This window comes from Mycobacterium sp. MUNTM1 (genome assembly GCF_054660795.1).
The window spans coordinates 1-57,671 of sequence record NZ_BAAGDE010000033.1 but is presented as its reverse complement, the minus strand read 5'-3'; the positions used below and the strand labels follow the sequence as shown (position 1 = coordinate 57,671).

The window sequence follows — 57,671 nt, the reverse complement described above, 5'->3', positions numbered from 1 at the left end:
CAGGCTCAGCCGGATCCGCCGCACCCGCGCCAGGAACTCCGGGTCGATGACGTCACTCAGCGGCTGCTCCAGCCGGGTGATCAGTTCCCGGCGTTGCTCGGGCGTCAGCGCCGCGATCTGCGCGTCGGTCAGAATGCCGTCGGTCATGAAATTATCCTCCGGCCCGGCCCGGTCGAATCAGTGGGCGGCACCCACCGGGGGCCGCCGGTCCGCCGCGGTCCTGGGCACCGCCTGGGCGTCGCCGCTTTCGAATTCCTTTACCCAGCAAGCGAATTCAAGGGTGATGCCGTCCGGATCCTGGAAGTAGAACGAGCGCACGTAGACGCCGGGATGCACGGTCGCGGACACCTGCATGGGGCTTTCGTCGTGGTTGAGCACCGGCCCGACCCGCACCCCCTTGTCCTTGAGCAGCTGTCGGTAGGCGTCGAACTTCTCGGCCGGCACGTGGAAGGCGAGATGGTTCATGGTGCTGACGGCACTGGTGATGTCGCCGATGCCCGGGATGGCGCCCGGCGACGAGATCCCCGGCACCCGGTCGGGGGCGTCGGCGAACCAGAAGAAGGCGACGCAATCGCCGTTGCCGGCGTCGAAGAAGAAGTGCTGGCCGGCGCCGCCGGGTAGGTCCAGCGATTTGATCAGCGGCATGCCGAGGATGTTGCTGTAGAAGTCCACTGTTTTCGCCATGTCCGAACACACCAGGGCGACATGGTTGATCCCGCCGAGTTCGAATTCCGTGTTGATGTTGTGCGGCTTGATCATCTGGTGGCTCCCCTCGGTCCCCGGCTTGACGATCCTGGCCAAGGTCCAAATCTGAATCTAACATCAGTTTCAGTTTTGGCCCAGGGAGGTGCGCAGGTGTCGACCGCGGCGTCCCGTGTCGGCCGGGCCGGCCAGCCCGCCGAACTTCCCACCGTTCGCGGCCGGCGCACGCAGGCCGCCATCGACATGGCCGCCCGGACCGTCATCGCGCGCAAGGGCGTCCTCGCCACGACCATCGCCGACATCGCCGCGGAGGCCGGGCGTTCGGCGGCATCCTTCTACAACTATTACGACTCCAAAGAGGCGATGGTGCGGCAGTGGGCGCTGCGCTTCCGCGACGAGGCCAACGCACGCGCGCAGTCGGTGACCGAACACGGGTTATCCGATCGGGACCGGGCTCATGCCGCGGCCGCCGCGCACTGGCACACCTACCGCCACCGGCTGGCCGAGGTGATCAGCGTGTCGCAGCTGGCGATGGTCAACGACGACTTCGCCCAATACTGGGCCGAGATCTGCGAGATACCAATCTCTTTCATCGCCGAGTCGGTCCGGCGCGCCCAGGCCGAGGGCCATTGCCGCGACGACGATCCCCGGCTGATCGCCGAGGCCATCGTGGCGATGTTCAACCAGTTCTGCTACATCCAGCTCGCGGGTCCGCGCGCGGCGCAACCCGACGATCAAGCCTGCATCCAGACCCTGGCCAACATCTACTACCGGGCCATCTATGCGTAAGGGGGACCGCTGAGTTGACTCGCCGTACCGGTGCCGGAGTGGTCCGTGAATTCATCGGGTTGCCGTCGCCCACCGCGGGGCGCGCCGGCGCGGGCGGGCACCCGTGCCAGGGGCTCTATCACCGTGGGGTGGGGCGCAAACCCAAGGTGGCGATGATCGCCACGCACTATCAGATCGACTTCTCCGAGCACTATCTCGCGGATTACATGGCCACGCGCGGCGTCGGTTTCCTGGGTTGGAACACCCGGTTTCGCGGCTTTGAAAGCAGCTTTTCGCTCGACCACGCCCTGGTCGACATCGGCGTCGGGGTGCGCTGGCTGCGCGAGGTCCAGGGCGTGGATACCGTGGTGCTGCTGGGCAATTCGGGTGGCGGCTCGTTGATGGCCGCCTACCAGTCGCAGGCGGTCGACCCGAACGTGACTCCGCTGGCCGGGATGCGCCCGGCCGCCGGGCTGACCGAATTGCCGCCGGCCGACGGCTACGTGGCCACCGCCGCCCATCCCGGGCGCCCGGAGGTGCTCACCGCCTGGATGGACGCCGCCGTCATCGACGAGAACGACCCGGTGGCCACCGACGCCGACCTCGACCTGTTCAACGGGCGCAACGGCCCGCCCTACTCGGCGGACTTCCTCGCCCGCTACCGGGACGCGCAGACCGCGCGCAACCACGCGATCACCGACTGGGCCGAAACCGAGCTCAAACGCGTTCGCGCGGCGGGGTTTTCAGATCGCCCATTTTCCGTGATGCGGACCTGGGCCGATCCCCGCATGGTCGACCCCGGGATCGAGCCCACCAAGCGGCAACCCAACATGTGCTACGCGGGCGTCCCGGCCAAGGCGAACCGCTCCGCGCACGGGATCGCGGCGGCCTGCACGCTGCGCAACTGGCTGAGCATGTGGAGCCTGCGGGTTGCCCAAACCCGCGCCGAACCGCACCTGGCCCGGATCAGCTGTCCCGCGCTGGTGATCAACGCAGAGGCCGATACCGGGGTGTTTCCCTCTGACGCCCAACGCATTTTCGACGCGCTCGCCGGCGCCGACAAGACGCGGGCCTCGGTGGACACCGACCACTACTTCACCACACCGGGGGCGCGCGGCGAGCAGGCCGACCTGATCACCCAATGGATCGGCAAGCGGTGGCGCTGAGAACTTCCGTCGGACAGCCGCTAGCCCGTCTCGTCAACCAACCGACTGGTTGTTAGCTTGGAAGGTACTGGGCCGAAACGGCCTCCTGCAGCAACGGAAGGCGACCAATGCCGATCGCGATAAATCCCGAGCACCAAGACCTGGCCGATTCCGTGCGATCACTGGTGGCGCGCGTCGCACCGTCCGAAACGCTGCATGCGGCCATGGAGACGCCCGTCGACAATCCCCCGCCGTACTGGCAGGCCGCGGCCGACCAGGGACTACACGGTGTCCACCTCGCCGAATCCGTCGGCGGGCAGGGCTTCGGCATCCTCGAGTTGGCCATCGTGCTGGCCGAATTCGGGTACGGGGCGGTGCCGGGGCCGTTCGTGCCGTCGGCGATCGCCAGTGCCCTGATCTCTGCGCACGACCCGGACGCGAAGGTGCTGTCCGAGCTGGCGTCGGGCGCCGAAATCGCCTCCTACGGCCTGAATTGCTGTGCGCTGACCGCCACCCGGCAGGGCACTTCGCTGGTGATCCGCGGCGAGGTCCGTGCGGTCCCGGCCGCGGCGCAGGCCACCTTGCTCGTGTTGCCGGTCGCCATCGACAGCGGCGAGGCGTGGGTGGTGCTACGCGCCGACCAGCTCGAGATCGAGCCGGTGAAGAGCCTGGACCCGCTGCGGCCCATCGCCGATGTGCGGGCGAACGCCGTCGAGGTCGGCGAGGACGTCGTGCTGACCAACCTGAGCATGGCGACGGCGCACGCGGTGATGACCACGCTGCTGTCCGCCGAGGCCATCGGCGTGGCGCGCTGGGCGACCGACACGGCCTCGCACTACGCCAAGATCCGTGAGCAGTTCGGCCGTCCGATCGGCCAGTTCCAGGCCATCAAGCACAAGTGCGCCGAGATGATCGCCGACACCGAGCGGGCCACCGCCGCCGTGTGGGACGCCGCCCGCGCGATCGACGAGGCGCGCGAAAACGGCTGGGACACAGCCGGTTCGCACGTCGACTTCGCCGCCGCCGTCGCGGCGACGCTGGCGCCCGCGGCCGCCCAGCGCTGCGCCCAGGACTGCATTCAGGTGCACGGCGGGATCGGCTTCACCTGGGAGCACGACACGAACGTTTATTACCGGCGAGCGCTGATGCTGGCAGCCTCCTTCGGCCGCAGCTCGGACTACCCACAGAAGGTCGTCGACACCGCGACCACCACCGGCATGCGCGCGCCTGCCATCGACCTCGACCCCGACACCGAGAAGCTGCGTGCGGAGATCCGGGCCGAGGTCGCCGCGCTCAAGGAGATGGAGCGGGAGCCGCGCAAGGTCGCGCTCGCCGAGGGCGGCTGGGTGTTGCCGTATCTCCCGAAGCCGTGGGGCCGGGCCGCCACCCCGGTGGAGCAGATCATCATCGCCCAGGAGTTCACCTCCGGGCGGGTCAAGCGGCCGCAGGTCGGCATCGCCGCGTGGATCATTCCGTCGATCGTCGCGTTCGGGACCGAGGAGCAAAAGCAGCGGTTCCTGCCGCCGACCTTCCGCGGCGAGATGATCTGGTGCCAGCTGTTTTCCGAACCCGGCGCCGGATCGGACCTGGCGGGCCTCTCCACCAAGGCCACCCGAACCGACGGCGGCTGGCGGATCACCGGCCAGAAGATCTGGACCACCGCAGCGCAGTTCTCCCAGTGGGGAGCGCTGCTGGCCAGGACGGATCCCAGCGCACCGAAACACAACGGCATCACCTACTTCCTGCTGGACATGCGCAGTGAGGGTGTGACGGTCACGCCGCTACGCGAGCTCACCGGCAACGCGATGTTCAACACCGTCTACATCGACGACGTGTTCGTGCCCGACGACTGCGTGCTCGGTGAGGTCAACCGGGGCTGGGAGGTCAGCCGCAACACGCTCACCGCGGAGCGGGTGTCGATCGGCAGCAGCGACGCGAACTTCCTGGCGACCCTGCCCCAGTTCGTCGAGTTCGTTCGCGACGGCCACTTCGATCAGATCGCCCAGCACCGAGCGGGCCAGTTGATCGCCGAGGGTCATGCGGCCAAGGTGCTCAACCTGCGCTCCACGCTGTTGACGCTGGCCGGCGGGGACGCCATGCCGTCGGCGGCGATCTCCAAGCTGCTGTCCATGCGTACCGGCCAGGGCTACGCCGAGTTCGCGGTCTCGTCGTTCGGCACGGATGCCGCGATCGGCGACCCCGACCAGCTACCCGGCAAATGGGGCGAATACCTGTTGGCCAGCCGCGCCACCACCATTTACGGCGGCACCTCCGAGGTGCAGCTGAACATCATCGCCGAACGGCTGCTGGGCCTGCCCCGCGACCCGTAAAGCGGCGCCAAAAGGGCCCCAAACAGGGCCATGCCGACCTGACTGCGTCAGGCCGGCATGGTTCCCCCATACGCGGTGGGCCATCCCGAGGGTTGGCGTGTCGGCGACGGTCCCTACCGCGCGGAGATGGTGATCACCACCACCAGTTCCACCAGTGCTGGGGGCCCCAGTAGCCACCGCCACGGCCCCAGTTGCCGTGCCCCCAATTGCCATTTCCCCGACCATCATGGCCGCCCCATCCGCGACCGCCGGGGCGATCGGGGATGAAGCCCGGTCCGCTGTGCGGCCCAGCACTGGCGAAGCTCGTGGTGGCTGCGGGCGCAGGAGCGGCCTGAGCCATGGGGGCGCCGCTGAACAGCAGCGCGCCGGACACAGCCCCGGCACCTAGGACACCTGCGGCCGCGCCGCGTAATGATCGCCCGAGGATCATCGAAGTTTTCCTTTCCAACCACTTGCCACCGATAGCGAAAACGTTAGTTGGACATTTCTAGGCAAACAAGGGTAATTCGCTATTTGTCCGCTGTGAATTGGATAACATCGACGCCTAAACCGGACAATAATGGCCGCGAATGCTGACGCGTATTTGCGTGATTCATCGATTCGCAGATACTGACGTCTGGCGCCGGTTACGCCTATCTTAGCAGCTCACCAGCTTTTTACTGATCTACTGGCGCATGGATCACGTACCTACTGATGTCAGCGTTTCCGCAATAGCTGATCTTCTGACTTGCGTCTTTTTTGGCAATACCAAGCCGCCCCATTAACGTACACCAAAAATAAACATGGCGCGCAAACAGCTACCTTTGGTCATTTGCGACACGATCTGCGGGTGAACCCGCGCGGCGGACGTGCAGCTGCGTCCCCACGCGTGGGGCGGCCGACCGGGAGGTGGGCGGCCCGGCGACGCGACTTACGCTGGCGTCGGTGACAGAATCAGTATTGACACAACGGCACTGAGCGCTGATTTACTGATTGGCACTCACGGAGGAAGAACCGAAGTGAACTTCAACAGCAGCCACAGCGGCCCCAGCGCCGGAGCCTTTCGCGCCCCCAACTCGGCCGCCGGGCCATCCGGAGACGCCGCCCCCACCGAGCGGCTGACCAGTCTCGGGCAGGGTGGCCCGCGGATCGCCAGCCAGCCGGCGGCAGGCCAGCAGGGACGCACGCAGCGGACACGTCGCACCGTCGACCTGTCCGCGGCCACTCATCGGGCCCTCGACATCTGGCAGCGTGAGGCTGCCGACCGGCTGGGAGTCGCCCGGGTGACCGGGCAAGAGGTCCTCACCGCGCTGATCGACCAACTCCTGGTCGATCCCAAATTGACGGCACAGATCACCCGCGCCATCAAAGACCGCCGCTGACCCCGCCATCGGGCGAGGCCCTCCGGCCTGGACGGGACTAGTCGACGTCCATTTCGCGCAACTCGCGCTTGAGGATCTTGCCCGTGGGGTTGCGCGGCAGCTCGTCGAGGAAGACCACCTCACGTGGCACCTTGTAGCGTGCCAGGTGGTCGCGCACGTAGTGCTTGACGGCGTCCTCGTCGAGGTCGGCGCCGTCCTTCTTCACCACGAAGGCGCGCAGGCGGTGGCCCCATTCCTTGTCTTCGACGCCGATCGCGGTGGCCTCCACGACATCCGGATGCCCGGTGATCAGGTCTTCCACCTCGGCCGGGAAGACGTTCTCGCCGCCGGAGACGATCATCTCGTCGTCGCGCCCGCTGATGTACAGCAGGCCGTTCTCGTCGAAATAGCCCACGTCGCCCGAGGACAACAGCCCGTCGATGATCTGCTTCTTGCCCCCGCCGGTGTAGCCCTCGAACGGGAACGCGTTACCGACGAAGATGCGGCCCACCTCGCCCTGCGGCAGCTCCTTCCCGTTGTCGTCGTAGATCTTGACGCGCACGCCCTTGACCACCGGGCCGACCGTCGAGGAGTTGTACTCCAGGTGCTTGGGCTCGGCGATGGTCGCGAAGGCGATCTCGGTCGAGCCGTACATGTTGTAGATGACCGGGCCGAGGTCCTTGAGCGACCGTTCGGCCAGGTCCGCGCCCAGCGCCGACCCCGACACGAACACGATCTTCAGGCTGGACAGGTCGGGCTTCTTGTCCATCTTCTCGACCGCATCGAGGATCCGCGACAGCATCACCGGGACGACGACCATCGCGGTGACCTTGTGCTTCTCGATGTCTTCCAGCACCAGCGGCGGCTTGAACTTCCGACGCAGCACCAGCGTCGACCCGAGGAACATGGCGATCGTGCCGTGCAGGTAACCCAGGGCGTGGAACATCGGCGCCGGGAGCGAGGTCACCTCGCCTGCCTTGAACGGAACGTGCGACAGGATGCCGCCGACCGGTGCCAGGGTCGGCGGGGTGCTGCGGTTCGCACCCTTGGGGGTGCCGGTCGTCCCGCTGGTCAGGATGATGATCGAGGCGTGCTTGGCCGCCTTGGGCGCGGGATCCTTGCTGCTCCGCTCGATCAGCTCGGCGAGCGTCTCGTCGGTGCTGCCGGACGGCTCGTCGGCATCGGGATTTGTCCCGAGCGCCCGCAGCTTGCCCAGCTCCGGCGAGGCTTTGCTGACGGCCTTGGTGTACTCGTCGTCGTAGATGATCAGCTTGGCGCCCTCGCGCTCGGACACCTCTTTGATCTGCGGGCCGGAGAACTCGCTGTTGAGCAGGATGATCCGGGCGCCCACCCGGGCGGCGCCGTAGTTGGCGATCAGGAACCAGCGGGTGTTGCGGGCCAGGATGGCGACGCCGTCGCCGCCCTTGACGCCCTTCTCGAGCAACCCGTGCGCCAGCGCGTGCGCCGCCTCGTCGAGCTCCCGGTAGGAAAACTCGCCCTCCTCGTCGATGCACGCCGCGCGGTCGGGGTGACGTCTCGCGTTGAGAGACGGCAGCATGCCGAATTCCCCCCACTTGTAGATGTCGGCGGCCATCGCGGCGTAGTTCTGTGGCGGCTCGATCCGGAACGCGCCCGACTCGAAGATCTTGCGCACGTAGTGCAATTCAGCGGAGCCGCGTTCGACGTACTGCTGAACTTTTGCGGCGGCCTGACCGGGCAGACCGAGGAGGTTAGGCATGAAATCCACCTTATGTGACGTCCGTCTCAGTACGGCCAGAATTTCTGGCGAATTAGCATGAACTCCCATGACCCGTCCGGTTTCGCTGGAGGTGGCCGAGCGCCAGGTCACCATCACCCATCCGGACAAGGTGGTGTTCCCCCGTGCGAGTGCCCGCGAAACCTCGACCGGCCCGTACACCAAGCTCGACCTGGTCCGTTATTACCTGTCCGTGGCGGACGGCGCGCTGCGAGGTGTCGCGGGCCGCCCGATGATCCTGAAGCGCTTCGTCAAGGGCATCACCGAAGAGGCGGTGTTCCAGAAGCGCGCGCCGGCCAAGCGGCCGGACTGGGTGGACGTGGCCGAATTGCGATACGCGCGAGGCACTTCGGCCGCCGAGGCGGTGATCCATGACGCCGCGGGCCTGGCCTGGGCGGTCAACCTGGGCTGCGTGGACCTCAACCCGCATCCGGTGCTGGCCGACGACCTCGACCACCCCGACGAGTTGCGGGTCGACCTGGATCCGATGCCCGGGGTCTCCTGGCGGCGCATCGTGGACGTCGCGCTGGTGGCGCGCGAGGTGCTCGAGGACTACGGCCTGACCGCGTGGCCGAAGACGTCGGGATCGCGCGGCTTCCACATCTACGCCCGCATCGCCCCGCGCTGGGAATTCCGTCAGGTCCGGCTCGCCGCCCAGACCGTCGCCCGCGAAGTCGAGCGGCGGGTGCCCGAGGCGGCGACGAGCCGCTGGTGGAAGGAAGAGCGCGAGGGGGTGTTCGTCGACTTCAACCAGAACGCGAAGGACCGCACCGTCGCGTCGGCGTACTCGGTGCGGGCCACCCCGGATGCCCGGGTCTCGACGCCGCTGCGGTGGGACGAGGTCGCCGGCTGCGACCCCGAGGCGTTCACCATCGACACCGTGCCCGTCCGGTTCGCCGAGATCGGTGACCCTTGGGAGGGAATGGACGATGCCGTCGGCGAGCTCGACCGGTTGCTGGTGCTGGCCGAGGAGATGGGTCCGCCCGAACGCGCGCCGAAAGGATCGGGCAAGCGCGGCAGCGGAGCGGCAGGCCGGAGACAATCGAAGATGCCGCTGATCGAGATCGCCCGCACCAAGACCAAGGACGAGGCGATGGCTGCGCTCGACGTCTGGCGCGACCGCTATCCCGCGGTGGCCCGCCGGCTGGAGCCGGTCGACGTCCTCGTCGACGGGATGCGCGGGCCCAGTTCGATCTGGTACCGGATCCGGATCAACCTGCAGCACGTTCCCGAAGACCAGCGGCCACCCCAAGAGGAGCTGATCGCCGACTACAGCCCCTGGGAGGGGTACGGCGGAAAGCAGAAGCCGTCGAGCTGACCCCCGCCCCGCCTAGATCCCCACCCGCGTGATCGCGTTGTGCTTGCGCAGGTAGCAATACCAGGTGACGGCGAGCAGGCCGACGAAGAACACGATGTAGAACTGCAGCGCCGGTTCGATGCTGCCGAACTGCGACTTCGACCACGCGTAGGCCAGCGGAACGACGAACCCACCGAAGGCGCCGACCGCCGAGATGACGCCCAGCGCCCCGGCGGCCTGACGGCGCATGGCCACCATCGTGTCCGGATCGCCGCCGGCCAGTTCGCCCTTGATCTTGAAGATCCGCGAAATCATCCGATAGGTCGAGCCGTTGCCGATGCCGGTCGCGACGAACAGGAACATGAAGCTGGCGAAGAAGGCCGGCAGGTTCACCGCCGTCACCGACCACAGCGCCGCCGCCGCCCCGATCGCCAGCATCACGAAGCTGGCGGCGGTGATGCGGGCACCGCCGATCCGGTCGGCGAGCTTGCCGCCGAGCGGCCGGATGACCGATCCGATGCCGGCGCCCAGGAAGGCCCACGCCAGGGCGATGTCGCCGCGTCCGAAGACCGTCTTGAGCAGGGTCGGGAACGCGGCCGAGTAGCCGATGAACGAGCCGAAGGTGCCGATGTACAGCAGCGACATGACCCAGGTGTCGGCGTGCCGCAGCGACTCCAGCACGGGCTTCACGTCGGCCTTGGCCTCGGTCAGGTTGTTCATGAACAGGAACGCGCAGATTGCGGCCACCACGGCCAGCGGCACGTAGAACAGACCGGCGCGCGCCAGCGCCATCCCGCCGCCGGCGATGACGATGGGCGGAATGATCTTCTGCACCACCGCCACACCGATGTTGCCGCCGGCCGCGTTCAGGCCCAGCGCCCAACCCTTGTCTTTCTCGGGGTAGAAGAACGAGATGTTGGCCATCGACGAGGCGAAGTTGCCGCCGCCGAAGCCGGCGGTCGCCGCGATCGCCACCAGGGCGCCGAACGGGAGGCCCGGATGGCTCACCGCCCACGCCAGCAGCAGGCAGGGGATCAGCAGCAGCGCCGCCGAAATGGTCGTCCAGTTACGGCCGCCGAACAGCGGCACCGCGAAAGTGTAGGGCAACCGCAGGAACGCCCCGACGCCGCTCGGGACGGCGACCAGGCACAGAGCCTGGCTGGCGGTCAGCGCCCACCCGGACGCCGCGGGGTGCCCGTGCGCCCCGGCCGTCATCTGCACCACCACGATGCTCCACAGCATCCACACGCTGAACCCGACGTGCTCGGCGAAGATCGAGAAGATCAGGTTCCGGCGAGCGATCGACTTGCCGGTCGTCTCCCAGAATTCGGGGTCTTCGGGCCGCCAGTCGTCGATCCAGTGCCGTCCCGTATGACGCTCGCGCGGTGGCGCCGGCTGCGATACGGGGCCGATGGTCGTGGTCATCTGGTGGGACTCCTGAGTTGAATGAGGCGCGGGTAGTGACCACTCGACGCTAAAGACGCACTGTTACCGGACGGGGTGTGCACAGTTACGTGGGCGATACGCAGAAATCGCAACGGCCCGGTCACGTTTGTCAGAACTCTGCAACGCAGATACGCGGCGCCCCCACCGCGGGGGGTAGATGCGCGACAATCGGCGCCATGGAGGTGACTGAGGCTCCCCTGGGCCTACGGGAGCGCAAAAAGATCAAGACCCGCCGCGCGATCAGGCGCGAGGCGTTCCGCCTGATCGAGGAGAACGGCTACGCCGCGACCACGATCGAACAGATCGCCGAGGCGGCCGACGTGTCGCCGAGCACCTTCTTCCGCTATTTCCCGTCCAAGGAATCGCTGCTGCTCGCCGACGACCTGGACCCGCTGATCCTGAACGCGGTGAAGGCCCAGCCGCGCAACCTGTCTCCGGCCCAGGCCTTTCGCCGGGCCTACCAGGCCGTCATCGCCGAGCTGCCCGACGACCAGCTGGAGTTCGAGAGCACCCGCCAGCGCCTGATGTTCTCGATACCCGAGCTCAAGGCGGCGATGTACGACGAGTACTACCGCACCGTCACCGTGGCCGCCGAGGCGATCGCGCACCGGATCGGCCGTGCCGCAGACGATTTCGAAGTCCGGGTGTATGCGGGAGCGTTGACGGGCGCCATGATGGCCGCCTTCGACAACGCACCGAAGACGACCGAGACCATCCTTCGCGCCCTGGACTTCATGGACGCCGGCATGCCGCTGGGCTGACCGGCTTCAACAGCGCGGCGATGCGTCTGAGCGGGCGGAACGCGATACTCTCACGCGATGCGACAGGGATGGAATCGACGGGGATTCTTGCAGCTCGCAGGGGCTGCCGGGGTGGCCGCGATCGGCGGCGCGACCGCGTTCTCTTCGGGATGCTCGTCTCGCAAACCGGCTCCGGGAGCCACCCCGGGTTCGGTGACGGTCACCCACCTGTTCGGTGAGACCGTCATCAAGGAACCGCCCAAGCGCGTCGTCAGCGCCGGCTACACCGAGCAGGACGATCTGCTCGCGGTCGGCGTGGTGCCGATCGCGGTGACCAACTGGTTCGGCGACCAGCCGTCCGCCGTCTGGCCGTGGGCCGCACCCAAACTCGGCGGCGCGCAGCCGACGGTGCTGAACCTGGACAACGGAATTCCCGTCGACCAGATCGCCGGCCTCAAGCCGGACCTGATCGTGGCCGTCAACGCCGGCCTGGACGCCGACACCTATCAAAAACTGTCCGCGATCGCCCCGACCGTCGCGCAATCGGACGGCGACGCCTTCTTCGAGCCGTGGAAGGAGCAGGCCACCATCGTCGGCCAGGCAGTCTTCCAGGCCGACCAGATGAAGTCGCTGATCGACGGTGTCGACCAGAAGTTCACCGACATCGGCAAAAAGAATCAGCAGTGGACCGGCAAGAAGGCGCTGCTGATGCACGGCGCGCCGTGGCAGGGCACGGTGGTCGCCACCATGGCGGGCTGGCGGACGGACTTCCTGAATCAGATGGGACTGGTCATCTCCGACGCCATCAAGCCGTTCGGCACCGATCAGCGGGCCGTCCTCCCCCGCGATCACATCAAGTCGGTGCTCGACTCCGCCGACGTGGTGATCTGGACGACGCACAGCCCGGACGACCAGAAGGCGATACTGGCCGACCCCGAGGTGGCCGGGTCGCTGACCACCGCGCAGAACCGGCACATCTTCACCAGCAAGGATCAGGCCGGCGCGATCGCGTTCGCGTCGCCGCTGAGCTACCCCGTCATCGCCGATCAACTGCCGCCGCTGATCACCAAGATCCTGGGCTAGCCGGTTGGGCACGCCGGGGCTGTTTGAGCGTTTGCTAAGGCAGCTCTGGCAGTGCTCGAAAATCCGCCGGCGGCCCTCGCACAAGCCCCGATTCCGGGGTTACCGTCGAGTAATGAGCGTGACGGACCTTAGCGGCGACCTGGCCCACAACCTGCCGACCGAACTGGTCGGCAACACCGTCGTGGACTACGGCGACCGCGCGCTGATGGTGCAATGCGGCAGTACCGCTGAGGTACTGGCGTGGGCGGACGCATTGCGCGCCGCGGCGATCCCGGACGTGGTCGACGTCGTTCCGGCCGCCCGCACGGTGCTGGTGAAGTTGGACGGCCCGCGCCACCAAGGCGTCATCCGCCACCGGCTGCGCAAGATGAACGTCGCCGCCAGCCCAGACACCGCCGCGGAGCGCCGCGCCGACGTGGTCATCGACGTCGTCTACGACGGTCCGGACCTGGCAGAGGTCGCCGACCAGACCGGCCTGACCATCGCAGGGGTGATCGACGCCCACACTTCCACGCTGTGGCGCGTCGGATTCAGTGGCTTCGCACCGGGTTTCGCGTACCTGGTCGACGGCGACCCGCGGCTGCGGGTGCCACGCCGCGCCGAGCCGCGGACCTCGGTACCGGCCGGCTCGGTGGCACTGGCCGGTGACTTCAGCGCGGTGTACCCGCGTCAGTCCCCCGGTGGCTGGCAGCTCATCGGCCGCACCGACGCGGTGCTGTGGGACCTGCAGCGGCCGAACCCCGCGTTGTTGACGCAGGGCATGTGGGTTCAGTTCCGGGCCGTCTAGCCAGTGGCGGGTCGCCAGCATGGCCAAGTCGCCACCCTAGCTAAGGAGACAACCGTGGCAATCCTGGAGATCCTCCGCACCGGACCGCTCGCGGTCGTCCAGGACCTCGGCCGCCCGGGTCTGGCGCATCTGGGGGTGAGTCGGTCCGGAGCCGCCGACCGGCGCGCGCACCGGCTCGCCAACCGGCTGGTGGCCAACCCCGACGACCGCGCCACTTTGGAGGTGACGTTCGGAGGTTTCGCGGCCCGGGTGTCCGGCGGCGACGTCGACATCGCGGTGACGGGCGCCGACGCCGATCCCACGGTCAACGGAATCAAGTTCGGCACCAACAGCATTCATCATGTGCGCGACGGCGAGGTGATCGCGTTGGGCGCCCCCCGCGCCGGCCTGCGCAGCTACCTGGCGATCCGCGGTGGCATCTGCGTGGAGCCGGTGCTGGGCTCGCGCAGCTACGACGTGATGTCTGGCATCGGCCCGTCGCCGCTGCGGGCCGGTGACCGGCTCCCGATCGGCGAGCACACCGACGCCTACCCCGAACTGGACCAGGCGCCGGTGGCGGCCATACCCGCAGGCGTCGTCGAGCTGCTCGTGGTGCCCGGGCCGCGTGACGATTGGTTCGTCGAGCCGGACCGCCTGGTGCACACGTATTGGATGGCGTCCGATCGCAGCGACCGGGTGGGGATGCGGTTGACCGGTCGGCCCCTGCAGCACTGCTACCCGGACCGGCAGCTTCCCAGCGAGGGTGTGACCCGCGGCGCAATTCAGGTGCCGCCCAACGGTTTACCGGTCATCTTGGGGCCCGACCACCCGGTCACGGGTGGCTATCCGGTGATCGGCGTGGTGGTCGACGAGGACGTCGACAAGATCGCCCAGGTGCGGCCCGGCCAGGCGGTGCGGCTGCACTGGGCCCGGCCCAGGGCTTTGGTGGGCGCCCACTCCGGGGCCGCGAGTTGGCCGTTTTCCTAACGCAATTCATTGGCGATTCGTCAACGCCGCAATCACACTGTATTCCAGCTCACACGAGCCCAGTGGTATGTGTGAAATCACTTGATGGCGGCGCTCATTCGGGCCCGATGAACTGCGTATTCGCGAACCGATTGCCGCTCAGGGATTTACCAGAGAACTGGTAAACAACTAACAGGCGATATTGGCCCGTTCCGGTTGACCCGCTCGCGTCGTAAATGTGAGCATCGGACCGTGCGACGGGGCACGCCCCTTCATTCGGGGCGCCCAAGCGTCGAAAGCCAGCCTCCGAACAGCTTCCCCGATACCGGGCGAGCGCGGTGACCCCTGGCGTGGCGGCGGCCGGATGCGGCGGTTCGTGGGGCCTGACGAGAGGGAGCTGTATGCACATCAACCGGTCCAATGCCGTTGGGTCGCAGGCTATTTCCGTGATGAGGGCGCGCGCATGAGCGTCACGCCAAAGACGGGCCCGGTGCGGCGCAACCACCGCATCGCGGACTGGAACCCGGAAGACACGGCAGCCTGGGAGGCCGGCAACAAGAAGATCGCCCGGCGCAACCTGCTGTGCACCATCGCCGGTGACCACGTGGCGTTTTCGATCTGGACGCTGTGGCCCGTCATGGCGCTGTTCATGCCCGGCTCCGTCTACGGCTTCTCGACCAGCGACAAGCTGCTGCTGGGCGCCGTCGCCACCCTGGTCGGCGGGTGCGCCCGGATCCCCTACACCCTGGGCATCGCCGCCTTCGGCGGCCGCAACTGGACGACGTTCTCGGCCTTTGTGTTACTGATACCTACCGCCGGCACGATCGCGTTGCTGGCCAATCCCGGTCTGCCGCTGTGGCCGTTCGTGCTGTGCGCGGCCCTGACCGGGCTCGGCGGCGGCAACTACGCGGCCTCGCTGGCCAACGTCAACGCCTTCTACCCACAGCGGCTCAAGGGCGGCGCGCTCGCCGTCAACGCCGGCGTCGCCAACCTGGGGGTCGCGGTGATCCAGCTGGTCGGCCTGCTGGTACTGGCCACCGCCGGGCACGAGGCGCCGTACTGGGTGTGCGCGGTGTACCTGGTGTTACTGGTCGTCGTGGGCATCGCGGCCGCGTTGTTCATGGACAACGTCAACCACGGCACCCAGCTGAGCACCATGCGCAAGATCCTGTTCGAGCGCGACACCCTTGTGATCTCGCTGCTCTACATCGCCACCTTCGGGTCCTGGATCGGGTTCTCCTTCGCCTTCGGCCAGGTGATGCAGGTCAACTTCGCCGAAAGCGGGGAAAGCCCCAAACACGCGGCGCTGCACGCCGCGCAGCTGGCCTTCATCGGGCCCCTGCTGGGCTCGCTGGCGCGGATCTACGGTGGCCGGCTGGCCGACCGCCTCGGCGGCAGCCGCGTCACGCTGGGCGTGCTGGCCGGCATGACCGTGGGCGCCGGGCTCCTGGTCAGCATCAGCACCCTCGACGATCACCACGCCGCGATGCACAACACCAGCATGATCGGCTATGTCGCCGGCTTCATGGTGCTGTTCCTGCTGTCCGGCATGGGCAACGGCTCGGTCTTCAAGCTGATCCCCTCGGTCTACGAGGCGCGCAGCCGCTCGCTGGACGCGAGCGAGGACGAGCGTCGCCATTGGGCCCGGGCGATGTCGGGGTCGCTGATCGGCATCTGTTCGGCCGTCGGCGCGCTCGGCGGCGTCGGAATCAACCTGGCGCTGCGCCAGTCCTATCTGTCTACCGGCACGGAAACGTCAGCGTACTGGGCGTTTCTGGTCTCCTACGTCGTGTCGGCAATCATGACATGGATGATCTATGTGCGTCGTCCCGCGTCGGCCCCGGGCCTGTCCGGGTCGGCGCCTCAAACCGAGGCCGCCCGTGTGTGAGCGGACTCGCAACACGGGCAATGCCACAGCAATTGACCGGTAACGCAACCGAAACGTCGCAGGCATACACAATTCATATGGCCCCCCCACTGGCCCCACCAGGCTCCGCGCCGCTGACCGGCTACCGGATCGCCGTCACGTCGGCGAACCGTGCCGAGGAGCTGTGCGCGTTGCTGCGCCGCAACGGCGCGGAGGTGTCCAGCGCCGCGGCCATCAACATCATCGCGTTGCCTGAAGACGACGAACTGCAGAGCCACACCGAAGCGGTGATCGCCGAGCCCCCCGACATCTTGGTGGTGCACACCGGCATTGGCTTCCGGGGCTGGGTGGCGGCGGCCGACGGTTGGGGGCTGGCCACCCAACTGCTGGCGTCGCTTGCCAAGTCGCGCATCGTGGCCCGCGGACCGAAGGCGACCGGCGCGCTGCGCGCCGCCGGCCTGCACGAGGAGTGGTCGCCCAAATCCGAATCGTCGCGCGAAGTTCTGCGCTACCTCCTCGAGTCAGATGTCGCCGGTAAGCGGATCGCCGTCCAGCTGCACGGGGCGGCCGACGGGTGGGACCCGTTCCCGGAGTTCATCAACGGATTGCGGGCGGCGGGCGCGCAGGTGGTGCCCATCCACGTATACCGCTGGAAGCCAACGCCTGCCGGTGGCGACTTCGACCAACTCGTCGCCTCGGTCGCGCGACGGCAATTCGACGCGGTGACCTTCACCTCGGCGCCCGCCGGCGCGGCGCTGCTGGAGCGCAGCCGCGAGCTGGGCATCGAAGATCAACTGCTGCAAGCGCTTCGCAGCGACGTGCACGCGATGTGCGTCGGCCCGGTCACCGCGCAGCCGTTGATCCGTGCGGGCATCCCGACGTCATCGCCCGAGCGAATGCGGTTGGGGGCGTTGGCCCGTCATATCGCCCAGGAGCTCCCGCCCCTGCGGTCGTGCGCCATCCGCGCGGCCGGTCACGACATCGAGATTCGCGGAACCTGCGTGCTGGTCGACGGTTCGGTGAAGGCCCTGTCCGGATCCGGCATGGCCACCCTGCGCGCGCTGGCCCAGCGTCCCGGCGATGTCGTCGCGCGCAACGACCTGTTGCGCGTGCTTCCCGGCAACAGTAATGACCCACACGCCGTCGACACCGCGGTGCTGCGGTTGCGAACGGCGCTGGGCGACAAGAACATCATCGCGACGGTGGTCAAGCGCGGCTACCGGCTCGCGATCGACCATTCGGAAGTTTCCCCATGGCATTGATTTTGGTGGCGCACGGCACCCGCAGGTCCGGTGGCGTGACGATGATCGAAGGCCTTGCGGCACAGGTGAGTACGCTGGTGCGCAGCGCGGTCGACGTTGCCTTCGTGGACGTGGTGAGTCCGACCCCCAGCGAGGTCCTGGTGCGGGCGAAAGCCGCCGAGCGCCCCGCCATCGTGGTGCCCGCCTTCCTGTCGCGCGGATATCACGTCCGGGCCGATCTGCCCGCCCACGTCGAGATCAGTGGACACCCGAACGTCATCGTCACCCCTGCGCTGGGCCCGAGCGGGCAGATCGCGCGGATTGTCGGCGATCAGTTGGTGAAATGCGGTTGGCGACCGGGTGATTCGGTGATCCTGGCGGCCGCGGGAACCTCGGACGTCAAGGCGCGCGCCGACCTGCACACCACCGCGACGCTGGTGTCGGCGCTGACCGGGTCGCGGGTGAGCCTGGCGTTCGCGGCCACCGGTGAGCCGCAACTGCCCGAGGCGGTGGACCGGGCGCGGGCCCGGGCGCGCCGCGCCGGCGGCCGCGTCGTCGTCGCCTCGTATCTACTGGCCGACGGCCTGTTCCAGCAACGGCTGCACGCCTGCGGCGCGGACCTGGTCAGTGAGCCGCTGGGCACCCATCCCGGGTTGGCGCGGTTGGTCGCGAACCGATTCCGGCGGGCCCTGCCGCCGGTCCTCGCCGCCACCGCCCGGCAGTCGTCGCGCCGATCGAGCCCGCACCAGCTGGGCCACGGCCGCACCGTGCGATCCGCGCCCTAGCGCAAAACGCCTGCTGGCGAGGCGCGCCGGTGTCCGGCGTTCCTTGATCTTTGATCGCCGACGGGTGATCCTGACACCATGCCCCGCCGCGAAGAGCCATCGCCTGGGATCCTCGACCCGGTCGCCAAGATGCTGCGGTTGCCCTTTGGCACACCGGAATTCATCGACCGAATCGTCACCGGCGGGGTCAACCAGGTGGGCCGGCGGACCCTGCGCACGTTGATCACGACGTGGGACGCCGCCGGTGGCGGCCCGTTCGCGGCCAGCGCCATCGCGTCGACGGGGATGGCGAAGACCGCCGAAATCGTGCAGGGCATGTTCATCGGCCCGGTCTTTGGCCCACTGCTGAAGATTCTGGGCGCCGACAAGGTGGCCCAGCGGGCCTCGCTGTGCGCCTCGCAGTTGGTGGGCCTGGGGATCATGCGCTACGGCATTCGCTCCGAGCCGCTGCACTCCATGCCGGTGGACGCACTCGTCGACGCGATCGGGCCGACGATGCAGCGCTACCTGGTCGGCGACATCACCCGGTGAGCCCGGCGGTCGGGCTCAGGCAGCCCGCGGCTGGTAGTCGCGCGCGACCTGAACGTAGCCGTCGTCGGTGATCCGCACCGGGTACACCGGCACCGAAACGGCCGGATCGTCCAGGCAGGAACCGTCTTCGAGCGAGAACGCCTGCTTGAGGATGGGCGACTGAACCGTCACGCGGCCGTCGCGGTCACCCACGATTCCGCGCGAGAGCACCGCCGCGCCGGAGAACGGGTCGACGTTGCCCACCGCGTACACCGAGCCGTCGTCGAGCCGGAATAGCGCCGCCTGGGAACCGTCGTCCAGCAGCACGCCGACGCCGCGACCCGGAATGAGGTGGTCGTAAGCGCACGCGCTGGTCCACACCTGGATGTCGTTGAGAAGTGTCATGATCCCTTCCTCATTCCTCCGGAGTTGTCGCTGCACGAACCCGCGGCATGCCAATGGACACAGGGATTTTGCGGCCGGCATGCTCGGTGAACGCCACCGTGGAGTCGACGGCGTCCGGGGCGTTGACGAACGACACGAACCGCGACAGCTTGTCCGGGTCGTCCAGCACGCCCTTCCATTCGCACTTGTAGTTCTGGACATGCCGCTCCATTGCGGCCTCGAATTCCTCGGCCAGGCCGAGCGAGTCCTCGCACACCACCTCGCGCACATGGTCGAGCCCGCCGTCGAGCGAGTCGACCCACGGCGCCGTGCGTTGCAACCGGTCGGCCGTCCGGATGTAGTACATGACGAACCGGTCGACGTAGCGGACCAGCGTTTCGGTGTCCAGGTCGCTGGCCAGCAGCTGCGCATGCTTGGGCGTCATACCGCCGTTGCCGCCGACGTAGAGGTTCCAGCCCTTTTCGGTGGCGATGACGCCGACGTCCTTGGACCGGGCCTCGGCGCACTCGCGCGCACAACCCGAGACGCCCATCTTGATCTTGTGCGGTGCCCGCAGTCCGCGGTAGCGCAGTTCCAGATCGATGGCCAGCTGCACCGAATCCTGCTGCCCGTACCGGCACCAGTCGGTGCCCACGCAGCTCTTCACCGTGCGCAACGCCTTGCCGTACGCGTGGCCGGATTCCATGCCGCCGTCGACCAGGCGCTTCCAGATCTCCGGCAGTTGGTCCACCCGGGCGCCGAACATGTCGATCCGCTGCCCGCCGGTGATCTTGGTGTAAAGCCCGAAGTCCTGGGCGATCTGGCCGATCAGGATCAGATGCTCGGGCTTGATGTCACCACCGGGAACCCGCGGCACCACCGAGTAGCTGCCGTTCTTCTGGATGTTGGCCAGGAAGTGGTCGTTGGAATCCTGCAGCGAGGCCTGCTCGCCTTCCAGGATGTGCTCCGACCCGGTGGACGCCAAGATGGAGGCCACCACGGGTTTGCAGATGTCGCAACCCTTTCCGCGGCCGAAACGCTCCAGCAGGCCCGAGAAGGTGCGGATCTCGGTGGCAGAGATGATCTCGAACAGCTCCGCGCGCGACTGGCTGAAGTGCTCGCACAACGCCTTGGACTGTTCGACGCCCTCGGCTTCCAGCAGCTGCTTGAGCAGCGGGACACACGACCCACATGAGGTACCTGCCGAGGTGCACGCCTTGAGCGCGGGGACATCGGCGCAGCCGTCGGCGATCGCACACTTCAGGTCGCCCTTGGTGACGTTGTTGCACGAGCAGATCTGCGCCGAATCCGGCAGCGCCCCAACGCCCAACGCCGTACCGCCGCCGGACTGCGCCGGCGCGATCAGCGCCAGCGGGTCGCCGGGCAGCTCGCTGCCGACCATGGGCCGCAGCACCCCGTAGGACGAGGCGTCGCCGACCAGCACGCCGCCGAGTAGCGTCTTGGCGTCGTCGGAGAGCACGAGCTTGGCGTAGGTCCGATTGACCGCATCGTTGATGGCGACCTCGAGGCAGTTCTCGGTCGTCCCCATCGCGTCGCCGAAGCTGGCCACGTCGACGCCCAGCAGTTTGAGCTTCGTGGACAGGTCCGCCTCGCCGAACTCCGCGACGCCGTCGAGCAGCCGGTCTGCCACCACCTCCGCCGAGGTGTAGCCCGGGCCCACCAGGCCGTAGCAGCGGCCGCCGATCGCAGCGACTTCACCGATCGCGTAGATGTCGGGATCGCTTGTCTGGCAAGCCACGTCGGTGAGCACCCCGCCGCGCTCGGCGCGCGTGAGCCCGGCGGCGGTGGCCAGCTCGTCGCGCGGCCGGATGCCGGCGGCGAAGATCACCAGGCCGGCGTCGATGACCTGGCCGTCGGTCAGGGTCACCCGCACCGAGGTGGTGCCATCCGAATGGTCAACGGCCTCGATCGATTCGGTGCCCGTGCCGACGTGCACCGAGATGCCGAGTTCGCCGATCATCCTGGCCAGCAGCCCGCCGCCGGCCTCGTCGATCTGCTGGGCCATCAGCCGCGGCATCATCTCGATGACGTGGGTCTGCAACCCGAACTGGCGCAGCGCATTAGCGGCTTCCAGTCCGAGCAGGCCGCCGCCGACCACGACACCCGCCGTGGCATGTGAGGTTTCGACCGTGCGCTGGGCGTCGGCGCGGATGGCGTCGAGGTCGTCCAGCGTCCGGTACACGTGGCAGGCGGGCAGGTCGTGGCCCGGCACCGGCGGCACGAAGGCGTACGACCCCGTCGCCAGGACCAGGGTGTCGTAGCCGTGGCGCTGGCCGTCGGCGGTGACCACCGTCTTTGCGGCGCGGTCTATTTCGGTAACCCGCTGGTTGAGCACCAGCCGGACCAGCTCGTCACCCTCGTAATCGTTGCCGGGCAACGCCAGTAGCTTGCGATCCCAGCTTTCGGTGTAGGAGGTCAGTCCCACGCGGTCATAGGCCGCGTCGGTCTCCTCGGCGAAAACCGTGATGCGCCACAATCCCTCGGTGTCGCGCGCGCGAAGCGCCTCGACGAACCGGTGCCCCACCATGCCATGTCCGACTACGATGATGTGACGAGGCGCACAGCTTGCGCGCGAAATCCCGTCTGCAGACATGGCTTTGAGACTAACGGCCAGAAATTACGTTCTTTTCGCGCAATGTGACGGTCCTATGACGAGGATCTCACAACTCACAGGAAGATCTGTGAGTGGTCGTTCGCCGGCGGCGAACAACGAGGTGGAACTTTAGCGGGGTCCACTCATGTTTGTCCTAATAGCCGGTCGCGCAGGCGCCGGTCACAGGAATCTCACAATGAAGCTCAAGGAAGTAGAAGGGAAGCGCCATGAGTAACCTCGCATTGTGGTCGCGACCGGCCTGGGACACCGACCGGTGGCTGCGCGACTTTTTCGGCCCCGCCGCCGCGGCGGACTGGAACACCCCGGCGACCAGCGGATTCAAGCCGGCCGCCGATATCGTCAAGGACGGCGACGACGCGATCGTACGTGTCGAGCTCCCGGGCGTTGACGTCGACCGGGACGTCAACGTGGAGGTCGACCGCGGGCGCCTGGTCATCCACGGCGAGCACCGCGACCAGCGCTCGGAAGAGAAGGAAGGCCGCACGCTGCGGGAGATCCGGTACGGATCGTTCCGCCGGTCGTTCCAGCTGCCCGCCCATGTCACCGGCGACGCCATCACGGCGAGCTACGACGCCGGCGTGCTCACGGTGCGGGTCACCGGTGCCTTCAAAGATCCGGCCGGGAACCAGGCGCAGCGCATCGAGATCACCAAATAGTCTCCGGCCAATCCGGAGATAAGTAGCCGAATCCGGCGGAGCCGCAACGGCTTCGCCGGATTCGGCGCCTCAGCCCCAGCGGGCCAGCAGCTCCTTGGCGCGGGTCGTCAGCGCGGCCTGTAGGAACGGTCCGAAGCTGATCCGCGCGACGCCCAGCGGGCCGAAGGAGGACGGGTCGTCCTGATCGGGCAGCGCGATCGCGTTGACGGGCAGCTCCAGCTCGGCGGTCAAGCGCCGCAACGTGTCGGGCTCGTGCCGACCTACCGGATAGAGCACGTCGGCGCCGGCGGCCGCCGCCTGATTCAAGCGCGCCACCGCGCGGTCGACGCGGTCGGACGCCTCGCCGTCCTGGCGCAGGAACAGATCGGTCCGGGCGTTGATGACGACATGCACCCCGGCCGCGTCGGCGGCCGACCGCAGCGCCCCGACCAACTCCGCGTGCTCGTCGGCGGACCGCAACCGCTTGCCCTCCGAGTGCACGGTGTCCTCGATGTTGCACCCGACGGCCCCGACGCTCAGCAACCCCTCGATCAGCCGGGCCGCCGGCTGCCCGTAGCCGGATTCGATGTCCACCGACACCGGGACGTCGACCGCGGCGGTGATCTGTTCGACCCGGGCGAGGACGTCGTCGAACGACATGCCCTCGTTGTCGGGTTTGCCGATCGAGTCGGCCATCGGGTGGCTGCCCACGGTGAGGGCGGCGAATCCGGCGCCGGTGGCCAGCCGCGCCGACCACGCATCCCACACGGTCGGCAGGATGACCGGGCTGCCCGGCCGGTGCAGTTCGAGCAGCGCGGCGGCCCGCTCGGCAGGCGTGGTGGCTCCGGTCATAAGTGTTTGCTCCCTCGGCATCCGGGCTCAACGGACTGACGTCTGGCGTGTGCGGTGGATAGTATCGAGGGCGTACTGTGATCCGAAACACTGCCGAGGAGATCCGTTGACGAGCACGACTGGCACGACCGAATTCGCCGAACTGCACGACCTCATCGGCGGCCTGCGGCGGTGCGTGAGCTCGCTGCGGGCCCGATACGGTGACAGCCCGGCCATGCGGCGCATCGTCATCGACGCCGACCGCATCATGTCCGACGTCGACCTGCTCGACACCGATGTGTCCGAATTGGACCTGGCGGGCGCCACCGTGCAGCAGTCCGGCGAGAAGATCGTCATTCCAGACACCCAGTACGACAGCGAATTCTGGCGCGACGTCGACGACGAGGGTGTCGGCGGTCACAACAGGGCCTGAACAACCCAAGCCCCCCAGAAAAGGGGGGCTCGTATCTGTGTACCCTTCGACCTACAGCCCGTTCGAAGAGGAACACACTAAATGAGCGCACCTACGGCGAACCGTCCTGCGTCCGGTGTCTTTTCACCCACGCGCGCCCGTATCCAGCAACGCACTCTGCGCACCGACCGGTGGTGGATGTCGCCGCTGCGAATCGATCTCGGCTTCGCCGCATTCATTATTTATGCGACAGCGCGGGCGTTCCAACAGAATTACTTCTTCGTTCCCAAATACCACTACCTGACGCCGTTCTACTCGCCGTGCGTCAGCAAGGGTTGCGGTGAGGCCGGCGACATCTGGCCGCAGTTCCTGCCGGACGTGTGGTGGCTGCCGTACGCGGCGCTGTCGCTGCCGTTCCTGCTGCTGTTCCGGTTGACCTGCTACTACTACCGCGGCGCCTACTACCGCACGGTGTGGCAGTCGCCCAGCGCCTGCGCGGTGGCCGAGCCCCGCGTGCACTACACCGGCGAGACCAAGTTCCCGCTGATCATCCAGAACACGCACCGGTACTTCTTCTATATCGCCGGCATCATCTCGGTGATCAACACCTACGACGCCATCGTCGCGTTCCACTCCGACAGCGGACCCGGTGGATTCGGCTTCGGTCTGGGCAACCTGATCCTGCTCGGCAACGTCATCATGCTGTGGGTCTACACGCTGTCCTGCCACTCCTGCCGGCACGTGACCGGCGGGCGGCTCAAGCACTTCTCCAAGCACCCTGTGCGGTACTGGATCTGGACGCAGGTCAGCGTCATCAACACCCGGCACAAGCTGTACGCGTGGATCACGCTGGGCACCCTGATGGTCACCGACTTCTACGTCGCGCTGGTAGCCAGCGGCACCATTCCTGACCTGAGATTTGTTGGCTGACAAGCCATTTCGAGATAAATCAGAATTTAGCTAGCGAGGGTTTCATGGTTGAAATCGAGCGGCACACGTATGACGTGGTCGTGATCGGTGCCGGCGGCGCCGGACTGCGTGCGGTTATCGAAGCGCGCGAACGGGGTCTGCGGGTGGCGGTGGTGTGCAAGTCGCTGTTCGGTAAGGCACACACGGTCATGGCCGAGGGTGGCTGCGCGGCGTCCATGGGCAACACCAACCCGAAGGACAACTGGAAGACCCACTTCGGCGACACGATGCGCGGTGGGAAATTCCTCAACAACTGGCGCATGGCCGAACTGCACGCCAAGGAAGCACCGGACCGGGTCTGGGAACTGGAAACCTATGGCGCACTGTTTGATCGCCTTAAGGACGGCAAGATCAGCCAGCGCAACTTCGGTGGGCACACCTACCCGCGGCTGGCCCACGTCGGTGACCGCACCGGCTTGGAGCTGATCCGCACCATGCAGCAGAAGATCGTCTCGCTGCAGCAGGAGGATTTCGCCGAGCTCGGCGACTACGAAGCCCGGATCCGGGTGTTCGCCGAAACCACGATCACCGAGCTGATCAAGGACGGCGACGCGATCGCCGGGGCGTTCGGCTACATCCGCGAAAGCGGCAACTTCATCCTGTTCGAGGCGCCCGCGGTGGTGCTGGCCACTGGCGGGATCGGCAAGTCCTTCAAGGTCACCTCGAACTCGTGGGAGTACACCGGCGACGGCCATGCCCTGGCCCTGCGGGCGGGCGCGTCGCTGATCAACATGGAGTTCGTCCAGTTCCACCCGACGGGCATGGTGTGGCCGCCGAGCGTGAAGGGGATCCTGGTCACCGAGGGTGTCCGCGGTGACGGCGGGGTGCTGAAGAACTCCGACGACAAGCGGTTCATGTTCGACTACATCCCGTCGGTGTTCAAGGGGCAGTACGCCGAGTCCGAACAAGAAGCCGACCAGTGGCTCAAGGACAATGACTCGGCCCGCCGCACTCCGGACCTGCTGCCGCGCGACGAGGTCGCGCGCGCGATCAACTCGGAGGTCAAGGCCGGCCGGGGCAGCCCACACGGTGGCGTCTTCCTGGACATCGCGTCGCGGCTGACGCCCGCGGAGATCAACCGCCGCCTGCCGTCGATGTACCACCAGTTCAAGGAGCTGGCCGGGGTCGACATCACCAAGGAGCCGATGGAAGTCGGGCCGACCTGCCACTACGTGATGGGCGGCGTCGAGGTGGACGCCGACACCGGCGCGGCCACCGTTCCCGGGCTCTTCGCCGCCGGCGAATGCTCCGGCGGCATGCACGGCTCGAACCGGCTCGGCGGCAACTCGCTGTCGGACCTGCTGGTGTTCGGCCGGCGGGCCGGGCTCGGCGCGGCCGACTACGTGCGAGCGCTGAGCAGCCGCCCGACGATCGCCGAGGGCGCCGTCGACGCCGCCGCGAAGCGGGCGCTGTCCCCCTTCGAGGCACCCACCAGCGGCGCACCGGAGAACCCGTACACCCTGCAGCTCGAACTGCAGCAGTCGATGAACGACCTGGTCGGCATCATCCGCAACGCCGACGAGGTTACCGAGGCCCTGGCGCGGCTCGACAAGCTGCGCGAGCGATTCAAGAACCTCCACGTCGAGGGGCAGCGGCGGTACAACCCGGGCTGGAACCTGGCCATCGACCTGCGCAACATGCTGCTGGTCAGCGAGTGCGTCGCCAAGGCCGCGCTGCAGCGCACCGAGAGCCGCGGCGGGCACACCCGCGACGACCACCCGGCGATGGACTCGTCGTGGCGCAAGGTGTTGCTGGTCTGCGAGGCGGCCGCCGGCGACGAGGTGATTCCCGACATCACCATCAGGAAGAAGGATCAGACTCCGATGCGGCCCGACCTGCTGGAGCTGTTCGACATCGCCGAGCTGGAGAAGTACTACACCGACGAAGAACTCGCCGGGCACCCAGGACGGAGTGGCAAATGACCTACAACGCGACGATGCGGGTGTGGCGTGGCGACGACGCCGACGGCGGTCTGCAGGACTTCACCGTCGAGGTCAACGAGGGCGAGGTCGTCCTCGACATCATCCATCGCCTGCAGCAGACCCAAACGCCGGACCTGGCGGTCCGGTGGAACTGCAAGGCGGGCAAGTGTGGCTCCTGCTCGGCGGAGATCAACGGCAAGCCGCGGCTGCTCTGCATGACCCGGATGTCTACGTTCGCCGAGGACGAGGTCGTCACCGTCACGCCGCTGCGGACGTTCCCGGTGATCCGCGACCTGGTCACCGACGTCTCGTTCAACTACGAAAAGGCCCGCGAAATCCCGTCTTTCGCGCCACCCAAGGACCTGCAGCCCGGCGAGTACCGGATGGCGCAGGAGGATGTGCAGCGCTCCCAGGAGTTCCGCAAGTGCATCGAGTGCTTCCTGTGCCAGAACGTGTGCCACGTGGTCCGCGACCACGAGGAGAACAAGAAGGCGTTCGCCGGCCCCCGCTTCCTGATGCGGATCGCCGAGCTGGAGATGCACCCGCTGGACACCCGGGACCGGCGCAACGACGCCCAGGACGAGCACGGCCTGGGCTATTGCAACATCACCAAGTGCTGCACCGAGGTCTGCCCGGAGAACATCAAGATCACCGACAACGCGCTGATCCCGATGAAAGAGCGGGTCGCCGACCGCAAGTACGACCCGGTGGTGTGGCTGGGGAACAAGCTGTTCCGTCGCTGAGTTCCGGTATCGAAGTGATGGCACGTTAGGCCGTCGCGGCACCCGGGTAACCACACTGCATCCTGTCGGGCCGCCCCGTGCGGCCAGCTACTCACGACCGGAAAGGCAGTCCATGGAACCCATGCGAGAAACCGCCAGCATCAACAACATTCGCACCGCGATCCGGCAGTTGTCGGTCCGCGCCCAGCTCGCGAACAAAGAAGGCCGGTACAGCGACGCCGCCGAACTCGAGAACCGCATCCAGGGCTTTCGGGACGAACTGAGCCACCGCCCCTAGCCGGCCGACCGCCGGGCGGGGCGACTATGCGCCGAGCCGGCGGAAAACGCTCCGATGAAACACGATGGGCGCCACCTCGGCGTCCACCGTGACCTCGTTGACCCGCAGCACCACGATGGTGTGATCACCGGCCGGGATGAGCTGCTCGATGGCGCTCTCCAGCCAGAGGCCGGTGCCCTTGATGAACACCGCGCCCGTGGACCGGGAAACCGTCTCCAGGCCCGCGAACCTGTCGCCCGTCTTGGCGGCCAACGTGCGCGCGGCCTCGTCGTGCTCCTCGCCGAGCACACTGATGCCCAGCATCGGCCGGTCCTTGAGCTTGGGCCACGTCGTCGAGGTGTTCTGCACGCAGAACGACACGAGCGGCGGATCCAGCGAGACGGGGACAAAGGTACTGGCCGCCAGGCCTTCCCGGGTTCCGTTCACCTCGGCGGCGATCGCCACCACTCCGGACGGGAAGTGACCGAAGGCCTCACGAAGTGTCGACGCTGTCAGCTTGTTGTTCGAGTTCACCGGACTTATTCGCCCCTAGAGCCGGAGACGGGATTTATCGGAAACGACCCTACCCGGCGCCGGTCCCCCCAGCACGGGCGCCCTCACCCGTTTTCTAAGCGTTCCGCCGAATATCCGTGCGCCGCGGCCACATCCGGATGGGCCCGCAACCTGCTCTTCCAGGCGTTGCGGCCGTAGACCGCGAAGATCGGATCCGAGGGATCGTCCACGCGCTGCGCGTGTGACTCGAGCTCGTCGGGAAGCGACAGCACCGGGATCCGCGCGTCCAGGCGCGGGTTGAAGAAGAATGGCACCGAGATGCGCTCGGCCGCGGGGCCGGCCAGGTTGACCCGGTGCTCGGTGGCCCGCAGGTACCCGCGGGTGGCCACCTCCAGCAGTTCGCCGATGTTGACGACGAACGCGCCCTCACGGGGCGGCACGTCGATCCAGCCGTCCTCGGCGTTTCTGGCCGGCCGCACCTGCAGGCCCGTGCTGCCCGGCTCGGCCAGCAACAGGGTCAGCACCCCCGCGTCCCGGTGCGCGCCCACGCCCTGCGCGCCGGCGGCGCCGCCCGGGTAGCGGATGATCTTGATCAGCGTGGCCGGCGAGTCCACGAAGGCCGCGTCGAACACGTCGGACGGGCTGCCCAGCGCGGCCGCCCAGTGTTGCAGCAGGGTGCGGGCCACCCCGGACAGCGCGGCATCCCACTCCTCGACGATTCCGGGTAGGTCCGGCAGCCCGTCCGGCCACTGGTTGGGGCCCTGCAGCCATCGATAGTCGGACTTGTCCAGCCCACCGATCGGCGGGCGGTGCGGCCCGACGTCGATCTGCTCGCGCCAATCCACCTCCCCGCGGGTCAGCTCGCCGCCGAGGCGGGTGTAGCCGCGGAAATGGGGGCTGCGCACCATCGCGACGGCGTCCTTGTCCGGCTGCGGCAGCGCGAACAGCCGGCGCGCCGCGTCCAGGATCCGCCTCACCAGGTCAGGCGGCACGCCGTGCCCGGTCAGATAGAAGAAGCCGACCTCGTGGCCGGCCTCGCGCAGGCCGTCGCGCAGGCGGCCGGGGTCGGCCCGCAAATCTACTGTGGGCAGCGCGGTGACGCCGCGCACACCGGTCATGTGCGCGGCATCGCCGCAGGTAAATCGGATTTCGGCGGCATGACCTGCAGCTTCCCAACCGGTTGGTTAATTAGGCAATGAAATCTAGCTCACATTGGCTTGCATAGCGCTGACGCTAGCGATATTTTAGCGGTGTTACTGGTGGGTAACTTAGACCTAGTACCCAACCACAAGTGGCATTCTCAACGAGGAGGACCGTAGTGAGCCACTACAAGAGCAACGTCCGCGACCAGGCGTTCAACCTGTTCGAGGTTCTGGGCGTTGACAAGGCATTGGGCCAGGGCGAATACAGCGATCTGGACGCCGACACGGCCCGCGAAATGTTGAACGAGATCAGCCGGCTGGCCGAAGGGCCGATCGCCGACTCGTTCGTCGAGGGCGACCGCAACCCGCCCGTCTTCGACCCGAAGACGCACTCGGTGACGCTGCCCGAATCTTTCAAGAAGTCGGTCCACGCCGTCATCGAGGCCGGATGGGACAAGGTCGGCATCGACGAGGCCCTCGGCGGTGTCGCGATGCCCAAGTCGCTGCTGTGGGCGCTGCACGAGCACATCCTGGGTGCCAACCCGGCGGTGTGGATGTACGCCGGTGGCGCGGGCTTCGCCAACATCCTGTACCACCTCGGTACCGAGGAGCAGAAGAAGTGGGCCGTGCTGGCCGCCGAGCGCGGCTGGGGTTCGACCATGGTGCTCACCGAGCCGGACGCCGGTTCGGACGTGGGCGCCGGCCGCACCAAGGCGGTTCAGCAGGAGGACGGTTCCTGGCACATCGACGGTGTGAAGCGATTCATCACCTCGGCCGACTCCGGAGACCTGTTCGAGAACATCTTCCACCTGGTGCTGGCGCGCCCCGAGGGTGCCGGACCGGGCACCAAGGGCCTGTCGCTGTTCTTCGTGCCCAAGTTCCTGTTCGACTTCGAGACCGGTGAGCTGGGCGAGCGCAACGGCGTCTACGTCACCAACGTCGAGCACAAGATGGGCCTGAAGGTCTCGGCGACGTGCGAGCTGAGCTTCGGCCAGCACGACGTCCCCGCCAAGGGCTGGCTGGTCGGCGAGGTGCACAACGGCATCGCGCAGATGTTCGAGGTCATCGAGCAGGCCCGCATGATGGTCGGCACCAAGGCCATCGCCACCCTGTCGACGGGTTACCTGAACGCGCTGGAGTACGCGAAATCCCGCGTGCAGGGCGCCGACATGACCCAGATGACCGACAAGACCGCACCGCGGGTGACCATCACGCACCACCCGGACGTGCGCCGGTCGCTGATGACCCAGAAGGCCTACGCCGAGGGTCTGCGCGCGCTGTATCTGTTCACGTCGACCTACCAGGACTCGGCCGTCGCCGAGGCCCTGCACGGGGTGGACGCCGAGCTGGCGGTCAAGGTCAACGACCTGATGCTGCCGGTCGTCAAGGGTGTGGGCTCGGAGCAGGCGTACGCCAAGCTCACCGAGAGCCTGCAGACCTTCGGTGGGTCCGGCTTCCTGCAGGACTACCCGATCGAGCAGTACATCCGCGACGCCAAGATCGACTCGCTCTACGAGGGCACCACCGCCATCCAGGCGCAGGACTTCTTCTTCCGCAAGATCGTCCGCGACAAGGGTGTGGCGCTGGCCCACGTGTCCGACCAGATCCAGAAGTTCGTCGATGCCGAGTCCGGCAACGGCCGCCTGAAGACCGAGCGGGAGCTGCTGGCCAAGGCGCTGAGCGACGTCCAGGCGATGGCGGCGACGCTGACCGGCTACCTGATGGCGGCGCAGGAGGACGTGACCAGCCTGTACAAGGTCGGTCTGGGTTCGGTGCGCTTCCTGATGAGTGTCGGTGACCTGGTCATCGGCTGGCTGTTGCAGCGTCAGGCGGCGGTTGCCGTGGCGGCGCTCGACGCCGGCGCCAGCGGCGAGGAGCGGTCCTTCTACGAGGGCAAGATCGCGGTGGCATCGTTCTTCGCGAAGAACTTCCTGCCGCTGCTGACCAGCACTCGTGAGGTCATCGACACGCTGGACAACGACATCATGGAGCTCGACGAGGCTGCCTTCTAGGCCGAGCGAAACGCCACGCGCAAGTCCCCCGCTTCGCCCGCGAAGCGGGGGACTTGTCGCTTAGCGGGCCACAGAGAAAACCGGTAGACAGCAAAAAGGCCGCCGCTGGATCCCCTCACTCCAGCGGCGGCCCTTTTCGTACGCCGGTCCGTCGAAACGGACCAACGCTCGCATTCGGGGGATGCCCCGTATTGCCGTCGGGGTCGGGGGGTCAGACCACAACACGGGGCCATCCGGTGGGTCGAATACCCGCACCCCCATCTGACTAACCAGATGTGACTCAACTCATCGGGAGCGCCGCGCCTACCAGGGGCGACGTGCGGAGAACCGGTCAGGCCTCCAGGATCGCGGCCACGCCCTGCCCGCCGGCCGCGCAGATCGAGACCAGGGCGCGCACGGTGCCGTCGCCCTTCTGCTCGGCCTTACGCTGCGCGAGCTGCTTGGCCGCTTGGGCCAGGATCCGCCCGCCGGTGGCCGCGAACGGGTGACCGGCGGCCAGCGAGGACCCGTTGACGTTGAGCCTGGACCGGTCGATCGAGCCCAGCGCGGCGTCCAGGCCGAGCCGCTCCTTGCAGTACTCCTCGGACTCCCACGCCTGCAGGTGGCACAGCACCACCGACGCGAAGGCCTCGTGGATCTCGTAGAAGTCGAAGTCCTGCAGGCTCAGGCCGTTGCGGGCGAGCAGCCGCGGCACCGCGTAGGTCGGGGCCATCAGCAGGCCGTCGCGCCCGTTGACGTAGTCGACCGCGGCGGTCTCCGAATCGACCAGGTAGGCCAGCGGCGTCAACGAGTGGGCGGCCGCCCACTCGTCGGTGGCCAGCAGCGCCACCGATGCGCCGTCGGTCAGCGGAGTCGAGTTGCCGGCCGTCATCGTCGCGTCGCCGGCCTTCACGCCGAACACCGGACGCAGCTTGGCCAGCTTCTCCGCCGACGAGTCCGCGCGCAGGTTGTCGTCGCGGTACAGCCCCAAGAAGGGCGTGACCAGGTCGTCGAAAAAGCCGCGGTCGTAGGCGGCGGCCATGTTGCGGTGGCTGGCCGCGGCCAGCTCGTCCTGGGCCACCCGGCTGATGCCCATCTTCTTGGCGGTGAGCGCCTGATGCTCCCCCATCGACAGCCCGGTGCGGGGTTCGCTGTTGACCGGGATCTCGACGCCCAGGGTCGCGGGCAGCGTGCCGACCAGCTTCAGCCGCTGCACGTTGGAGTTGGCCCGGCGCAGCTTGAGCAGCGTGCGGCGCAGGTTGTCGCCCAGACCGATCGGGGCGTCGGAGGTGGTGTCCACGCCGCCGGCGGCCGCCACCTCGTAGCGTCCGGCCGCGATGCCCTCGGCCGCCGCGACGGCCGCCTGCAGCCCGGTCCCGCAGGCCTGCTGCAGGTCGAACGCGGGCGTGTAGGAGGACAGCTGCGAACCGAGCACGCATTCGCGCGTCAGGTTGAAGTCGCGGCTGTGCTTGAGCACGGCGCCGCCGACCACCACGCCCAGCCGTTCGCCGGCCAGTCCGAAGCGATCCACCAGCCCGCTTAGGGCGGCGGTGAACATGTCCTGATTGGACGCCTCCGCGTAGGCCCCGTCCGACCGGGCGAACGGGATGCGGTTGCCGCCCAGGACGGCCACGCGCCGACGCTCGGAACTGCGCTGTTTGCTTGCCTCAGAGCTTGCAGGGGCCACTTGATCTTCTCCGTGTTTCTGCGGTCTATCGGTTTGGGAATCGCCCGTCTTGGGCCATACTACCCACGGTTCTTACTCTGCAGTAAGTTCGTCCTCGATACGGTTGTGATGTAGGCATACCCAGACTTCGCAAGAACATGGAAGGTAGCTCCGGTGGCTCCCAAGGCTTCGTCCGATCTGTTTTCTCAGATCGTCAATTCCGGTCCTGGATCGTTCCTCGCCAAGCAGCTCGGCGTTCCCCAACCCGAGACGCTGCGCCGCTACCAGGCCGGTGAACCGCCGCTGGCCGGTGCGCTGCTGATCGGCGGGGAGGGCAGGGTCGTCGAACCGCTGCGCGCGGCGCTGGACGCCGATTACGACCTGGTGGGCAACAACCTGGGCGGTCGATGGGCCGACAAGTTCGGCGGCCTGGTGTTCGACGCCACCGGCATCACCACGCCCGAGGGACTCAAGGGGCTGTACGAGTTCTTCACGCCCCTGCTGCGCAATCTGGGCCATTCCGCCCGGGTGGCCGTCGTGGGCACCACGCCCGACGCCGCCGGCAGCCCGCACGAGCGGATCGCGCAGCGCGCCCTCGAGGGTTTCACCCGCTCGCTGGGCAAGGAGCTGCGCAACGGCGCCACGGTGTCGCTGGTCTACCTGTCGCCGGACGCCAAACCCGCCGCGACGGGCCTGGAATCGACGATGCGGTTCATCCTGTCGGCCAAGTCCGCCTACGTCGACGGCCAGGTCTACTACGTCGGGGAGGCGGACTCCACGCCTCCGACCGACTGGGACCGCCCGCTGGACGGCAAGGTCGCCATCGTCACGGGCGCGGCCCGCGGAATCGGTGCGACGATCGCCGAGGTGTTCGCTCGCGACGGCGCGCGCGTGGTCGCGATCGACGTGGAATCGGCCGCCGAGGCGCTGGCCGAGACGGCCAGCCGGGTCGGCGGCACCGCCCTGTGGCTCGACGTCACCGCCCCCGACGCGGTCGACAAGATCACCGAGCACCTGCGCCAACACCACGGCGGCCGCGCCGACGTGTTGGTCAACAACGCCGGCATCACCCGGGACAAGCTGTTGGCCAACATGGACGACGCCCGCTGGGACGCCGTCCTGGCCGTCAATCTGCTTGCGCCGCTGCGTCTTACCGAAGGGCTGGTGTCCAACGGCACTCTCGGCGAGGGCGGCCGGGTGATCGGCCTGTCGTCGATGGCCGGTATCGCCGGCAACCGCGGCCAGACCAACTACGCGACGACGAAGGCCGGAATGATCGGCCTGACCCAGTCGTTGGCCCCTGAGCTGTACGGCAAGGGCATCACGATCAACGCGGTCGCACCGGGATTCATCGAAACCCAGATGACGGCCGCCATCCCGCTGGCCACCCGCGAGGTCGGACGCCGGATGAATTCGCTGCTGCAGGGCGGGCAGCCGGTGGACGTCGCGGAAACCATCGCCTACTTCGCCAGCCCGGCTTCGAATGCGGTGACGGGCAACGTCATTCGCGTCTGTGGCCAGGCCATGCTGGGCGCATAGGAGAACGTCATGAATCAGCCAAGCGGCCTGAAGAACATGCTGCGCGCGGCCGCCGGGGCCCTGCCCGTGGTGTCCCGCGGAAGCGAACTGCCCACCCGCACGGTGACCATCGAGGAACTGCCGATCGACCGCGCGAACGTGGCCGAGTACGCGGGGGTGACCGGTCTGCGCTACGGCAATCACGTGCCGCTGACGTACCCGTTCGCGCTGACCTTTCCGGCGATGATGTCGCTGGTGACCGGGTTCGACTTCCCTTTCGCCGCAATGGGATCGGTGCACACCGAGAACCACATCACGCAATACCGCCCGATCGCGGTCACCGACACCGTCGGTGTGCGCGTGCACGCCGAGAACCTGCGCGAGCACCGCAAGGGGCTGCTGGTCGATCTGGTGACCGACGTCAGCGTCGGCAACGACACCGCCTGGCACCAGGTGACGACCTTCCTGCACCAGCAGCGGACCAGCCTTTCCGACGAACCCAAGCCGCCGCCGAAGAAGCAGCCCAAGCTGCCGCCGCCGTCCACCGTGCTGCGTATCAGCCCGGGGCTGATCCGGCGCTACGCCGACGTCGGGGGCGATCACAACCCGATCCACACCAACTCCGTCGCGGCCAAGCTGTTCGGCTTCCCGACGGTGATCGCACACGGAATGTTTAGCGCGGCAGCCGTATTGGCCAACGTCGAGGCACAGATTCCCGATGCGGTCCGGTACTCGGTGCGGTTCGGCAAGCCGGTGGTACTGCCCGCGACGACGGGGCTTTACATCGACGAGCACAACGGCGGCTGGGACATTTCGCTGCGCAACATCGCCAAGGGCTACCCACACCTGACCGGCACGGTACGCGCGCTCTGAGCTGACGGCCCGCTAGCCCGCGTGCGTCGAAGTACGGCCCCGGGCAAGCAGTTTCAGGCCGTGGGCGCTGGTCGCGGTCAGCAGGAAGAGCAGGAACAGCCACAGCGGCGGACGGGCGAGTTCCCAGACGAAGATCGCCGCCCAGATCGGTGAGCCCTGCGTCACCGCGAGCACACCGGCCGCGCCGGCCAGCGACACCGCCGGCACGTGCAGGTGGGCACCGGTCGCCCAGTTGATCGTCAGGATCAGCGCCGCCCCGGCGGCGGCGCCGGTGGCCAGCGAGGGCGTGAGCAACCCGCCGGCCCCGCCGGCGCGCAGAAACAGTGCGGTCAGAAGGGGTTTCAGCGCCAGGATCGCCACCGCCGACAGCAGGGTCATGCCGCTGGCCAGGCTGACCGTGAGGATGCTGCGGCCGTTGCCCGGCAACTCGGGCCACCAATGCGAACAGATCCCCATCACCAGGCCCGCCCCGGCGAGCGTGGGGATCAGCAGCGGAGTCCGCAGCTGGCGGGCCGGGCGTGCGGCGGCCATCAACCGGTTGAAGGCCAGCCCGACCGCGAGAGCCACTGGCGCCAGCAGCAATCCGTGCGCGGTCAGCAGATACGTCGACTCTTCGACCGGCCACCGCAGGTTGGGCTGATCGCGGGTGATGGCCGAACCGACGGCGACCGCCAGGCCGGAGGACAGAAATGCCGCGCCCACCGCGCGCGGCTGCCAGGTGGTCAGCAGGATCCGGATCGAGAACAGCGCGCCGGCCAGCGGGACGGCGTACACCGCGCCGAGCCCGGCGCCCGCCGCGCATGCCAGCAGCACCTCGCGGTCGCGCGGTGTGAGCCGCTTGAGCCATCCGGTGCCCAAATCGCTGAGCGCCGCCGCGAATTGGCGTGGGGCCCCTTCACGCCCCAGCGACGCCCCGGACCCGACGAGCAGCACCTGCAGCAGCGCGTCGACGCTCCAGGACAGGCTCGGCACGGGTTCGCGGGCGGCGATGGTCTGCGCCAGCGGGGGCACCGCGGCCCGGCGCCGCAGGAGCCACCACCCCAGGCCGGCCAGGGCGGCGCCGATCATCGGGCCGACGATGCGGCGGATCGGGCTGCTTGCGGCCACCCCGGCCAGCAGCGCACCGAAGCTGTGGTGGTAGGTGGCGTGCTGGACGGCGCGCAGCACGAACGTCGTCGCCAATCCGGCAACTCCGGCGAGCAACCCGACGATGATTACCGCGCAAAAGAAGTCGAGGTTGCCGCGGTCCGAGCGGGGAGCGCTCATGCGGGCCACCTGAACGAATGTAGGCCTAGTCGGCGGCGGCGTCCGAGCCGCCCGCGTCGGGGTGGGCCGCGGCCGCCTCTCGCTCGGCCGGTGACCCCTTGAGGCCGTACCAGAACAGATCAATCATGAGCTGGGCCGCCTCGTCGACGTCGACGTCGCCGGTGCTGAGCCGGTTCGCGACCGCCTCGCCGGCGCCCACCAGGGCCACGGCCATCATCTCGTGCTCGCGCTCGGAGCGCGGGTTGCGGCTGCCTGCCCGCATCAGCCCGGCCACCAGGTCGATGATCTGCTCGCGACCCTCGCGGACCATGTGCGCGAACGCCTGCGAGCTGGTGGCCTGGGTGTACATCACGATCCAGGACGCCCGGTTGGCGTCGATGTAGCGCATGAACGACGCAATGGTGTTGCGCAGCATGTCATTGGGGCTCTGCTGGAAATCGATGTCGGCGCGCACCACGTCGATGAACCGGCCCATCTCGCGGTTCAGGCAGGCGCCGAACAGATCTTCCTTGGAGCCGTAGTACAGGTACAGCATCGGCTTGGAGATCTGCGCCTCGGCTGCGATCGCGTCCATCGAGGTCTCGTGGTAGCCGTTGACGGAGAACATCTGCACCGCGGCGTCGAGCATCTGCTGCTCGCGAACGGCACGCGGCAACCGTTTGGTACCACCCGCCATCGCTTGCCTCTCAGCCCGTCTATCTGACTCAAGAGTAGGCAATGTGGTGCGGTGTCATGCCCAGTACCGCCTAAGGCGGCGACCCGCTAGTGGCCGCAGCTGGGGCTGGGGCCCTTCATCGTCGCCACCCGCACCAGCGAATCGTCGACCTGCTTGGCCGGCAGGTCGCCGGACGCCACCGCCTGTTGCAACCGGTCCAAGACCGCCGGCACTTCGTCGGTGGTGACCCATAGCGCGACGTCGACCCCGGCCCGCAGGCTGCGCAGCACGGCCTCCGACACCCCGTACCGGTCGGAGATGGCGGCCATGCTGGACAGGTCGTCGCTGAAGACCGGCCCGGTGAACGGCGGGCCCTTGTAGCCGACCCCGTTGCGCAGCAGCTGCACCGCCTCGGGGCTCAGGCTGGCCGGGGCGTCGCCCGTGAGACCGGGAACCTGTAGGTGGCCCACCATCACCCCGACCGGCGGCGTGGTCACCAGGGTCCGGTAGGGCACCAGATCGTTGTTCTGCAGGTCGTCCAGCGGCGGCGTGACGACGCCCCCGGTGTGCGAATCGCCCGAGCCGTGCCCGTGGCCGGGGAAGTGCTTGAGCACCGGCAGCAGCCCGGCGTCGCGCAGCCCCTGCGCATACGCACCGGCGTACTCGGTGACCTTGGCCGGGTCCGCGCCGAACGAACGGTTGCCGATCACGGCGTCGTCGGGCTCGTCGCTGACGTCGACGACGGGCGCGAAGTCGACGGTGATGCCCAGGTCGCGCATCTTCTTGCCGCGGTCGGCGGCCAGGTCGTGCACCTGCTGGACGGTTTGCGTCTGCGCCAGCTCGCGGGGCGACGGCGAGGTCCCGATCAACGACTTCAGCCGCGAGACCCGGCCGCCCTCTTCGTCGACACTGACCGCCAGCGGCAGCGGGCCCGCCTTGGCGGCGATGTCGGCCAGCGGCCCCTTGAAGATCGACAGGTCGGTCCAGCTGCCGATGAAGATGCCGCCCACGTGGTAGCCGTTGACGACGGCCCGGGCGTCGTCGGCGTTCTTTACGCCCACCATCAGCAGTTGCGCGAGCTTGTCGCGGATGCCCAGCGTCGCCGGAACGGCCGACGGGTCGGCACACACCGGCGGCGCCGGGGCGGCCACCGGCTTGCTCGATGTCGACGTCGACGGGCGGGGTGGGTGCGCGGCGTGGTGGCCGCAGCCGGCCAGCAGCGCCGACGCGGCGGCAAGCACGGCCAAGGTGCGCGAAAATGCCATCGGGCCATGCTTTCACGGCGGGCGTTTCGTGCCCGGCTCCAGGGGGCATCAACGGTACGTTCCTGATCAGGGGCTGGGGGCTGGTCGGGGCCCATTGACTGGCAGGGAGGAGCCAGCGATGAACGGTTTCACGTTGGCCGCCGCGGTCAGCGTCGCGGTGGGGTTGTCCGTCGGGGTGGCGACGACCGTCGGGATCACGCTCGCCATGGCCGACCACAGCCTGGTGCAGGCGCCGAGCCTGCAGCGCCCTGCGCTTCCGGCCGGCCCCTATCAGGTGGAATACGGCGACCGCTGTTTCCACGGGCACTGTCTGCACTGGTGACGAGCGCTCCCGGTGGCCGGGCGGCCTTCTGCTAGGTTGGCGCTAGGTCGAAACGACCGCAAGCCGAACCCTCAGGAGCCTTCAATGAACCGGATCGTTGCGCCCGCCGCAGCGAGCGTTGTGGTTGGCCTGCTGCTCGGCGCGGCCGCGATCTTCGGGATCACGCTGATGGTCCAGCAAGACACGAAGCCGCCACTCCCCGGGGGCGATCCGCAGTCGTCAGTGCTCAACCGGGTCGAGTACGGCAACCGTAGCTAGCCAGTCGCGGACGGGGACCGAAGCGTCGGTCTCGTGCTCGACGGCTGGGCCGGTGTCGCGCCGATGGTTGTGGTTGGTCGGTGCGATCGCACTGGCCCTGACGTTCGCCCAGTCCCCCGGACGGATCTCCCCGGACACCAAGCTTGACCTGACCGCGAACCCGCTGCGCTTTCTGGCCCGGGCGACCAACCTGTGGAACAGCGAGCTGCCGTTCGGGCAGGCGCAGAACCAGGCCTACGGCTACCTGTTTCCGCACGGCACCTTCTTTCTGGTCGGCCACGCGCTGGGCGTGCCCGGCTGGATCACCCAGCGGCTGTGGTGGGCGCTGCTGCTCACCGTCGGCTTCTGGGGGCTGTTGCGGGTCGCCGAGGCGTTGCGGATCGGCAGCCCGGCGTCGCGGGTGATCGCCGCGGCCGCGTTCGCGCTGTCACCGCGGGTGCTGACCACGCTCGGATCGATCTCGTCGGAAACCTTGCCAATGATGTTGGCGCCGTGGGTGTTGCTGCCGACGATCCTCGCCCTGCGGGCCGACGGCGGGCGATCCGTGCGGGCGCTGGCCGGCCAGGCGGGCCTGGCCATCGCGCTGATGGGCGCGGTGAACGCCATCGCGACCGCGGCCGGCTGCCTGCCGGCGGTGATCTGGTGGGCGTGCCACCGACCGAACCGGTTGTGGTGGCGCTACACCGGGTGGTGGCTGGTGGCGGTGATGCTGGCCACGCTGTGGTGGGTGGTGGCGCTGGTGATGCTGCGCGCCATCAGCCCTTCCTTCCTCGACTTCATCGAATCGTCCGGCGTGACGACGCAATGGTCGTCACTGGTCGAGATGTTGCGCGGCACCGACAGCTGGACCCCCTACGTGGCGCCGACCGCCACCGCGGGCGCCCCGCTGGTGACCGGGTCGGCGGCCGTGCTGGGCACCTGCCTGGTCGCGGCGGCCGGGCTCGCGGGGCTGGCCAGCCGGGCGATGCCGGCGCGCGGACGGCTGGTGACGATGCTGTTGGTCGGGGTGGTGCTGATGGCCGCCGGATACAGCGGCGGCCTCGGCTCGCCGGTGGCGCACGCGGTGCAGGCCTTCCTGGACGCCGGCGGCGCCCCGCTGCGCAACGTGCACAAGCTGGGATCGGTGATCAGGATCCCGCTGGTGCTGGGCCTCGCGCAGCTGCTGGGCCGGCTACCCCTGCCGGGCAGCGCGCCAACCTTGGTGTGGCTGCGCGCCTTTGCGCACCCCGAGCGCGACAAACGGCTCGCCGCCGCGATCGTGGTGGTGACGGCGCTGATGGTCAGCACGTCACTGGCGTGGACCGGTCGGCTGGCCCCACCGGGAACCTTCACCGCGATCCCGCAGTACTGGCACGAGGCCGCCGACTGGCTCACCGAGCACAACACCGGGACACCCACACCCGGGCGGGTGCTCGTGGTCCCAGGCGCGCCGTTCGCCACCCAGGTGTGGGGCACCAGCCACGACGAGCCGCTGCAGGTGCTGGGCGCCAGCCCCTGGGGGGTGCGCGATTCCATCCCGCTGACCCCGCCGCAGACCATCCGGGCGCTCGATTCGGTGCAGCGCTTGTTCGCCGCCGGTCGCCCGTCGGCCGGCTTGGCCGATACCCTTGCCCGCCAAGGCATTTCCTATGTCGCGCTGCGCAACGACCTGGACCCCGACACGTCGCGGTCGGCGCGTCCGATTCTGGTGCACCGCGCCATCGACGGGTCGCCCGGGCTGCGCAAGGTCGCACAGTTCGGCGCGCCGGTGGGGCCCGGCACGCTCGCCGGTTTCGTCGCGGACAGCGGATTGCGGCCGCGCTACCCGGCGGTCGAGATTTATCGGGTCGGCGACGACAGTGATCCCGCCACACCGTATTTCGTCGACACCGACCGGCTGGCCCGGGTCGACGGCGGGCCCGAGGCGCTGCTGCGTCTCGACGAGCGGCGACGGTTGCTGGGTCAGCCGCCGCTGGGCCCGGCGCTGCTGACCGCCGACGCGCGCGGCGCCGGGCTGCCGGTGGACGCCGGGGTGACCATCACCGACACCCCGGTGGCCCGTGAGACGGATTACGGCCGCGTGGACCAACATTCATCGGCGATCCGGGCACCCGGCGATGCGCGGCACACCTACAACCGGGTGCCCGACTATCCCGTCCCCGGCGCCGACCCGGTGACCGCCGCCTGGACCGGCGGGCGGATCACGGTGTCGAGCTCGTCGTCGGATTCCACCGCGATGCCCGACGTCGCGCCGGCGAACTCGCCGGCCGCCGCGATCGACGGCGACTCGGCGACCGCCTGGGTGTCCAACTCGCTGCAGGCCGCCGTCGGGCAGTGGATGCGGATCGATTTCGACCATCCGGTGACCAACGCCGCGATCACGTTGACGCCCAGCGCCACCGCCGTCGGCGCCCAGGTGCGCCGCATCCTGATCGAAACCGCCACGGGCAGCACAACTTTGCGGTTCGACGAGCCGGGCAAGCCGCTCGCCGCAGCGCTGCCCTTCGGCGAGACCCCGTGGGTGCGGATCACCGCCGCGGGCACCGACGACGGATCCGCCGGCGTGCAGTTCGGCATCACCGACCTGTCGATCACCCAGTATGACGCCTCCGGATTCGCCCACCAGGTCGACCTGCGGCACACCGTGCGGGTGCCCGGGCCGCCGCCGGGCTCGCCGATCGCGGGCTGGGACCTGGGCTCGGAGCTGCTGGGCCGGCCGGGTTGCGCCGCGGCGCCCGACGGCGTGCGCTGCGCGCCGTCGATGGCCCTGGCCCCGGAGGAACCGGTCAACTTCAGCCGCACGCTGACCGTGCCGGCGCCGATGTCGGTCACCCCGACGGTGTGGGTGCGCCCGCGCCAGGGCCCCAAGCTGGCCGACCTGATCACCGAGCCCAATACCACCGTCGCCCACGGTGATTCGGACACCGTCGACGTCCTGGGCTCGGCGTACGCCGCCGCCGACGGCGACCCGGCCACCGCGTGGACGGCGCCGCAGCGGGTGGTGCAGCACAAGGCCCCGCCGACCCTGACGCTCACGCTGCCCCGCCCCACCGAGGTCACCGCGGTGCGGCTGGCCCCGAGCCGCTCGACATTGCCCGCGCACCCGACAATGGTGGCCGTCAACCTGGGCGATGGCCCGCAAGCCGCCACGATGAAACCCGACGGCGCGCAGACAGTGCCGCTGAAACCCCGGGTGACCGACACCGTGACCATCAGCCTGCTGAATTGGCAGGACGTCATCGACCGCAACGCTTTGGGTTTCGACCAGCTCAAGCCGCCCGGGCTGGCCGAGGTCGCGGCGCTGGGTGCCGACGGCAAGCCGATCGCGCCCGCCGACGCGGCCCGCAACCGCACCCGGGAGATCAGCGTCGGCTGCGACCGCGGACCGGTCATCGCGGTCGCGGGGCGGTTCGTGCACACCGCGATCCACACCACCGTGGGGGCGATCCTGGATGACGCGCCCGTCGCCGCGGTGCCCTGCGACCGCGACCCGATCGCGCTGCCCGCGGGCCAACAGGAGCTGCTGATCAGCCCCGGCGCCCAGTTCGTCGTGGACGGAGCCGAACTGACGGCCTCGGCCGCCACCGAAGTCGCACGGCCGCTGCGTGTTTCATCTTGGCGGGCCTGGGGTCCGGATCGCCGCGAAGTGCAGGCGTCCGCTTCGTCGACCTCCCGGGTGCTGGTCATCCCGGAAAGCATCAACCCGGGCTGGGTGGCGCGCACCGGCAGCGGCGCCCGCTTGACGCCGATCGCGGTCAACGGGTGGCAGCAGGGTTGGCTGGTGCCCGCGGGTGACCCCGGCACCATCACGCTGACGTTCGCCTCCAACTCGCTCTACCGGGCCGGCCTGGCGGTGGGCCTGGCGCTGCTGCCGCTGCTGGCGATGCTCGCGTTCTGGCGCAGCCGAAGAAAGGACGACGGCGACGCGCCCGCGCGGCCGTGGCGGCCCGGGCCATGGGCGGCCGTCCCTGCGCTGGCCGCCGCGGGGGTGATTGCCGGCGTGGGCGGTGTCGCGGTGATGGGGACCGCACTGGCTCTGCGGTATGCGCTGCGCAGGGAGCGCTGGCAACGCCTCGGCGTGCTGGGCAGCGCCGGCGGCCTGATCCTGGCCGGCGCGGTGCTGTCACGGCAGCCGTGGCGGTCGGCCGACGGCTACGCCGGCCATTCCGCCGGTGTCCAGCTGTTGGCGCTGATTTCGCTTGCGGTGCTTGTCGCTTCGGTGGTTGCGCTCCCCGAACGTGCACGGGGGCGGCGCGACGAATAGTCGGTTGGGCTATTGGCTACCCGTCTACCGGCTGATTGACTGGATATGCGGGTTGGCGTAACCGTCACCAATCGAGGAGTTAGCGCCATGGACTGGTTTTCCGCACCCGAATATTGGGTGGGCAGACTGGTGCTCGAGCGCGGCGCCGCGGCGATTTACCTGCTCGGGTTCGTCGCCGCCGCGGTCCAGTTCCGCGCGCTCATCGGCGAGCGCGGCATCCTGCCCATCCCGCAGTTCTTGGCGAGACAATCGTTTTGGCGCACCCCGAGTCTTTTTCATGTGCGCTATTCCGATCGGCTTTTTGCGGCCGTCTCCTGGTTCGGTGCGGCGCTGTCGGTGGCGATCGTCGCCGGGGCCGCCGACGCGGTGCCGATGGGGGCCGCGATGGCGATGTGGCTGGCGCTGTGGGTGCTCTACCTGTCGATCGTCAACGTCGGGCAGACCTGGTACTCGTTCGGCTGGGAGTCTCTCCTGCTCGAGACCGGATTCCTGATGATCTTCCTGGGCAATCACGACGTGGCGCCGCCGGTGCTGACGCTCTGGATGGTTCGCCTGCTGTTGTTCCGGGTCGAGTTCGGTGCGGGACTGATCAAGATGCGCGGCGACCCGTGCTGGCGCGATCTGACGTGTCTGTACTACCACCATGAGACGCAGCCCATGCCGGGGCCGTTGAGCTGGTTCTTCCACCACCTGCCCAAGCCCCTGCACCGCATCGAGGTGGCGGGCAACCATTTCGCGCAGCTGATCGTGCCGTTCGGGTTGTTCGCGCCGCAGCCGGTGGCCAGCGTGGCCGCCGCGATCATCGTGATCACCCAGTTGTGGCTGGTCGCCTCGGGCAATTTCGCGTGGCTCAATTGGGTGACCATCGTGTTGGCGTTCAGCGCCATCGACGACGCGTCGTTGGCGTTGGTGCTGCCCAAGGGCCTCCTGCCGGCGTATGCGGGGCCGGCGGCGACACCGCTGTGGTTCGTCGGGCTGGTGGCCGCCGTCACGGCCGCGGTGGTGTTCATGAGCTACTGGCCGCTGGCGAACATGTTGTCCTCCCGTCAGCGAATGAACATGTCGTTCAACTCATTTCATCTGGTGAACACCTACGGCGCGTTCGGCAGTATCGGGCGGATCCGGCGGGAGGTGGTGATCGAAGGCACCGAGGAGGCCGTCATCACCAGCCAAACCGCCTGGAAGGAATACGAATTCAAGGGCAAGCCGGGAGCGCCGCGCCGGCTGCCCCGACAGTGGGCCCCGTATCATCTGCGCCTGGACTGGCTGATGTGGTTCGCCGCGATCTCGCCGGGGTACGCGCAGCCCTGGCTGCGGCCGTTCTTGCAGCGGCTGCTGGAAAACGATCGACCGACCCTGCGGTTGTTGCGCCACAACCCGTTTCCCGATTCACCGCCCCGCTACGTGCGGGCACAGCTCTACCAGTACCGCTTCACCACGCCGGCCGAGCTGCGCCGCGATCGGGCGTGGTGGCATCGCGCCCTGATCGGCGGATACGTGCCACCGATGGCCCTGCCCAAGGCGGCCAGGGCCAACTGAGCGGAGCGGGCGGCTACTTCTGGTAGGACAGCGCCCCGGTGCCCGCGAGCTTGCCGCCTTCCACGATCAGGTATTCGGGACGGATGGGCTGGCCGGCGAACCAGCTCTCCAGGATTTCCCGGGTGCCTGCCGCGTAACGCGCCTGGGCGGACAGCGTGGTGCCCGAAACATGTGGTGTCATTGCGTTATTCGGCATCGTCCGCCAGGGATGGTCGGGCGGCGGCGGCTGCGGGTACCACACGTCTCCGGCGTATCCCGCCAGCTGACCCGACTCCAGGGCGGCCGCGATCGCCTCCGGGACGGTCTCCTCGGCGCGGGCCGTGTTGACGATGTAGGAGCCCCGGCGCATGGACGCGATCAGTTGCTCGTTGAACATCCGGCGGGTGTCGTCGTACAGCGGCGAGTGGACGGACACCACGTCGACCGCTTGCACCAGCGACTCGACCGTGGGGTGGAACGTGACGTTGAGCTGCTTCTCGGCTTCCGGTGCCAGCCGGCGGGTATCGGTGTAGTGCAGGTTGACGTCGAACGGCGCCAGCCGCCGCAGCACGGCCCGCCCGATCCGCCCGGCCGCGATCAACCCGACGTCCATTCCCTCCAGGTCGTAGGCGCGTTGGGCGCAATCGGCGATGTTCCAGCCGCCTTCGACCGCCCACCGGTGTGACGGCACGAAATTGCGCACCAGCGCCAGGATCTGCATCACCGTGTGCTCGGCGACGCTGATGCTGTTGCTGTACGTCACCTCGGCCACGGTGATACCGCGCTGCTGGGCCGCGTCCAGATCGACGTGATCCGACCCGATGCCGGCGGTCAGCGCCAGCTTGAGCTTGGGTGCGCCAGCGATGCGTTCCGCGGTCAGGTAGGCCGGCCAAAATGGCTGGGAGATCACGATTTCCGCGTCGGCCAGCTCGCGCTCGAATTCCGAGTCGGGGCCGTCCTTGTCCGAGGTCACCACCAGTTCGTGGCCGGCGTCTTCGAAGAATCGGCGCAGCCCCAGGGCACCCGAGACGCAGCCGAGCAGCTCGCCGGGGGTGAAGTCGATCTTCGACGGGCTCGGCACGGTGCTGCCATCGGGGTATCCGCGGATGGTCGGGATGCTGTCGCGCGCGTAGCTCGGCGGGTACCCGTCGACGGGGTCGGGGTAGAGCACCATCACACACTTGGCCATCGAATTCTCCTTAAACCGGGGATCACGCCCAGTCTCGGAGCGCGCCGGCCGCGGTGTCCAAGACACGATTCCGACCGCCTGATAGGCGGCGCCGATCAGCGCCGCTAGGACAGCTCGCCGAGCGTCGCGCCGATGCGGGCCTCGCGCGCGGTCCGGCGCAACGCACGGGCCAGCAACGAGCCCGGCTCGGCCCGGTTGGTCACCAGCGCAATCAGCGCGGTGACCGACGGGCGTCGCAGCGGCAGCACGCTCACCCCGGGCGGCACGCCCAGGGTGTGGATCCACGGTTGCGGCACGATGCTCGCCCACCGGCCGGTGCGAACGTGCGCGAACAGCGCGGCCACGGAATCGGTTTCCAGCTGCGGGGTGACCTGCAGGCCATGGGTGGCCAACGCGTCGTCGATGAGCCGGCGGCCGCGCATGCCCTGCGTCAGCAGGCACAGCGGCAGCTGCACGGCATCCGACCACGTCATCGTCTTCGCTTCGCCGCCAAGCAGTTCGGCGGCGGCGATGAGCACCGGCTGCTCGTGGTACAGCGGGGTGACCAGAAGATCGGCGGTGTCCTGTTGGTCCGGATACAGGATGCCCGCGTCCAGTTCGAACTTGCGGACGCGCTCGACGATCCCGGCCGAGCGCAGGTTGACCTCGAGCTGGACACGCACCAGCGGATGCGCCGCGCAGAACGGATCCGTAAGCAGCGCAACGGTGGTCGAGGCGGCCGGCACCACACCGAGCCGCAGTTCGCCGGTCAGGCCGGCTCGCAGGGCGGTGACTTCCTGTTTGAGGGCGTCGCGGTCGGCCAGGATACGCCGCGCCCACGGCACCAGCCGCTCGCCCTCGGGGGTGAGGCCCTCGAACTTCTGACCGCGCCGCACCAGCGGGACATTGAGCTCGGATTCGAGCTTGCGGATGGCTTCCGACAGTGCGGGCTGCGACACGTAACAGGCGCTCGCCGCGCGCGCGAAGTGGCGCTCTTGCGCGAGCGCGACGAAGTACTCCAGCTGACGGAACAGCATGTGCCATTCGACCACGGGCGCCCCAGGAGACCCGTTCCAGGTGTGTCCCCATGACCAGATGCTCGCCAATTACATTGACACTAAATGAATTTCACCAACCCACCCGTACAACGCCGGCCGCCCTGGGCATCGTGGCACCACCCCAGCCGACGGCGGAAAAGTTTGCCGAATCGCGGCGGACCCCAACCTGTGATACACCATCATGAACGCTCAACACCTGGGTGAGCTCGACGGAAGGAAACATGGTGATGGGTTTCGCACGGGGCTTCGCGACAACCGCTGTGTTCGCCGGCTTAGCCGGCTGTACGGCCGGCCTGGCGTGGGCCGGCACACCGACGATGAACGGCAACTACACCGAGACCGCGACAACCCCGGCCGGGGCAACCTTCAACACCTCCTGGGCGGTCAACTCCTGCGGTGACGGATGCATCTTCATCAAAGCCGGGCTGGGCGGCAGCCAGGCGCACTTGGTCGATGGTCAATGGGTCTTGGACACGATGAACAACATCGCCTGCGCCGACGGTAGTTCCGTGCAGTACGCCGCCAGCTCCCATTTGACGTGGGACCCGAACACCCTTGCGGGCACGGCACAGCACACCTATATGATCCCGGCCTGCGGGCACCCCGCGGGCTACTCCTATACCGACCAGATACAGATCAAGCAGTCGTCCTGAGGCAAACTACAGCGTTTCGTCCAGCTCGCCGAGGCGGTCGGTCAACCGCAGATTCTCGGAGTAGTCGACCGGGCAACTGATCAGCGAGACGCCGTCGTCGTCGAGCGCGGTCCGCAGCGTCGGCAGCAGCTCCTCGGCGCTGTCGATCCGATATCCCTTGGCGCCGAAGCTTTCCGCGTACGTCACCACGTCGGGGTTGTTGAACTTCACGTAGTAGTGCGCCCCGAGCTCGAGGTCCATCTTCCATTCGATGAGGCCGTAACCGTTGTCCTCCCAGATCAGCACCACCAGCGGGATGCGCTCACGCACGGCGGTCTCGATCTCCTGCGAGTTCATCAGGAACGCACCGTCGCCGACGACGGCCAGTACCTTGCAATCCGGCTGCGCCAGCTTGACACCCAGCGCCCCGGGCAGCGCAAAACTCATGGTGGACAACCCGTTTGAGATCAGGCAGGTGTTCCGCTCGTACGTCGGGTAGAGCCGGGCCATCCACATCTTGGTGGCGCCGGTGTCGACCAGGACGATGTCGCTGCGACCCAGGGCCGCGCGGGTGTCGGCGACCACCCGTGCCGGCGCCATCGGGTAGCGCGAATCCTGTTGGCCCCGTGCGAATTCCTCGGCGAGCAGGCCCGAACCGGGCACCTCGGCGGAGTGAGCGAAGGTGTGCCCGGACAGCGCGTCGGTCAGGGCGTTCAGCGAATCGCTGATGTCGCCGATGATCCCCACGTCCACCGAGTAGTGCGCGTCGACCTCGGCCGGGAACCGGTGGATGTGGATGATCTTCTTGTCGGCCTGCGGGTTGATCCGCACCGGGTCGAACTCCTGCAGCTCGTAGCCGACGGCGATGACGGCGTCGGCGTTGTCGAACCCGAAGTTGACGTAGTCGTGCCGCATGAAGCCCAGCGTGCCGATGCTGTTCGGGTGGTCGTCGGGCATGACACCCTTGCCGTGGAAGGTGTTGGCCACCTGGATGCCGAACTCTTCGGCGAAGCGCACCAGGGCCTTGGTGGCGTCGGCGCGGGCGGCGCCGTGCCCGGCCAGCAGCACCGGGCGCTTGGCGTTGCGCAGGACGTCGACGGCGCGCGCCACCTGGCGGGGGGCCGGGGCGTCGGGGCGGACGACGTTGCGCGGCAACGGTCCCAGGTCGTAGTCGGTCTCGTCGGCGTCGATGTGCTCGGGCACCGCCAGGTAGACCGCGGCCGGGCGCTCGGACTCGGCGAGCTTGAACGCCTTGCGCACCATCTCGGGGATGGCGCGCGCGGTCGGGATGCCCGCCGCCCAACGGGTGATGGGGGCGAACATCGACACCAGGTCGACGTACTGGTGTGACTCCTTGAACTCCCGGTCGTGACCCACCTGCGCGGAGATGGCGACCAACGGGGTGCTGTTGGTGGTGGCGTCGGCCGTACCGAGCTGCATGTTGATCGCGCCCGGGCCCAACGTGGCCGACACCACCGCGGCCCGCCCGGTGACCCTGCCGTACATCTCGGCCATGAACGAGGCGGCCTGCTCGTGCCGGGTTAGCACGTAGCGGATGGACGAGGCCGCCAGCGCCTGCACGAACCGGATGTTCTCCTCGCCGGGCACCCCGAACACGACGGAAACACCCTCGTTTTCCAGGCACTTGACGATCAGCTCGGCGGCTTTGCTCATCCGACACCTCCCTTAGGGGAACGATAGTGGCAGGCTAGGTGTTGGACTTTCAGCCGCCAAGCAACACGAACCTGATGAAGGAGGGCCGACGTGCCCATCGCCACCATTAACCCGGCTACCGGCGAGACAGTGAAGACCTTCACCCCGGCCACCGACCAAGAAGTCGACGCCGCGATTGCCCGTGCCTACGAACGCTTTCTCGATTACCGCCACAACACCACGTTTGCCCAGCGCGCCCAGTGGGCAAACGCGACCGCCGACCTGCTGGAGTCCGAGGCCGACGACGTCGCCGCGATGATGACGCTGGAGATGGGCAAGACGCTGAAGTCGGCCAAGGCGGAAGCGCTTAAGTGCGCCAAGGGTTTTCGTTACTACGCCGAGAACGCCGAGCAGCTGCTGGCCGACGAGCCGGCCGACGCCGAGGCGGTGGGCGCGAAGAGGGCCTACACCCGCTATCAACCGCTGGGCGTGGTGCTGGCCGTGATGCCGTGGAACTTCCCGCTGTGGCAGGCCGTGCGGTTCGCCGCGCCGGCGCTGATGGCCGGCAACGTCGGCATCCTCAAGCACGCGTCGAACGTCCCGCAGAGCGCGCTCTACCTCGCCGACGTGATCAAGCGCGGCGGCTTCCCCGAGGGGTGTTTCCAAACGCTGCTCGTCTCCTCCAGCGCGGTCGAGCGCATCCTGCGCGACCCCCGCGTCGCGGCGGCCACGCTGACCGGCAGCGAGCCGGCCGGCCAGTCGGTGGCGGCCATCGCCGGCGACGAGATCAAGCCGACCGTGCTCGAGCTCGGCGGCAGCGACCCGTTCATCGTGATGCCCTCGGCGAACCTGGACGAGGCCGCCAAGACGGCGGTCACCGCCCGGGTGCAGAACAACGGCCAGTCCTGCATCGCCGCGAAGCGCTTCATCGTGCACACCGACATCTACGACGCGTTCGTCGACAAGTTCACCAAGCAGATGGAGGCGCTGACAGTCGGCGACCCGACCGACCCGGACACCGACGTGGGCCCGCTGGCCACCGAGTCGGGCCGCGACGAGATCGCCAAGCAGGTCGACGACGCCGCCGCGGCGGGCGCCAAGATCCGGCTCGGCGGCAAGCCCATCGACCGGCCGGGGTGGTACTACCCGCCGACGGTGGTCACCGACATCACCAAGGACATGGCCCTGTACACCGAGGAGGTGTTCGGCCCGGTCGCGTCGATGTACCGGGCGGCCGACATCGACGAGGCCATCGAGATCGCCAACGCCACCACGTTCGGCCTGGGGTCCAACGCCTGGACCAACGACGAGGCCGAGCAGCAGCGCTTCATCGACGACATCGAGGCCGGCCAGGTCTTCATCAACGGGATGACGGTGTCCTATCCCGAATTGGGGTTCGGCGGCGTCAAGCGGTCCGGGTACGGACGCGAGCTCGCGGGCCTGGGCATCCGTGCGTTCGTCAACGCCAAGACCGTGTGGGTCGGGGAAACCGAGAGCGGCTCCGCGGCCGGCGACAACAAGGTCGAGTGATCGCCCGTCAGACGCCCGCCAGCGCCCGTTCGTCCTCCACCGCGAAGGTGTCCTCGAGCTGCAGCGGCGAGTAGTCGAGGTCGATCTCGCCGACGGGGCGGCCGCGGGCGCTGGAGATGGTGCCGAAGCGCCGCATCCCCTTGTCGGAGGCGTACTGCATGAACTCGTCCACCGACAGCCCGAACGGCATCGGGTCGTAGAGGGCGAAGCCTTCCTCGATCAGACGCAGGCCCAGCGGCATCAGCTCGTTCATCCGCGTTTCGAAGACGCCCCAGTTGGCGTCGTCGGCGGCGACGTGGCGCCGGCAGGTGAAGGTGCCCCACGCCATGTGCCGTCGCTCGTCGTCGCCGATGCGCCGCACCAGTTCCTGCATGCCGGGCAGGATGCCGCGTTCCACGCAGATCTTGTGCCAGCCGAAGTACCCGGTGAGCGCGAGCATGCCCTCGACCATGTGGTTGTAGGTCACCGACGCGCGCACCTGGGCGGCCGGGGACGGATCGACCGTCAACGCGTGCAGGCAGTCCGGCAGCTCCTCGTAGAAGATCGTGCGGTAGGTCGGGACGTCGTCGAGGAAGTTGTGCAGGTCCTCGGTGATGCCGACGGCGTCGAGCCACATGCGGAACACCTGGACGTGCTTGGCCTCCTCGAAGGCGAACTGCGTCAGATACATCTCGTCGCCGAGCCGGCCTTCGGCCCGCATCGCGGCCATGAACGGCTGGATGTCCTGGGTCACCGACTCCTCGCCGGCGATGAACTCGGCGCACAGCCGGGTGGCGTAGCTGCGTTCGTCGTCGGTGAGCCGCTCCCAGTCCTCGCGATCGCGGGAGAAGTCGATGTCGGCCGGATTCCAGAACTTCGCGTTGCCTCCCGCAAACAGCTTGAGCGGCAAGCTGTCCCAGTTGAGGCCGCCCTGGACCATCGAGTGGATTCGGGTGCGATTCATGTGACCTCCTCAGATCGTTTGGGGGCTGCGCTGATTGGCGGGGTTGTCGGCGCAGCCGCGAATGCGGCGGCCAGCACCGCCACGAGCCTGCGCACCGCCAGCGCCGGCTGTTCCGGGGTGGGCTCGTCGAGCCCCAGAATCGGATCCAGGCCACGCATGTAGGGCGCCAGCGCCAGGTGCGGAAAGATCAACAGCAGCAACGACAACAGCGCGTCGGTGTCGGAATCCGGGCGCAGGTCGCCGCGGACGTGCGCGTCGCGCACCAGCGGGCGCATCACTTCCAGGTAATGACGGTGGATGACGTGCTGGACGCTGACGCGGGCTTCGGTGTCGACTTCCAGGGTCGCCGCGGCGTGCAGCGCGCGTTCGTGCGGATGATCCGCGAAGTAGGCCACCCACGCGTCGAGCCAGTCGGTGAGGAAGTCGAAGAAGGGCCGGCTCGGGTCGAGCTCGCGGATGCGGTCCTCCATGTAGGCGCGCACCCGCTGGCTGCCGATGTCGGCGATGAACGCGTACAGGTCACGCTTGTCCGCGAAGTACTGGAACAGGCTGCCCTTGGCGACCCCGGCGCGGCGGGCGATGACGTTCAGGCTGCCCCGGGAGAACCCGTGGGCGCCGAACTCCGACTCCGCGGCCTCGATGATCGCGGCGCGACGAGCGGGATCGACGCGTGCCCAGGTGACCGTTGGCAATGCCCCTCCTCGTGGTGAATGACCACTGGTCATCCTACTGTGGTGCGCATCACAGTCAAGGGGTGGAGGGGGCGCCAGCCGCCGAGCGTCACGCCGGCGTGACTGTGGAATGCGAGCGTCACGCCGGCGTGGCAGTCGAAGCCGACGCCCGTCAGGGCCGCATCTGATAGGCGCCGCTGAGCGGCAGCACGTGGTCCTTCCAGATCTGGTCGTAGCGCGCGGGGTCGTGGGCGGGCCGGCGGATCATCCGCAGCGCGAAGCGGGCCTGTCCGTCCGTCGTCGCCGGCTTGTCGGACAGCTCCACGGCGTAGGTGTTGAAGTCGCGGACCAGCACGGCGAAGATCTCGTCGAGCAATCCCTCGTCGACGCCCGAGAGCCCGGCCTCCTCCAGGATGAGCTGGGCGTAGGGCACGGTCGCGAACAACTGCCCGACGGCGAACGCGAAGTCGATGTCCTTCTGCTGCGCGGCATCCGGGGTGGCGCCGGCCAGCATGTCGGCGAGCACGTCGATCTGCGAGCGCAGCAGCGCGACGTTCGGCAGGTGCCCGAAGCTGTCGAAGGGCGCGCGCCAGTCGTGGAAGCGCACCTTGCCCAAGCCGCCGGTGGGCCCCTGCGCGAACAGGAAGGCGTCGTCGGCCGCGTCGTCGCGCCGGCCGATCAACGGCAGCGCGCTGTTGGGGGCGAACAGGAAGTTGGGCATGAACTTGGCGAGCAGCCCGATGTTGATGTGGACGGTGCCCTCCAGCCTTGGCAGCAGGCCGATTTCGCGGGTCATCGCCTCGAAGATGGTGTCCTTCTCCACGCCCTTGGCGGCGATCACGTCCCACAGCGCGGTGATGACGCGTTCGCCTTCGCTGGTGATCTTCGCCTTGGTGAGCGGGCTGTACAGCAGGTAGCGACGGTCCTCGGCCGACGCGCTGCGCATGTAGTCGCACGCCCGGGTGGCCACCAGCCGCATCGCGACCAGCCGCGCATAGGCGTCGGTGAGCAGCCGCCGCACGTGGGTGAAGTCGGTGACGACGGTCCCGTACAGGATGCGGTTGGACGCGTGGGTGACCGCCTCGTACATCGCGTGGGTACACATGCCGACCGCGCCCCAGCCGAGGTTGTACTTGCAGACATTGACGGTGTTGAGTGCGGCATGGAAGGCCTCCGGGCCGCGGTGCAGGATGTCGGCCTCGGCGACCGGGTAGTCGCGCAGCGCGTAGTTGGCGACGAAGTTCTGCGAATTCACCACGTTCTTGATCAGCTCGTAGCGCTCGTGCTGCGAGTCGGCGGCGAAGAACACGTACTCGTCGGTGTCGTCGAACTTGCCGAAGGTGGAGACCATTCGCGCCACATTCGCGTTGCCGATGTAGTACTTCTCCCCGGCGGCGGTCCAGCCCCCGCCCGGCACCGGCGTCAGGTTCATGTCGGTCTGGTAGACGTCCGCGCCGTGCGTCTGCTCCGAGAGGCCGAAGGCGAACACCTCGCCGGCCTCGAGCAGCGCGGCGGCCTTGCGCTTGGCGTCGGAGTTGGCGCTCATCCAGATCGGGCCCAGACCCAGGGCGGTGACCTGGAAGGGGTACCAGTAGTTCAGCCCGTAGAAGCCGACGATCTCGGCGAACGCACTGATCCGGTAGGTGTCCCAGCGGCAATCGTCCGCTCCGTAGGCGCTCGGCGTCAGCAACGAGGCGAAGATGCGCTCCCGGCCGATGTGGTCCAAAAACTCCGAATACCACACCCGTTCGTGGTCGTCGGCCTTCAGCCGGGCCTTGCCCCGCGACTCGAAGAAGTCGACCGTCGCGGCCATGATCTCCCCCGAACGGCGGTCTGGGTACTGGCGCTGCAGGTGGTTGGGATTGAGCAACATGACGTGACTCCCAGCGGGCTCTCGACGAAGACGAGGGTGACGGTACTGCAATCGCGCGGCCGTCGGGGCGGCCGGAACAAAACGACCCTGTTGGTCGGGTGCCCGTCGCCCTAGCATCACTGGAGTGTCAGAACTCAATACCGCTCGCGGGTCCATCGATACCGCCGCACTGGGCGTGACCCTCATGCATGAGCACGTGTTCATCATGACCACCGAGATCGCCGAGAACTACCCCGAAGCGTGGGGTGACGAAGACCGGCGCGTCGCCGACGCCATCAAGCGGCTCAACGAACTGAAGGCCCGCGGCGTCGACACCATCGTCGACCTCACCGTGATCGGCCTGGGCCGCTACATCCCGCGGATCGCCCGGGTCGCGGCCGAGACCGAGCTGAATATCGTTGTGGCGACCGGTCTTTACACCTACAACGACGTGCCGATGTACTTCCACTACCTCGGCCCGGGCGGCGAGCTCGGCGGCCCGGAGATCATGACCGACATGTTCGTCCGGGACATCGAGCAGGGCATCGCCGACACCGGCATCAAAGCCGGAATCCTCAAGTGCGCGACCGACACACCCGGCGTCACGCCCGGCGTCGAGCGGGTGCTGCGTGCGGTGGCCCAGGCGCACAAGCGCACCGGGGTGCCGATCTCCACGCACACGCACGCGGGCATGCGGCGCGGCCTCGAGCAGCAACGCATCTTCGAAGAAGAGGGCGTCGACCTGAGCCGGGTGATCATCGGGCATTCCGGCGACAGCACCGACATCGGCTACCTCGAGGAGCTCATCGCCGCCGGCTCCTACCTCGGGATGGACCGCTTCGGCATCGACGCGTTCCTGCCGTTCGAGGACCGGGTGAACACCGTGGCGAAGATGTGCGAGCGCGGGCACGCCGACAAGATGGTGCTCTCGCACGACGCCAACTGTTACTTCGACGCCCTGCCCGACGAGCTGGTGTCGCAGGTGATGCCGAATTGGCACTACCTACACATTCACAACGACGTCATCCCGGCGCTCAAGGAGCGCGGCGTCACCGACGAACAGCTGCACACCATGCTGGTGGACAACCCGCGGCGCATCTTCGAGCGGCAGGGCGCGTATGAGTGAGCCGATCCCGCCGATCGGCACGCAGATTTCGGCGCTGGCCGAACTCGCTCCCGACGAGCCGGCGGTCACCTGCGACGGCATTACCCTCACCCGCGCCCAGCTCGACCGCTCGACCAACCGGCTGGCCCGCGCCTACGCCGAGCGCGGTGTGGGCGTCGGCGACTACGTGACCATGGTGCTGCCCAATTCGGTCGAATGGATCCAGGCCGCGGTGGCGTGCTGGAAGCTGGGCGCGGTACCCCAGCCGTTGTCCGCGCGGTTGCCGGACGCCGAGCTGCAGGGCTTGCTGGACCTACGGCCACCCGCCCTGCTGGTCGGGCGCAAGCATCACCAGATACCCAGCGTGCCAATGGGTTTCACGCCGAATCCGGGGCTGCCGGACGGCGCGCTGCCGGAGGCGGTGTCGCCGGTGTGGAAGGCGATGGGGTCGGGCGGCAGCACGGGCCGGCCCAAGCTGATCGAATCCGGCGGCGACAGCCGGATACCGTCGGCGATCGGCTATCCGCTGGGCGCCCAGGAGGGCGACACCACACTGGTGCCGGTGCCGCTGAGCCATAACACCGGCTTCACCACCGCGACCATCGCGTTGCTGATGCGCCATCACCTGGTGCTGATGAGCCGGTTCGACCCCGAACGGTTCCTGCGGCTGATCGCCGATCATCGCGTGACGTTTCTGACCACGGTGCCGACGATCATGCAGCGCACCCTGCCGGTCTACCAGGCCGACCCGGGCGCCTACGACCTGTCGTCCATTCGGCGGTTCTGGCACCTGGGCGCGCCCTGCCCGCCCGCCATCAAGCAGGCGTGGATCGACCTCTTGGGCGCGGAGAAAGTCTGGGAACTCTACGGCGGCACCGAATTACAGGCACTGACGTTCATCTCCGGGGACCAGTGGCTGACGCACCGCGGGTCGGTCGGCGTGGTGGTCGCCGGGGAGATGAAGGTGCTCGACGACGACGGCAACCCCTGCCCGCCCGGCGTGATCGGCGAGATCTACATGCGGCCCGGCCCCGACAGCGCCCCCACCTACCGCTACGTCGGCGCCACGGCGAAGAGCCGCGACGGCTGGGACTCGCTGGGCGATCTCGGCTATTTCGACGCCGACGGGTACCTGTACCTCTCGGACCGGCGGGTCGACATGTTCACCGTCGGCGGCCGCAACGTCTACCCCGCCGAGATCGAGAACGCGCTCTCGGCGCACCCGGATGTGTTGTCCTGTCTGGTCGTCGGCGTCCCCCACGACGACCTCGGCCAGGTGCCGTACGCGCTCGTGCACCCGATCGACGGTTCGGAGCTGGATTCCGTTGCGGTGCAAGAGTTTTTGCGTGACAACGTGGCTGGGTACAAGGTGCCGCACACCGTCGAGTTCGTCGACACCCCGCTGCGCGACGACGCCGGCAAGGCCCGACGATCGGCGGTGCGCGACCAGATCCTGGAGCGCCTGGCGGCGGCCGAGGCGAGCTGAGCCGCGGTCGTCGCGGGCCACCAAGTATCCTCCAAGCGCGCGGCCCGATCGTCAGGGCCATGCAGATCGAGCCACTGAGTACCGACCTGATCGAACGTTGCCTGCGATCGCGCCGGCCGCGGTTCTGTCCGCAGCGACGACGGCGAAGAATTCTTGGTGCCGTTCCACTACGAGCGCGGCAAGTTGCACGTCACCGTGCTAGGGCGCGATCGCGTCGGCCTCGGCATCGACGGCCTGCGCCGGTTCGCCCGGCCCCTCGCGTTTCTCCCAGCGGCGCAACGCTTCTCGACACGGCGACTCGACCAGCGCATAACTGACCGCGGCGATCGCGAAGCCGAAGATCAACGTCAACACCAGCACCGTCGGCATGCGGCCGGTGAACGGGAACGTGCCGAGCACCGGGAACACCATGGCCAGCGCCGCCAAATGCCACACGAACAGCCCGTAGGACCAGCGCCCCAGGGTCACCATCGCGGTGGTGCCCAAGATGCGGTGCGGCGTGTCCACCCGGTCCAGCACCAGCGGGGCCACCAGCGCGAAGGCCACCAGCGAGCCCATCGCCGTCTTCACCGCGAACTGCGCCGGGGTGCCGGGCACCAGGCCCTCGGGACCGGCCAGCGGCGACGCCGCGATCAGGTAGGCGACCACCGCGACGGCGGCCATCACCCCTCGCCGGCGGGCGATGCGCGCGGGCAAGCCGACCCCGCTGTGCACCCACTCGGCCAGCAGCATGCCGGCGGCGAACCAGGAGAAGAACGCCGGCGGCCAGTTCAGCGGGTTGATGCCGGACTCGCCGCCCCCGGACAAGAGAGGC

50 protein-coding genes (1 of these 50 running past the window's edge) are annotated in these 57,671 nt (G+C 68.2%); 30 read left to right on the top strand and 20 right to left on the bottom strand.

Features of this window, described 5'->3' with window-relative positions; translation table 11 throughout:
- Positions 1–147, bottom strand: partial view of a hypothetical protein gene (locus ACYQ8K_RS18740; protein WP_459971274.1) — the beginning only. It extends 402 nt beyond the left edge of the window; only the first 147 of its 549 coding nucleotides appear in the window; its start codon is at positions 145–147; its stop codon lies beyond the left edge, outside the window.
- 30 nt (positions 148–177) lie between these two features.
- Positions 178–759, bottom strand: a complete 582-nt coding sequence (locus tag ACYQ8K_RS18735; protein ID WP_459971293.1) for a VOC family protein — start codon at positions 757–759, stop codon at positions 178–180.
- A gap of 186 nt (positions 760–945) precedes the next feature.
- On the opposite strand from ACYQ8K_RS18735, the gene ACYQ8K_RS18730 reads away from it, so the two are divergent.
- The 4 genes from ACYQ8K_RS18730 to ACYQ8K_RS18715 all read left to right on the top strand — a co-directional run bounded on the left by ACYQ8K_RS18730 (position 946) and on the right by ACYQ8K_RS18715 (position 6,306).
- Complete coding sequence (locus ACYQ8K_RS18730; protein ID WP_459971291.1) at positions 946–1,491, top strand: TetR/AcrR family transcriptional regulator; 546 nt, start codon at positions 946–948, stop codon at positions 1,489–1,491.
- Positions 1,492–1,505: 14 nt separating this feature from the next.
- Complete coding sequence (locus ACYQ8K_RS18725) at positions 1,506–2,636, top strand: alpha/beta hydrolase family protein (RefSeq protein WP_459971273.1); 1,131 nt, start codon at positions 1,506–1,508, stop codon at positions 2,634–2,636.
- 107 nt (positions 2,637–2,743) lie between these two features.
- Positions 2,744–4,945: an acyl-CoA dehydrogenase gene (locus ACYQ8K_RS18720; protein ID WP_459971271.1), complete on the top strand. Its 2,202-nt coding sequence runs from the start codon at positions 2,744–2,746 to the stop codon at positions 4,943–4,945.
- Between the two features lie 998 nt (positions 4,946–5,943).
- On the top strand, positions 5,944–6,306 hold the full coding sequence (locus ACYQ8K_RS18715) for an ATPase (RefSeq protein WP_459971269.1): 363 nt from the start codon (positions 5,944–5,946) through the stop codon (positions 6,304–6,306).
- A 37-nt stretch (positions 6,307–6,343) separates the two neighbouring features.
- On the opposite strand, the gene fadD2 is transcribed toward ACYQ8K_RS18715, so the two are convergent.
- Positions 6,344–8,023 (bottom strand): long-chain-fatty-acid--CoA ligase FadD2, encoded by a 1,680-nt coding sequence (gene fadD2 / locus ACYQ8K_RS18710; protein ID WP_459971267.1) that lies wholly within the window; start codon positions 8,021–8,023, stop codon positions 6,344–6,346.
- A 67-nt stretch (positions 8,024–8,090) separates the two neighbouring features.
- Between fadD2 and ACYQ8K_RS18705 the strand changes: the two genes are divergently transcribed.
- Complete coding sequence (locus ACYQ8K_RS18705) at positions 8,091–9,359, top strand: DNA polymerase domain-containing protein (RefSeq protein WP_459971265.1); 1,269 nt, start codon at positions 8,091–8,093, stop codon at positions 9,357–9,359.
- Positions 9,360–9,371: 12 nt separating this feature from the next.
- On the opposite strand, the gene ACYQ8K_RS18700 is transcribed toward ACYQ8K_RS18705, so the two are convergent.
- Positions 9,372–10,763, bottom strand: coding sequence for a NarK family nitrate/nitrite MFS transporter (locus ACYQ8K_RS18700; protein ID WP_459971264.1), 1,392 nt, complete (start codon positions 10,761–10,763; stop codon positions 9,372–9,374).
- Positions 10,764–10,960: 197 nt separating this feature from the next.
- Between ACYQ8K_RS18700 and ACYQ8K_RS18695 the strand changes: the two genes are divergently transcribed.
- The 8 genes from ACYQ8K_RS18695 to ACYQ8K_RS18660 all read left to right on the top strand — a co-directional run bounded on the left by ACYQ8K_RS18695 (position 10,961) and on the right by ACYQ8K_RS18660 (position 18,763).
- A complete protein-coding gene (locus ACYQ8K_RS18695; protein WP_459971262.1) occupies positions 10,961–11,545 on the top strand; it encodes an acyl-CoA-like ligand-binding transcription factor in 585 nt (194 codons plus the stop codon).
- Between the two features lie 57 nt (positions 11,546–11,602).
- Positions 11,603–12,607 carry an ABC transporter substrate-binding protein gene (locus tag ACYQ8K_RS18690; protein ID WP_459971261.1) on the top strand — a complete coding sequence of 335 codons (1,005 nt, stop codon included), beginning with the start codon at positions 11,603–11,605 and terminating at the stop codon, positions 12,605–12,607.
- A gap of 112 nt (positions 12,608–12,719) precedes the next feature.
- Entirely contained in the window at positions 12,720–13,394 is a 675-nt protein-coding gene (locus tag ACYQ8K_RS18685; protein WP_459971259.1) for a 5-oxoprolinase subunit B family protein, read from the top strand.
- Positions 13,395–13,448: 54 nt separating this feature from the next.
- Positions 13,449–14,360, top strand: a complete 912-nt coding sequence (locus ACYQ8K_RS18680; protein ID WP_459971257.1) for a 5-oxoprolinase/urea amidolyase family protein — start codon at positions 13,449–13,451, stop codon at positions 14,358–14,360.
- A 469-nt stretch (positions 14,361–14,829) separates the two neighbouring features.
- The gene (locus tag ACYQ8K_RS18675) at positions 14,830–16,227 is read left to right on the top strand and encodes an MFS transporter (RefSeq protein ID WP_459971290.1); all 1,398 of its coding nucleotides are present in this window, start codon (positions 14,830–14,832) and stop codon (positions 16,225–16,227) included.
- 89 nt (positions 16,228–16,316) lie between these two features.
- Positions 16,317–17,468: a uroporphyrinogen-III synthase gene (locus ACYQ8K_RS18670; RefSeq protein WP_459971288.1), complete on the top strand. Its 1,152-nt coding sequence runs from the start codon at positions 16,317–16,319 to the stop codon at positions 17,466–17,468.
- Positions 17,459–18,232: a sirohydrochlorin chelatase gene (locus tag ACYQ8K_RS18665; RefSeq protein ID WP_459971255.1), complete on the top strand. Its 774-nt coding sequence runs from the start codon at positions 17,459–17,461 to the stop codon at positions 18,230–18,232. The genes ACYQ8K_RS18670 and ACYQ8K_RS18665 overlap by 10 nt, the downstream gene beginning before the upstream one ends.
- A gap of 78 nt (positions 18,233–18,310) precedes the next feature.
- Positions 18,311–18,763 carry a TetR/AcrR family transcriptional regulator gene (locus tag ACYQ8K_RS18660; RefSeq protein WP_459971253.1) on the top strand — a complete coding sequence of 151 codons (453 nt, stop codon included), beginning with the start codon at positions 18,311–18,313 and terminating at the stop codon, positions 18,761–18,763.
- A 15-nt stretch (positions 18,764–18,778) separates the two neighbouring features.
- Here the strand turns inward: ACYQ8K_RS18660 and nirD are convergent, their stop codons facing one another.
- Positions 18,779–19,147, bottom strand: coding sequence for a nitrite reductase small subunit NirD (nirD, locus tag ACYQ8K_RS18655; protein WP_064877714.1), 369 nt, complete (start codon positions 19,145–19,147; stop codon positions 18,779–18,781).
- Between the two features lie 10 nt (positions 19,148–19,157).
- Positions 19,158–21,740, bottom strand: a complete 2,583-nt coding sequence (nirB, locus tag ACYQ8K_RS18650; RefSeq protein WP_459971251.1) for a nitrite reductase large subunit NirB — start codon at positions 21,738–21,740, stop codon at positions 19,158–19,160.
- 227 nt (positions 21,741–21,967) lie between these two features.
- On the opposite strand from nirB, the gene ACYQ8K_RS18645 reads away from it, so the two are divergent.
- Entirely contained in the window at positions 21,968–22,417 is a 450-nt protein-coding gene (locus ACYQ8K_RS18645; RefSeq protein ID WP_459971250.1) for an Hsp20/alpha crystallin family protein, read from the top strand.
- Positions 22,418–22,486: 69 nt separating this feature from the next.
- Here ACYQ8K_RS18645 and ACYQ8K_RS18640 read toward each other — a convergent pair whose 3' ends face one another.
- On the bottom strand, positions 22,487–23,248 hold the full coding sequence (locus tag ACYQ8K_RS18640) for an isocitrate lyase/PEP mutase family protein (protein WP_459971248.1): 762 nt from the start codon (positions 23,246–23,248) through the stop codon (positions 22,487–22,489).
- Between the two features lie 106 nt (positions 23,249–23,354).
- On the opposite strand from ACYQ8K_RS18640, the gene ACYQ8K_RS18635 reads away from it, so the two are divergent.
- From ACYQ8K_RS18635 to ACYQ8K_RS18615, 5 genes are all read left to right on the top strand, one after another.
- Positions 23,355–23,660 (top strand): hypothetical protein, encoded by a 306-nt coding sequence (locus tag ACYQ8K_RS18635; protein ID WP_064953694.1) that lies wholly within the window; start codon positions 23,355–23,357, stop codon positions 23,658–23,660.
- A gap of 81 nt (positions 23,661–23,741) precedes the next feature.
- Positions 23,742–24,569 carry a hypothetical protein gene (locus tag ACYQ8K_RS18630; RefSeq protein WP_459971246.1) on the top strand — a complete coding sequence of 276 codons (828 nt, stop codon included), beginning with the start codon at positions 23,742–23,744 and terminating at the stop codon, positions 24,567–24,569.
- A 44-nt stretch (positions 24,570–24,613) separates the two neighbouring features.
- Positions 24,614–26,530, top strand: a complete 1,917-nt coding sequence (locus ACYQ8K_RS18625) for a fumarate reductase/succinate dehydrogenase flavoprotein subunit (protein WP_459971244.1) — start codon at positions 24,614–24,616, stop codon at positions 26,528–26,530.
- The gene (locus tag ACYQ8K_RS18620; protein WP_007768969.1) at positions 26,527–27,273 is read left to right on the top strand and encodes a succinate dehydrogenase/fumarate reductase iron-sulfur subunit; all 747 of its coding nucleotides are present in this window, start codon (positions 26,527–26,529) and stop codon (positions 27,271–27,273) included. Before ACYQ8K_RS18625 ends, ACYQ8K_RS18620 begins: the two co-directional genes overlap by 4 nt.
- A 121-nt stretch (positions 27,274–27,394) precedes the next feature.
- Entirely contained in the window at positions 27,395–27,550 is a 156-nt protein-coding gene (locus ACYQ8K_RS18615) for a hypothetical protein (protein ID WP_459971295.1), read from the top strand.
- A 24-nt stretch (positions 27,551–27,574) separates the two neighbouring features.
- On the opposite strand, the gene ACYQ8K_RS18610 is transcribed toward ACYQ8K_RS18615, so the two are convergent.
- Positions 27,575–28,063: a flavin reductase family protein gene (locus ACYQ8K_RS18610; protein ID WP_459971242.1), complete on the bottom strand. Its 489-nt coding sequence runs from the start codon at positions 28,061–28,063 to the stop codon at positions 27,575–27,577.
- Positions 28,064–28,146: 83 nt separating this feature from the next.
- Positions 28,147–29,160: an isopenicillin N synthase family dioxygenase gene (locus ACYQ8K_RS18605; protein WP_459971240.1), complete on the bottom strand. Its 1,014-nt coding sequence runs from the start codon at positions 29,158–29,160 to the stop codon at positions 28,147–28,149.
- 200 nt (positions 29,161–29,360) lie between these two features.
- On the opposite strand from ACYQ8K_RS18605, the gene ACYQ8K_RS18600 reads away from it, so the two are divergent.
- Positions 29,361–31,196: an acyl-CoA dehydrogenase gene (locus tag ACYQ8K_RS18600; protein WP_459971238.1), complete on the top strand. Its 1,836-nt coding sequence runs from the start codon at positions 29,361–29,363 to the stop codon at positions 31,194–31,196.
- A gap of 331 nt (positions 31,197–31,527) precedes the next feature.
- Here the strand turns inward: ACYQ8K_RS18600 and ACYQ8K_RS18595 are convergent, their stop codons facing one another.
- Positions 31,528–32,862: an acetyl-CoA C-acetyltransferase gene (locus tag ACYQ8K_RS18595; protein WP_459971236.1), complete on the bottom strand. Its 1,335-nt coding sequence runs from the start codon at positions 32,860–32,862 to the stop codon at positions 31,528–31,530.
- 153 nt (positions 32,863–33,015) lie between these two features.
- Here ACYQ8K_RS18595 and ACYQ8K_RS18590 point away from each other — a divergent pair, with 153 nt between their 5' ends.
- Positions 33,016–34,380 (top strand): 3-oxoacyl-ACP reductase, encoded by a 1,365-nt coding sequence (locus ACYQ8K_RS18590; protein ID WP_459971234.1) that lies wholly within the window; start codon positions 33,016–33,018, stop codon positions 34,378–34,380.
- A gap of 9 nt (positions 34,381–34,389) precedes the next feature.
- On the top strand, positions 34,390–35,232 hold the full coding sequence (locus ACYQ8K_RS18585; RefSeq protein ID WP_459971232.1) for a MaoC/PaaZ C-terminal domain-containing protein: 843 nt from the start codon (positions 34,390–34,392) through the stop codon (positions 35,230–35,232).
- Between the two features lie 12 nt (positions 35,233–35,244).
- Here the strand turns inward: ACYQ8K_RS18585 and ACYQ8K_RS18580 are convergent, their stop codons facing one another.
- The 3 genes from ACYQ8K_RS18580 to ACYQ8K_RS18570 form a co-directional block, all read right to left on the bottom strand.
- Positions 35,245–36,498, bottom strand: a complete 1,254-nt coding sequence (locus ACYQ8K_RS18580; RefSeq protein WP_459971231.1) for a chloride channel protein — start codon at positions 36,496–36,498, stop codon at positions 35,245–35,247.
- 25 nt (positions 36,499–36,523) lie between these two features.
- Positions 36,524–37,174 (bottom strand): TetR/AcrR family transcriptional regulator, encoded by a 651-nt coding sequence (locus ACYQ8K_RS18575; RefSeq protein WP_459971229.1) that lies wholly within the window; start codon positions 37,172–37,174, stop codon positions 36,524–36,526.
- 86 nt (positions 37,175–37,260) lie between these two features.
- The gene (locus ACYQ8K_RS18570; RefSeq protein WP_459971228.1) at positions 37,261–38,418 is read right to left on the bottom strand and encodes a glycoside hydrolase family 3 N-terminal domain-containing protein; all 1,158 of its coding nucleotides are present in this window, start codon (positions 38,416–38,418) and stop codon (positions 37,261–37,263) included.
- Between the two features lie 118 nt (positions 38,419–38,536).
- Between ACYQ8K_RS18570 and ACYQ8K_RS18565 the strand changes: the two genes are divergently transcribed.
- The 4 genes from ACYQ8K_RS18565 to ACYQ8K_RS18550 all read left to right on the top strand — a co-directional run bounded on the left by ACYQ8K_RS18565 (position 38,537) and on the right by ACYQ8K_RS18550 (position 44,780).
- Complete coding sequence (locus ACYQ8K_RS18565) at positions 38,537–38,740, top strand: DUF2613 family protein (protein ID WP_459971226.1); 204 nt, start codon at positions 38,537–38,539, stop codon at positions 38,738–38,740.
- An 84-nt stretch (positions 38,741–38,824) separates the two neighbouring features.
- Positions 38,825–38,998: a DUF2613 domain-containing protein gene (locus tag ACYQ8K_RS18560; protein ID WP_007769006.1), complete on the top strand. Its 174-nt coding sequence runs from the start codon at positions 38,825–38,827 to the stop codon at positions 38,996–38,998.
- Positions 38,999–39,050: 52 nt separating this feature from the next.
- Positions 39,051–43,241 (top strand): alpha-(1->3)-arabinofuranosyltransferase, encoded by a 4,191-nt coding sequence (locus ACYQ8K_RS18555; RefSeq protein ID WP_459971223.1) that lies wholly within the window; start codon positions 39,051–39,053, stop codon positions 43,239–43,241.
- Positions 43,242–43,328: 87 nt separating this feature from the next.
- Positions 43,329–44,780 (top strand): lipase maturation factor family protein, encoded by a 1,452-nt coding sequence (locus ACYQ8K_RS18550; protein ID WP_459971221.1) that lies wholly within the window; start codon positions 43,329–43,331, stop codon positions 44,778–44,780.
- 13 nt (positions 44,781–44,793) lie between these two features.
- Here the strand turns inward: ACYQ8K_RS18550 and ACYQ8K_RS18545 are convergent, their stop codons facing one another.
- Both ACYQ8K_RS18545 and ACYQ8K_RS18540 read right to left on the bottom strand, forming a co-directional pair.
- Positions 44,794–45,948, bottom strand: coding sequence for an NAD-dependent formate dehydrogenase (locus ACYQ8K_RS18545; protein ID WP_459971219.1), 1,155 nt, complete (start codon positions 45,946–45,948; stop codon positions 44,794–44,796).
- 104 nt (positions 45,949–46,052) lie between these two features.
- Positions 46,053–46,964 (bottom strand): LysR family transcriptional regulator, encoded by a 912-nt coding sequence (locus ACYQ8K_RS18540; protein WP_459971286.1) that lies wholly within the window; start codon positions 46,962–46,964, stop codon positions 46,053–46,055.
- A 248-nt stretch (positions 46,965–47,212) separates the two neighbouring features.
- Here ACYQ8K_RS18540 and ACYQ8K_RS18535 point away from each other — a divergent pair, with 248 nt between their 5' ends.
- Positions 47,213–47,638: a hypothetical protein gene (locus tag ACYQ8K_RS18535; RefSeq protein ID WP_459971217.1), complete on the top strand. Its 426-nt coding sequence runs from the start codon at positions 47,213–47,215 to the stop codon at positions 47,636–47,638.
- Positions 47,639–47,644: 6 nt separating this feature from the next.
- On the opposite strand, the gene ACYQ8K_RS18530 is transcribed toward ACYQ8K_RS18535, so the two are convergent.
- Positions 47,645–49,291: an acetolactate synthase large subunit gene (locus ACYQ8K_RS18530; protein WP_459971215.1), complete on the bottom strand. Its 1,647-nt coding sequence runs from the start codon at positions 49,289–49,291 to the stop codon at positions 47,645–47,647.
- 90 nt (positions 49,292–49,381) lie between these two features.
- Here ACYQ8K_RS18530 and ACYQ8K_RS18525 point away from each other — a divergent pair, with 90 nt between their 5' ends.
- Complete coding sequence (locus ACYQ8K_RS18525; protein WP_459971213.1) at positions 49,382–50,800, top strand: NADP-dependent succinic semialdehyde dehydrogenase; 1,419 nt, start codon at positions 49,382–49,384, stop codon at positions 50,798–50,800.
- Between the two features lie 7 nt (positions 50,801–50,807).
- Here the strand turns inward: ACYQ8K_RS18525 and ACYQ8K_RS18520 are convergent, their stop codons facing one another.
- From ACYQ8K_RS18520 to ACYQ8K_RS18510, 3 genes are all read right to left on the bottom strand, one after another.
- Positions 50,808–51,743 carry a R2-like ligand-binding oxidase gene (locus ACYQ8K_RS18520; RefSeq protein WP_459971211.1) on the bottom strand — a complete coding sequence of 312 codons (936 nt, stop codon included), beginning with the start codon at positions 51,741–51,743 and terminating at the stop codon, positions 50,808–50,810.
- Positions 51,740–52,435 (bottom strand): TetR/AcrR family transcriptional regulator, encoded by a 696-nt coding sequence (locus tag ACYQ8K_RS18515; RefSeq protein WP_459971209.1) that lies wholly within the window; start codon positions 52,433–52,435, stop codon positions 51,740–51,742. Before ACYQ8K_RS18515 ends, ACYQ8K_RS18520 begins: the two co-directional genes overlap by 4 nt.
- 151 nt (positions 52,436–52,586) lie before the next feature.
- Positions 52,587–54,287 (bottom strand): acyl-CoA dehydrogenase family protein, encoded by a 1,701-nt coding sequence (locus ACYQ8K_RS18510; protein WP_459971207.1) that lies wholly within the window; start codon positions 54,285–54,287, stop codon positions 52,587–52,589.
- A 124-nt stretch (positions 54,288–54,411) separates the two neighbouring features.
- Here ACYQ8K_RS18510 and ACYQ8K_RS18505 point away from each other — a divergent pair, with 124 nt between their 5' ends.
- Together ACYQ8K_RS18505 and ACYQ8K_RS18500 are read left to right on the top strand one after the other, a co-directional pair.
- A complete protein-coding gene (locus ACYQ8K_RS18505) occupies positions 54,412–55,392 on the top strand; it encodes a phosphotriesterase family protein (protein WP_459971205.1) in 981 nt (326 codons plus the stop codon).
- Positions 55,385–56,857 carry an AMP-binding protein gene (locus ACYQ8K_RS18500; RefSeq protein ID WP_459971203.1) on the top strand — a complete coding sequence of 491 codons (1,473 nt, stop codon included), beginning with the start codon at positions 55,385–55,387 and terminating at the stop codon, positions 56,855–56,857. The genes ACYQ8K_RS18505 and ACYQ8K_RS18500 overlap by 8 nt, the downstream gene beginning before the upstream one ends.
- Positions 56,858–57,055: 198 nt before the next feature.
- Here ACYQ8K_RS18500 and ACYQ8K_RS18495 read toward each other — a convergent pair.
- The coding region (locus tag ACYQ8K_RS18495; protein ID WP_459971202.1) for an acyltransferase family protein at positions 57,056–57,671 on the bottom strand (616 nt) is incomplete at its 5' end.

Bases quoted from the DNA above. Each gene is read 5' to 3' on its own strand.
- ACYQ8K_RS18735 (WP_459971293.1), bottom strand. From the start codon at position 759: ATGATCAAGCCGCACAACATCAACACGGAATTCGAACTCGGCGGGATC.
- ACYQ8K_RS18730 (WP_459971291.1), top strand. From the start codon at position 946: ATGGCCGCCCGGACCGTCATCGCGCGCAAGGGCGTCCTCGCCACGACC.
- ACYQ8K_RS18720 (WP_459971271.1), top strand. From the start codon at position 2,744: ATGCCGATCGCGATAAATCCCGAGCACCAAGACCTGGCCGATTCCGTG.
- fadD2 (WP_459971267.1), bottom strand. From the start codon at position 8,023: ATGCCTAACCTCCTCGGTCTGCCCGGTCAGGCCGCCGCAAAAGTTCAG.
- ACYQ8K_RS18705 (WP_459971265.1), top strand. From the start codon at position 8,091: ATGACCCGTCCGGTTTCGCTGGAGGTGGCCGAGCGCCAGGTCACCATC.
- ACYQ8K_RS18700 (WP_459971264.1), bottom strand. From the start codon at position 10,763: ATGACCACGACCATCGGCCCCGTATCGCAGCCGGCGCCACCGCGCGAG.
- ACYQ8K_RS18695 (WP_459971262.1), top strand. From the start codon at position 10,961: ATGGAGGTGACTGAGGCTCCCCTGGGCCTACGGGAGCGCAAAAAGATC.
- ACYQ8K_RS18690 (WP_459971261.1), top strand. From the start codon at position 11,603: ATGCGACAGGGATGGAATCGACGGGGATTCTTGCAGCTCGCAGGGGCT.
- ACYQ8K_RS18685 (WP_459971259.1), top strand. From the start codon at position 12,720: ATGAGCGTGACGGACCTTAGCGGCGACCTGGCCCACAACCTGCCGACC.
- ACYQ8K_RS18665 (WP_459971255.1), top strand. From the start codon at position 17,459: ATGGCATTGATTTTGGTGGCGCACGGCACCCGCAGGTCCGGTGGCGTG.
- ACYQ8K_RS18660 (WP_459971253.1), top strand. From the start codon at position 18,311: ATGCCCCGCCGCGAAGAGCCATCGCCTGGGATCCTCGACCCGGTCGCC.
- nirD (WP_064877714.1), bottom strand. From the start codon at position 19,147: ATGACACTTCTCAACGACATCCAGGTGTGGACCAGCGCGTGCGCTTAC.
- nirB (WP_459971251.1), bottom strand. From the start codon at position 21,740: ATGTCTGCAGACGGGATTTCGCGCGCAAGCTGTGCGCCTCGTCACATC.
- ACYQ8K_RS18645 (WP_459971250.1), top strand. From the start codon at position 21,968: ATGAGTAACCTCGCATTGTGGTCGCGACCGGCCTGGGACACCGACCGG.
- ACYQ8K_RS18640 (WP_459971248.1), bottom strand. From the start codon at position 23,248: ATGACCGGAGCCACCACGCCTGCCGAGCGGGCCGCCGCGCTGCTCGAA.
- ACYQ8K_RS18630 (WP_459971246.1), top strand. From the start codon at position 23,742: ATGAGCGCACCTACGGCGAACCGTCCTGCGTCCGGTGTCTTTTCACCC.
- ACYQ8K_RS18625 (WP_459971244.1), top strand. From the start codon at position 24,614: ATGGTTGAAATCGAGCGGCACACGTATGACGTGGTCGTGATCGGTGCC.
- ACYQ8K_RS18620 (WP_007768969.1), top strand. From the start codon at position 26,527: ATGACCTACAACGCGACGATGCGGGTGTGGCGTGGCGACGACGCCGAC.
- ACYQ8K_RS18615 (WP_459971295.1), top strand. From the start codon at position 27,395: ATGCGAGAAACCGCCAGCATCAACAACATTCGCACCGCGATCCGGCAG.
- ACYQ8K_RS18605 (WP_459971240.1), bottom strand. From the start codon at position 29,160: ATGACCGGTGTGCGCGGCGTCACCGCGCTGCCCACAGTAGATTTGCGG.
- ACYQ8K_RS18585 (WP_459971232.1), top strand. From the start codon at position 34,390: ATGAATCAGCCAAGCGGCCTGAAGAACATGCTGCGCGCGGCCGCCGGG.
- ACYQ8K_RS18580 (WP_459971231.1), bottom strand. From the start codon at position 36,498: ATGAGCGCTCCCCGCTCGGACCGCGGCAACCTCGACTTCTTTTGCGCG.
- ACYQ8K_RS18575 (WP_459971229.1), bottom strand. From the start codon at position 37,174: ATGGCGGGTGGTACCAAACGGTTGCCGCGTGCCGTTCGCGAGCAGCAG.
- ACYQ8K_RS18570 (WP_459971228.1), bottom strand. From the start codon at position 38,418: ATGGCATTTTCGCGCACCTTGGCCGTGCTTGCCGCCGCGTCGGCGCTG.
- ACYQ8K_RS18565 (WP_459971226.1), top strand. From the start codon at position 38,537: ATGAACGGTTTCACGTTGGCCGCCGCGGTCAGCGTCGCGGTGGGGTTG.
- ACYQ8K_RS18560 (WP_007769006.1), top strand. From the start codon at position 38,825: ATGAACCGGATCGTTGCGCCCGCCGCAGCGAGCGTTGTGGTTGGCCTG.
- ACYQ8K_RS18550 (WP_459971221.1), top strand. From the start codon at position 43,329: ATGGACTGGTTTTCCGCACCCGAATATTGGGTGGGCAGACTGGTGCTC.
- ACYQ8K_RS18545 (WP_459971219.1), bottom strand. From the start codon at position 45,948: ATGGCCAAGTGTGTGATGGTGCTCTACCCCGACCCCGTCGACGGGTAC.
- ACYQ8K_RS18540 (WP_459971286.1), bottom strand. From the start codon at position 46,964: ATGCTGTTCCGTCAGCTGGAGTACTTCGTCGCGCTCGCGCAAGAGCGC.
- ACYQ8K_RS18535 (WP_459971217.1), top strand. From the start codon at position 47,213: ATGGGTTTCGCACGGGGCTTCGCGACAACCGCTGTGTTCGCCGGCTTA.
- ACYQ8K_RS18530 (WP_459971215.1), bottom strand. From the start codon at position 49,291: ATGAGCAAAGCCGCCGAGCTGATCGTCAAGTGCCTGGAAAACGAGGGT.
- ACYQ8K_RS18520 (WP_459971211.1), bottom strand. From the start codon at position 51,743: ATGAATCGCACCCGAATCCACTCGATGGTCCAGGGCGGCCTCAACTGG.
- ACYQ8K_RS18510 (WP_459971207.1), bottom strand. From the start codon at position 54,287: ATGTTGCTCAATCCCAACCACCTGCAGCGCCAGTACCCAGACCGCCGT.
- ACYQ8K_RS18500 (WP_459971203.1), top strand. From the start codon at position 55,385: ATGAGTGAGCCGATCCCGCCGATCGGCACGCAGATTTCGGCGCTGGCC.